Origin of the sequence: Variovorax palleresanus, from assembly GCF_051144945.1 — a bacterium.
Classification (GTDB): domain Bacteria; phylum Pseudomonadota; class Gammaproteobacteria; order Burkholderiales; family Burkholderiaceae_C; genus Variovorax; species Variovorax paradoxus_S.
In genome coordinates this window covers 1,502,289-1,557,404 of sequence record NZ_JBJNVP010000002.1, presented here as the reverse complement: position 1 = coordinate 1,557,404, position 55,116 = coordinate 1,502,289, and the positions used below count along the sequence as shown (strand labels likewise).

Annotated in this window: 55 protein-coding genes and 1 pseudogene (2 of these 56 running past the window's edge); 32 read left to right on the top strand and 24 right to left on the bottom strand. The window is 67.3% G+C overall.

The genetic code is table 11. The features are described 5' to 3' along the window. From panB to ACJ7Z0_RS11045, 4 genes are all read right to left on the bottom strand, one after another. Nucleotides 1–407, bottom strand: the 5' portion of a protein-coding gene (gene panB / locus ACJ7Z0_RS11060; RefSeq protein WP_434789894.1) for a 3-methyl-2-oxobutanoate hydroxymethyltransferase. 484 nt of this gene lie to the left of the window's left edge; only the first 407 of its 891 coding nucleotides appear in the window; the start codon lies at nt 405–407; its stop codon lies beyond the left edge, outside the window. A gap of 71 nt (nt 408–478) precedes the next feature. Further along, nucleotides 479–2,062, bottom strand: coding sequence for an L-aspartate oxidase (nadB, locus tag ACJ7Z0_RS11055; protein WP_434789893.1), 1,584 nt, complete (start codon nt 2,060–2,062; stop codon nt 479–481). Between the two features lie 14 nt (nt 2,063–2,076). Further along, nucleotides 2,077–2,913 carry a segregation and condensation protein A gene (locus tag ACJ7Z0_RS11050; RefSeq protein ID WP_093014920.1) on the bottom strand — a complete coding sequence of 279 codons (837 nt, stop codon included), beginning with the start codon at nt 2,911–2,913 and terminating at the stop codon, nt 2,077–2,079. A gap of 68 nt (nt 2,914–2,981) precedes the next feature. Continuing rightward, nucleotides 2,982–3,188, bottom strand: a complete 207-nt coding sequence (locus ACJ7Z0_RS11045) for a DUF3460 family protein (RefSeq protein ID WP_093014922.1) — start codon at nt 3,186–3,188, stop codon at nt 2,982–2,984. 39 nt (nt 3,189–3,227) lie between these two features. On the opposite strand from ACJ7Z0_RS11045, the gene ACJ7Z0_RS11040 reads away from it, so the two are divergent. Further along, nucleotides 3,228–3,734 (top strand): outer membrane protein assembly factor BamE, encoded by a 507-nt coding sequence (locus tag ACJ7Z0_RS11040; protein ID WP_431128319.1) that lies wholly within the window; start codon nt 3,228–3,230, stop codon nt 3,732–3,734. On the opposite strand, the pseudogene ACJ7Z0_RS11035 reads toward ACJ7Z0_RS11040, so the two are convergent. The 3 genes and pseudogenes from ACJ7Z0_RS11035 to metG form a co-directional block, all read right to left on the bottom strand. Then, nucleotides 3,731–5,406: pseudogene (locus tag ACJ7Z0_RS11035) on the bottom strand (SulP family inorganic anion transporter). The gene ACJ7Z0_RS11040 and the pseudogene ACJ7Z0_RS11035 sit on opposite strands and share 4 nt — an antisense overlap. A 44-nt stretch (nt 5,407–5,450) precedes the next feature. Further along, nucleotides 5,451–5,648 carry a hypothetical protein gene (locus ACJ7Z0_RS11030; RefSeq protein ID WP_369654921.1) on the bottom strand — a complete coding sequence of 66 codons (198 nt, stop codon included), beginning with the start codon at nt 5,646–5,648 and terminating at the stop codon, nt 5,451–5,453. A 15-nt stretch (nt 5,649–5,663) separates the two neighbouring features. Next, nucleotides 5,664–7,760 (bottom strand): methionine--tRNA ligase, encoded by a 2,097-nt coding sequence (gene metG, locus ACJ7Z0_RS11025; RefSeq protein WP_434789892.1) that lies wholly within the window; start codon nt 7,758–7,760, stop codon nt 5,664–5,666. 271 nt (nt 7,761–8,031) lie between these two features. On the opposite strand from metG, the gene ACJ7Z0_RS11020 reads away from it, so the two are divergent. From ACJ7Z0_RS11020 to ACJ7Z0_RS11010, 3 genes are read left to right on the top strand one after another with little or no spacing between them, the layout of a single operon-like run. Further along, nucleotides 8,032–9,063 (top strand): isocitrate/isopropylmalate dehydrogenase family protein, encoded by a 1,032-nt coding sequence (locus tag ACJ7Z0_RS11020; RefSeq protein ID WP_434789891.1) that lies wholly within the window; start codon nt 8,032–8,034, stop codon nt 9,061–9,063. A gap of 25 nt (nt 9,064–9,088) precedes the next feature. Next, nucleotides 9,089–9,808, top strand: a complete 720-nt coding sequence (locus ACJ7Z0_RS11015) for a phosphodiester glycosidase family protein (RefSeq protein ID WP_434789890.1) — start codon at nt 9,089–9,091, stop codon at nt 9,806–9,808. Nucleotides 9,809–9,852: 44 nt separating this feature from the next. Continuing rightward, a complete protein-coding gene (locus ACJ7Z0_RS11010; protein ID WP_434789889.1) occupies nt 9,853–10,539 on the top strand; it encodes a YceH family protein in 687 nt (228 codons plus the stop codon). Between the two features lie 15 nt (nt 10,540–10,554). Here ACJ7Z0_RS11010 and ACJ7Z0_RS11005 read toward each other — a convergent pair whose 3' ends face one another. Next, nucleotides 10,555–11,130, bottom strand: a complete 576-nt coding sequence (locus tag ACJ7Z0_RS11005; protein WP_434789888.1) for a redoxin domain-containing protein — start codon at nt 11,128–11,130, stop codon at nt 10,555–10,557. 77 nt (nt 11,131–11,207) lie between these two features. Here ACJ7Z0_RS11005 and ACJ7Z0_RS11000 point away from each other — a divergent pair, with 77 nt between their 5' ends. Further along, on the top strand, nt 11,208–11,858 hold the full coding sequence (locus ACJ7Z0_RS11000) for a TetR/AcrR family transcriptional regulator (protein ID WP_434789887.1): 651 nt from the start codon (nt 11,208–11,210) through the stop codon (nt 11,856–11,858). 6 nt (nt 11,859–11,864) lie between these two features. Here ACJ7Z0_RS11000 and ACJ7Z0_RS10995 read toward each other — a convergent pair whose 3' ends face one another. After that, a complete protein-coding gene (locus ACJ7Z0_RS10995; protein WP_434789886.1) occupies nt 11,865–13,058 on the bottom strand; it encodes a patatin-like phospholipase family protein in 1,194 nt (397 codons plus the stop codon). 147 nt (nt 13,059–13,205) lie between these two features. Between ACJ7Z0_RS10995 and apbC the strand changes: the two genes are divergently transcribed. The 21 genes from apbC (at nt 13,206) to ACJ7Z0_RS10890 (ending at nt 36,416) form a co-directional block, all read left to right on the top strand. Further along, a complete protein-coding gene (gene apbC / locus ACJ7Z0_RS10990) occupies nt 13,206–14,297 on the top strand; it encodes an iron-sulfur cluster carrier protein ApbC (protein ID WP_431128349.1) in 1,092 nt (363 codons plus the stop codon). A 15-nt stretch (nt 14,298–14,312) separates the two neighbouring features. After that, nucleotides 14,313–15,257: a LysR substrate-binding domain-containing protein gene (locus ACJ7Z0_RS10985; protein ID WP_431128352.1), complete on the top strand. Its 945-nt coding sequence runs from the start codon at nt 14,313–14,315 to the stop codon at nt 15,255–15,257. A 247-nt stretch (nt 15,258–15,504) separates the two neighbouring features. Further along, complete coding sequence (locus ACJ7Z0_RS10980) at nt 15,505–17,250, top strand: NAD(P)H-dependent oxidoreductase subunit E (protein WP_434792649.1); 1,746 nt, start codon at nt 15,505–15,507, stop codon at nt 17,248–17,250. Continuing rightward, nucleotides 17,247–20,120 carry a formate dehydrogenase subunit alpha gene (gene fdhF / locus ACJ7Z0_RS10975; protein WP_434789885.1) on the top strand — a complete coding sequence of 958 codons (2,874 nt, stop codon included), beginning with the start codon at nt 17,247–17,249 and terminating at the stop codon, nt 20,118–20,120. The genes ACJ7Z0_RS10980 and fdhF overlap by 4 nt, the downstream gene beginning before the upstream one ends. 77 nt (nt 20,121–20,197) lie before the next feature. Beyond that, on the top strand, nt 20,198–20,545 hold the full coding sequence (locus ACJ7Z0_RS10970; protein WP_021008748.1) for a winged helix-turn-helix domain-containing protein: 348 nt from the start codon (nt 20,198–20,200) through the stop codon (nt 20,543–20,545). 111 nt (nt 20,546–20,656) lie between these two features. Beyond that, a complete protein-coding gene (gene modB, locus ACJ7Z0_RS10965) occupies nt 20,657–21,340 on the top strand; it encodes a molybdate ABC transporter permease subunit (RefSeq protein WP_434789884.1) in 684 nt (227 codons plus the stop codon). A 27-nt stretch (nt 21,341–21,367) separates the two neighbouring features. Further along, nucleotides 21,368–22,117: a molybdate ABC transporter substrate-binding protein gene (modA, locus tag ACJ7Z0_RS10960; protein WP_434789883.1), complete on the top strand. Its 750-nt coding sequence runs from the start codon at nt 21,368–21,370 to the stop codon at nt 22,115–22,117. Further along, nucleotides 22,114–22,905, top strand: a complete 792-nt coding sequence (locus ACJ7Z0_RS10955; RefSeq protein ID WP_434789882.1) for an ABC transporter ATP-binding protein — start codon at nt 22,114–22,116, stop codon at nt 22,903–22,905. The genes modA and ACJ7Z0_RS10955 overlap by 4 nt, the downstream gene beginning before the upstream one ends. Before the next feature lie 68 nt (nt 22,906–22,973). Continuing rightward, a complete protein-coding gene (locus ACJ7Z0_RS10950) occupies nt 22,974–23,519 on the top strand; it encodes a DUF3305 domain-containing protein (RefSeq protein WP_434789881.1) in 546 nt (181 codons plus the stop codon). After that, entirely contained in the window at nt 23,512–24,168 is a 657-nt protein-coding gene (locus tag ACJ7Z0_RS10945; protein ID WP_434789880.1) for a DUF3306 domain-containing protein, read from the top strand. Before ACJ7Z0_RS10950 ends, ACJ7Z0_RS10945 begins: the two co-directional genes overlap by 8 nt. Continuing rightward, nucleotides 24,092–26,230 (top strand): 4Fe-4S dicluster domain-containing protein, encoded by a 2,139-nt coding sequence (locus tag ACJ7Z0_RS10940; RefSeq protein ID WP_434789879.1) that lies wholly within the window; start codon nt 24,092–24,094, stop codon nt 26,228–26,230. Before ACJ7Z0_RS10945 ends, ACJ7Z0_RS10940 begins: the two co-directional genes overlap by 77 nt. Next, complete coding sequence (locus tag ACJ7Z0_RS10935) at nt 26,227–26,844, top strand: TorD/DmsD family molecular chaperone (RefSeq protein ID WP_431128376.1); 618 nt, start codon at nt 26,227–26,229, stop codon at nt 26,842–26,844. The genes ACJ7Z0_RS10940 and ACJ7Z0_RS10935 overlap by 4 nt, the downstream gene beginning before the upstream one ends. Nucleotides 26,845–26,953: 109 nt before the next feature. After that, complete coding sequence (locus tag ACJ7Z0_RS10930) at nt 26,954–27,184, top strand: formate dehydrogenase (protein WP_431128379.1); 231 nt, start codon at nt 26,954–26,956, stop codon at nt 27,182–27,184. A 13-nt stretch (nt 27,185–27,197) separates the two neighbouring features. Next, nucleotides 27,198–30,185, top strand: a complete 2,988-nt coding sequence (locus tag ACJ7Z0_RS10925) for a formate dehydrogenase subunit alpha (protein ID WP_431128382.1) — start codon at nt 27,198–27,200, stop codon at nt 30,183–30,185. A gap of 9 nt (nt 30,186–30,194) precedes the next feature. Further along, entirely contained in the window at nt 30,195–30,818 is a 624-nt protein-coding gene (fdh3B, locus tag ACJ7Z0_RS10920; RefSeq protein WP_431128385.1) for a formate dehydrogenase FDH3 subunit beta, read from the top strand. Further along, nucleotides 30,815–31,069 (top strand): hypothetical protein, encoded by a 255-nt coding sequence (locus ACJ7Z0_RS10915; protein WP_431128388.1) that lies wholly within the window; start codon nt 30,815–30,817, stop codon nt 31,067–31,069. The genes fdh3B and ACJ7Z0_RS10915 overlap by 4 nt, the downstream gene beginning before the upstream one ends. 11 nt (nt 31,070–31,080) lie before the next feature. Then, nucleotides 31,081–32,292, top strand: coding sequence for a formate dehydrogenase subunit gamma (locus ACJ7Z0_RS10910; protein WP_434789878.1), 1,212 nt, complete (start codon nt 31,081–31,083; stop codon nt 32,290–32,292). Beyond that, entirely contained in the window at nt 32,289–32,705 is a 417-nt protein-coding gene (locus tag ACJ7Z0_RS10905) for a hypothetical protein (RefSeq protein WP_434789877.1), read from the top strand. Before ACJ7Z0_RS10910 ends, ACJ7Z0_RS10905 begins: the two co-directional genes overlap by 4 nt. Beyond that, entirely contained in the window at nt 32,702–33,577 is an 876-nt protein-coding gene (locus tag ACJ7Z0_RS10900) for a formate dehydrogenase accessory sulfurtransferase FdhD (protein ID WP_434789876.1), read from the top strand. Before ACJ7Z0_RS10905 ends, ACJ7Z0_RS10900 begins: the two co-directional genes overlap by 4 nt. Before the next feature lie 68 nt (nt 33,578–33,645). Continuing rightward, nucleotides 33,646–36,162 carry an ABC transporter permease gene (locus tag ACJ7Z0_RS10895; RefSeq protein WP_434789875.1) on the top strand — a complete coding sequence of 839 codons (2,517 nt, stop codon included), beginning with the start codon at nt 33,646–33,648 and terminating at the stop codon, nt 36,160–36,162. Nucleotides 36,163–36,191: 29 nt separating this feature from the next. After that, nucleotides 36,192–36,416: a SlyX family protein gene (locus ACJ7Z0_RS10890; RefSeq protein WP_434789874.1), complete on the top strand. Its 225-nt coding sequence runs from the start codon at nt 36,192–36,194 to the stop codon at nt 36,414–36,416. Nucleotides 36,417–36,703: 287 nt separating this feature from the next. Here the strand turns inward: ACJ7Z0_RS10890 and trhA are convergent, their stop codons facing one another. From trhA to cyoA, 8 genes are all read right to left on the bottom strand, one after another. Then, on the bottom strand, nt 36,704–37,390 hold the full coding sequence (trhA, locus tag ACJ7Z0_RS10885; protein ID WP_434792648.1) for a PAQR family membrane homeostasis protein TrhA: 687 nt from the start codon (nt 37,388–37,390) through the stop codon (nt 36,704–36,706). A gap of 81 nt (nt 37,391–37,471) precedes the next feature. Then, complete coding sequence (locus ACJ7Z0_RS10880) at nt 37,472–38,026, bottom strand: response regulator transcription factor (protein WP_434789873.1); 555 nt, start codon at nt 38,024–38,026, stop codon at nt 37,472–37,474. Then, complete coding sequence (locus ACJ7Z0_RS10875) at nt 38,010–39,419, bottom strand: ATP-binding protein (RefSeq protein ID WP_434789872.1); 1,410 nt, start codon at nt 39,417–39,419, stop codon at nt 38,010–38,012. The genes ACJ7Z0_RS10880 and ACJ7Z0_RS10875 overlap by 17 nt, the downstream gene beginning before the upstream one ends. After that, nucleotides 39,403–40,248 (bottom strand): SURF1 family protein, encoded by an 846-nt coding sequence (locus ACJ7Z0_RS10870; RefSeq protein ID WP_434789871.1) that lies wholly within the window; start codon nt 40,246–40,248, stop codon nt 39,403–39,405. Before ACJ7Z0_RS10870 ends, ACJ7Z0_RS10875 begins: the two co-directional genes overlap by 17 nt. Next, nucleotides 40,245–40,646, bottom strand: coding sequence for a cytochrome o ubiquinol oxidase subunit IV (cyoD, locus tag ACJ7Z0_RS10865; RefSeq protein WP_434789870.1), 402 nt, complete (start codon nt 40,644–40,646; stop codon nt 40,245–40,247). Before cyoD ends, ACJ7Z0_RS10870 begins: the two co-directional genes overlap by 4 nt. Further along, nucleotides 40,643–41,308: a cytochrome o ubiquinol oxidase subunit III gene (gene cyoC, locus ACJ7Z0_RS10860; RefSeq protein ID WP_431128416.1), complete on the bottom strand. Its 666-nt coding sequence runs from the start codon at nt 41,306–41,308 to the stop codon at nt 40,643–40,645. Before cyoC ends, cyoD begins: the two co-directional genes overlap by 4 nt. Then, the gene (cyoB, locus tag ACJ7Z0_RS10855; protein WP_434792647.1) at nt 41,301–43,313 is read right to left on the bottom strand and encodes a cytochrome o ubiquinol oxidase subunit I; all 2,013 of its coding nucleotides are present in this window, start codon (nt 43,311–43,313) and stop codon (nt 41,301–41,303) included. Before cyoB ends, cyoC begins: the two co-directional genes overlap by 8 nt. Further along, nucleotides 43,310–44,344 carry a ubiquinol oxidase subunit II gene (cyoA, locus tag ACJ7Z0_RS10850; protein ID WP_434789869.1) on the bottom strand — a complete coding sequence of 345 codons (1,035 nt, stop codon included), beginning with the start codon at nt 44,342–44,344 and terminating at the stop codon, nt 43,310–43,312. The genes cyoB and cyoA overlap by 4 nt, the downstream gene beginning before the upstream one ends. 182 nt (nt 44,345–44,526) lie before the next feature. Between cyoA and ACJ7Z0_RS10845 the strand changes: the two genes are divergently transcribed. From ACJ7Z0_RS10845 to ACJ7Z0_RS10835, 3 genes are read left to right on the top strand one after another with little or no spacing between them, the layout of a single operon-like run. After that, nucleotides 44,527–45,870 (top strand): MFS transporter, encoded by a 1,344-nt coding sequence (locus ACJ7Z0_RS10845; protein WP_434789868.1) that lies wholly within the window; start codon nt 44,527–44,529, stop codon nt 45,868–45,870. Between the two features lie 43 nt (nt 45,871–45,913). After that, nucleotides 45,914–46,594: an HAD family hydrolase gene (locus ACJ7Z0_RS10840; protein ID WP_434789867.1), complete on the top strand. Its 681-nt coding sequence runs from the start codon at nt 45,914–45,916 to the stop codon at nt 46,592–46,594. Next, nucleotides 46,591–46,926 (top strand): hypothetical protein, encoded by a 336-nt coding sequence (locus ACJ7Z0_RS10835; RefSeq protein WP_434789866.1) that lies wholly within the window; start codon nt 46,591–46,593, stop codon nt 46,924–46,926. Before ACJ7Z0_RS10840 ends, ACJ7Z0_RS10835 begins: the two co-directional genes overlap by 4 nt. Here ACJ7Z0_RS10835 and ACJ7Z0_RS10830 read toward each other — a convergent pair. The 5 genes from ACJ7Z0_RS10830 to ACJ7Z0_RS10810 form a co-directional block, all read right to left on the bottom strand. Further along, a complete protein-coding gene (locus ACJ7Z0_RS10830; RefSeq protein WP_434789865.1) occupies nt 46,869–47,879 on the bottom strand; it encodes an isopenicillin N synthase family dioxygenase in 1,011 nt (336 codons plus the stop codon). The two genes, ACJ7Z0_RS10835 and ACJ7Z0_RS10830, sit on opposite strands and share 58 nt — an antisense overlap. Before the next feature lie 10 nt (nt 47,880–47,889). Continuing rightward, a complete protein-coding gene (locus ACJ7Z0_RS10825; RefSeq protein WP_431128432.1) occupies nt 47,890–48,633 on the bottom strand; it encodes an amino acid ABC transporter ATP-binding protein in 744 nt (247 codons plus the stop codon). After that, entirely contained in the window at nt 48,630–49,352 is a 723-nt protein-coding gene (locus ACJ7Z0_RS10820; protein WP_307580637.1) for an amino acid ABC transporter permease, read from the bottom strand. Before ACJ7Z0_RS10820 ends, ACJ7Z0_RS10825 begins: the two co-directional genes overlap by 4 nt. Before the next feature lie 15 nt (nt 49,353–49,367). Next, nucleotides 49,368–50,063 carry an amino acid ABC transporter permease gene (locus tag ACJ7Z0_RS10815; protein ID WP_434789864.1) on the bottom strand — a complete coding sequence of 232 codons (696 nt, stop codon included), beginning with the start codon at nt 50,061–50,063 and terminating at the stop codon, nt 49,368–49,370. 161 nt (nt 50,064–50,224) lie between these two features. Further along, the gene (locus tag ACJ7Z0_RS10810) at nt 50,225–51,052 is read right to left on the bottom strand and encodes an ABC transporter substrate-binding protein (RefSeq protein ID WP_434789863.1); all 828 of its coding nucleotides are present in this window, start codon (nt 51,050–51,052) and stop codon (nt 50,225–50,227) included. Nucleotides 51,053–51,238: 186 nt separating this feature from the next. Between ACJ7Z0_RS10810 and fabV the strand changes: the two genes are divergently transcribed. The 3 genes from fabV to ACJ7Z0_RS10795 are packed head-to-tail and all read left to right on the top strand — an operon-like array spanning nt 51,239 to nt 54,139. Further along, nucleotides 51,239–52,435 (top strand): enoyl-ACP reductase FabV, encoded by a 1,197-nt coding sequence (fabV, locus tag ACJ7Z0_RS10805; protein WP_434789862.1) that lies wholly within the window; start codon nt 51,239–51,241, stop codon nt 52,433–52,435. A 26-nt stretch (nt 52,436–52,461) separates the two neighbouring features. Beyond that, a complete protein-coding gene (locus ACJ7Z0_RS10800; protein ID WP_434789861.1) occupies nt 52,462–52,881 on the top strand; it encodes a group II truncated hemoglobin in 420 nt (139 codons plus the stop codon). A gap of 34 nt (nt 52,882–52,915) precedes the next feature. Next, nucleotides 52,916–54,139, top strand: a complete 1,224-nt coding sequence (locus tag ACJ7Z0_RS10795) for an NAD(P)/FAD-dependent oxidoreductase (protein ID WP_434789860.1) — start codon at nt 52,916–52,918, stop codon at nt 54,137–54,139. Between the two features lie 13 nt (nt 54,140–54,152). Here ACJ7Z0_RS10795 and ACJ7Z0_RS10790 read toward each other — a convergent pair whose 3' ends face one another. Both ACJ7Z0_RS10790 and radC read right to left on the bottom strand, forming a co-directional pair. Continuing rightward, nucleotides 54,153–54,809, bottom strand: a complete 657-nt coding sequence (locus tag ACJ7Z0_RS10790) for a Smr/MutS family protein (RefSeq protein WP_434789859.1) — start codon at nt 54,807–54,809, stop codon at nt 54,153–54,155. After that, nucleotides 54,809–55,116: the 3' end of a RadC family protein gene (gene radC, locus ACJ7Z0_RS10785; RefSeq protein ID WP_434789858.1), read on the bottom strand. The gene runs 370 nt beyond the window's last position; 308 of the gene's 678 nt are visible here — the last part of the coding sequence; its start codon lies beyond the right edge, outside the window; the stop codon is at nt 54,809–54,811. The genes ACJ7Z0_RS10790 and radC overlap by 1 nt, the downstream gene beginning before the upstream one ends.

Genomic DNA, 55,116 nt, shown 5'->3' with positions numbered 1-55,116 from the left:
ATCAGCACGGTGGCGCTGGCGAGCGCCTGTTCGCGCGATTCCTGGTAGCTTCCGAAGGGCAGGTCGGCAATCAGCCAGGCCGTGCCCAGCACGCGGCGCAGGCCGCGCGAAACGCTGTCGGTGTGATAGCGCATGGTGTCCAGGCTCACGCCCACCGTGCTGTTCAGGCCCTGGCAGACCATGCCGAGCGAATCGCCGACCAGGAGGCAGTCGACGCCCGCCGCGTCGGCCATGGCCGCGAAGGTGGCGTCGTAGGCCGTGAGCATGGCGATCTTCTCGCCGCGCGCGTGCATGTCGGCCAGGCGCGGCAGGCTCACGGGCTTGCGCGAGGCGAGCGGGGAGGCCGGCGGCAGCGTGCCGTAGGGCGAGGCCGGGGGTGTTTCAGCGATGGGTGTGGTGTTCGACATGGTTGGGTTTCTCCCTGCGGGCGTCGGTGGCCGGGCATCCTTGGGTGAAGAAAACGAAGCGGGTGGGTCGATCACTCGGCCGGCGGCACCAGCACCGTGGGTGCGGTGGGCTCGGCGAGCGAAGGATAGTCGCGGCTGAAATGCAGGCCACGGCTCTCGTGGCGGGACTGCGCGGAGCGCACGATCAGCTCGGCCACCTGCACCAGGTTGCGCAGTTCGAGCAGGTCGCGCGTGACGTGGAAGTTCGCATAGAACTCCTGGATCTCTGCCTGCAGCAGCGCGATGCGATGGCTCGCGCGCTCCAGGCGCTTGTTGGTGCGCACGATGCCCACGTAGTCCCACATGAAGCGGCGCAGCTCGTCCCAGTTGTGGGAGATGACCACGGCCTCGTCGGCGTCGGTGACGCGGCTGTCGTCCCAGGCAGGCAGTTGGGCGCTGCCGCGCGCCGGTGCCGCGGCGATGGCGCCGGTCGCGGCGCGCGCGAACACCATGCACTCGACCAGCGAGTTGCTGGCCAAGCGATTCGCGCCGTGCAGGCCCGTGCAGGCGGTTTCGCCGATGGCGTAGAGGCCGGGCACGTCGGTGCGCCCGGCGAGATCGCTCAGCACGCCGCCGCAGGTGTAGTGGGCGGCCGGCACCACCGGAATGGGTTCGCGCGTGATGTCGATGCCCAGCTCCGCGCAGCGCGCGAGGATGTTGGGAAAATGCTCTTTCAGGAACGCGGCCGGCTGGTGCGAGATGTCGAGGTGCACGCAGTCCAGGCCGTGCTTCTTCATCTCGAAGTCGATGGCGCGGGCCACCACGTCGCGCGGTGCGAGTTCGGCGCGCTCGTCGTGCTTCGGCATGAAGCGCGTGCCGTCGGGCAACTTCAGCAGCCCGCCTTCGCCGCGCACCGCCTCGCTGATCAGGAAGGACTTGGCGTGCGGGTGGTACAGGCAGGTTGGGTGAAACTGGACGAATTCCATGTTCGACACCCGGCAGCCCGCGCGCCACGCAGCGGCAATGCCGTCGCCAGTGGCGGTGTCGGGGTTGGTCGTGTACAGGTACACCTTGCCAGCGCCGCCGGTGGCCAGGATGGTGTGCGGGGCGCGGAAGGCCAGCACCTCGTCGGTCTCGTCGTCCAGCGCGTAGAGGCCCAGGCAGGCCGGGTCATCGAGCCCGATCTTGGGCCCCGTGATCAGGTCGACCAGCGTGTGATGCTCGAACAGCGTGATGTTCGGCGTGCGGCGCACCCGCTCGATCAGCACCTGCTGCACGGCCGCGCCAGTCGCGTCGGTCACGTGCACGATGCGGCGCTGGCTGTGGCCGCCTTCGCGCGTCAGGTGCAGGCCCCCGCCGTTTTCCTTCGCTTCTTCGGAGAACGGCACGCCCAGTTCGCGCAGCCAGCCGATGGCCTCGGGCGCATGCTCGACCACGAAGCGCGTGGCCTCGGGGTCGCAGAGGCCCGCGCCGGCCGCCAGCGTGTCTTCCACATGCGCATCGAAGCTGTCGCCCGCGGCCAGCACGGCCGCAATGCCGCCCTGCGCCCAGGCGCTGGAGCCGTCGCTCAATGCGCGCTTGGTCAGCACGGCAACGCGGTGCGTCGGCGCCAGGTGCAGCGCGGCCGAGAGGCCTGCGAGGCCGCTGCCGACGATGAGGACGTCGAAGTCGCGCACGCCGGGCTCCGCTGTCAGGCCGGCGAGTACGCCAGGCGCACGTAGATGGGTGCGAAGGCTTCCGCCTGCGTGATGTCGATCAGCGTTTCCTTCGCGAGCTCGAGCATCGCGATGAAGGTGACGATCAGCACCGGCGCGCCGCGCGACGGGTCGAACAGTTTCTCGAACTCGACGAAGCGCTGCCCCTGCAGGTGGCGCAGCACGATGCTCATGTGCTCGCGCACGTTGAGTTCCTCGCGCGAGATCTTGTGGTGCTGCACGAGCTTGGCGCGCTTCATGATGTCGGCCCACGCATCGCGCAGCTCGACCACGTTCATGTCGGGAAAGCGGGGCTTGAGCGATTGCTCGATGTAGACCTGCCCCTTCCAGAAGTCGCGCCCGTAGGTCGGCATGGCGCTGATGGCGGCGGCCTGCAGCTTGGTCTGCTCGTACTCCAGCAGGCGGCGCACCAGCTCTGCGCGCGGGTCTTCGGCCTCTTCGCCTTCCGCCACCTTCTTGGGCGGCAGCAGCATGCGCGACTTGATCTCGATCAGCATCGCGGCCATCAGCAGATACTCGGCCGCGAGTTCGAGATTCGTCTGGCGGATCTCGTCGACGTAGCTCAGGTACTGCCGCGTGAGCCCCGCCATCGGGATGTCGAGGATGTTGAAGTTCTGCTTCCTGATCAGGTAGAGCAGCAGGTCCAGCGGACCTTCGAAGGCTTCGAGAAAGACCTGCAGCGCCTCCGGCGGGATGTACAGGTCCTTCGGCATCGCGAACAACGGCTCGCCATAGAGCCTGGCGAGCGCGACCTGGTCGACCACCTCAGGCATGCTGGCCACGAGCGTGTCGTTGTCCTCGTTGCCCTTCATCGGGTGCTTGCTATCATTTCAATAGCTGCAGGCGATGAGGACGAACGATGGATGCCGGCTGGGCACCATTACTTGACTTGGGTCTGGTAGACGTACGGCTGCTGCGGTACGTTGGCCTCGCTGTATTCCTCGAGCAGGCTGCGGTCGAGGTGCTTGTCCCACAGCAGGGCACGGCCGGCGCGCTGTTCGGCTTCCAGCGTCGGCTTCTTTTCTTTCATCTCCTCGATGAAGCTGGTGATCTCGGAGGTGTAGTGGGGGCGGCGGAAGATGGACATAGACTGGACCTTTGAAGCGCGAATTTTACCGGGGATGGCATGAAGCGACGACAACAGTGGCGGATCGGCTGTGCAACAGCGTTATTGGCGGCGGCATTGATGGGGCTTTCGGGATGCGACCCGCAGCGCATCGGCGAGCTGGAGGAGGGCGTCTCGACCGAGGCCGACGTGCGCGCCAGGTTCGGCGAGCCCGAGAACATCTGGGACGCGCCGAACGGCCGGGTGCTCGAGTACAACCGCCAGCCGCAGGGCCAGAAGAACTACATGATCACCATCGGCGCCGACGGCAAGATGAGCGCGCTGCGCCAGGTGCTGACGCCCGAGAACTTTGCCAAGGTGCAGCCGGGCATGATGATGGAAGACCTGCGCAAGCTGCTCGGCAAGCCCGCCAAGGTCACGCCCTACGCGCTCAAGCGCGAAACCGAATGGGAATGGCGCTGGGTCCAGCCGCCGAATTCGCCCATGGTGTTCACCGCCACCTTGAACGACGACCAGCGCGTGGTGCGCAGCGGCTCGTCGCCCGACCGGGGCGCCGAGGCAAACTAGCCCTCGGCCGCGTGCGGCTGGCCGCTCGTCAGCTCGTCGGCGAATCCCGAGCGCACGATCACCTCGAGCGGCTGCGGCTGCAGCGACTCCAGGCGCAGCAGCCCGTCGCGCGCCAGCACCGCGCGGTGCAGCTGGCGCAGCGCATCGACGCCGGTCGCGTCCAGGTAGATGAGGTGTGTGGCGTCGAGCACCACCGTCATGCCGCGCGGCGCGCTCTCGGCCGCGTTCACCGCCTCGTCCAGCTTGGCCGCGGCCCCGAAAAACAGCGCGCCGTAGAGCCGATAGGTGAGCACCGGTGGCTGCATCGTGACCAGCTCGACGCTGAAAAGCCCGCTCATGCGCCGGATGAAGAGGGCGCAAGCCAGCACGATGCCTACCTGCACCGCCACCGTCAGGTCGAACACGACCGTGAGAAAGAAGGTGCCGAGCATCAGCAGCCGGTAGTGGCGGCTGAAGTGCCGCAGCTGCCCCGGCGTGAACTCGCGCCATTCGCCCATGTTCAGGCCCACGAACACCAGAATGCCCGCCAGCACCGCGAGCGGCACATGGCGCGCCAGCGGCGCGGCCAGCAGCACCACCACCATCAGCGTGACCGCGTGCACGATGCCGGCAATCGGCGAACTGCCGCCCGAACGGATGTTGGTCACCGTGCGCGCAATGGTGCCGGTGGCCGGCATGCCGCCGAAGAAGGGCGTGACCAGGTTGGCAATGCCCTGCGCCATCAGCTCCTGATTCGGGTCGTGGCGCGGCTGGCCGCTGAGCTGGTCGGCCACGCGGGCGCACAGCAGCGACTCGATGGCGCCCAGCAGCGCGATGGTCAGCGTGGGCGTAACCAGCTGCTTGACCGTTTCCCACGAAAAGTCGGGCAGCGCGAAGGCCGGGGCGCCCTCGGGAATGCCGCCGAAGCGCGTGCCGATGGTTTCCACCGGCAGCTCGAAACCCCATGACACCAGCGTGAGCGTCACCAGCGCCACGATGGGTCCCGGCAAGCGCGCGCCCACCAGCACCGCGCGCGAGCGCGCCATGCGGCCCGCCAGGCGCTGCACCGCGTGGCCCACCTTCGACTCATCGCGCAGCAGCATCGGCCAGACCGCCAGGCCAAGCACGCAGGCCAGCCCCAGCGCGAAGGCATAAGGGTTGAAGGTGCCGATCTGCAGCGCCATGGCATGCAGCTGCGAGAACACGTCCGCCGGCATCTTCGCCACCGTGAGTCCGAGCAGGTCCTTGAGCTGCGACAGCAGGATCAGCACCGCAATGCCGTTGGTGAAGCCCACCACGATCGACAGCGGCACGAAGCGCACCAGCCGTCCCAGCCCGAACAGCCCCGCCGCGAACATCAGCACCCCGGCGCAGGCGGTCGATATCAGCAGGTTCGCCACGCCGTAGCGTTCGACGATGCCGTAGACGATCACGATGAACGCGCCGGCCGGCCCGCCGATCTGCACCGCCGAGCCGCCCAGGAGCGAGATCAGGAAGCCCGCGATGATCGCCGTCCAGATGCCGGCCTCGGGCTTGAGCCCCGAGGCGATGGCAAACGCCATGGCCAGCGGCAGCGCCACGATGCCGACCGTGGCGCCCGCGCCAGGTCCTTGAAAAAACGCGTCCGGTCGTAGCCCGCCAGGGCGTCGAGCAGGCGCGGGCGAAAGCGGGTGATGTTCAGCGGTGACTGCATGGGGCACTCATTGTGTACCCCGCGCCGGCCCGGGTGGCCGCCGTTCAGTCGCTGTCCGGAATCACCGCGTCGGCCGCCGCGCCCACGGCCTTGCCCGTGATGCGCGCGGTGCCGATGGCCGCATCCGCGGCCAGGCCGACCGCACTGGCACCCACGCTCACGGCGGTACCGGCCACAGTCACCACCGCGCAACCGCTCAGCATGGCTGCGAATGACAACAGGAGGAGGGTGCGTTTGAGCATGGGAGGTCCTTGGGGTCAGCGAACCCGCATGCCGGGCGTGGCGCCTGGCCAGGGTTCGAGCACGTGGATGCCGGGGTTGGCTTTTTCGTCGGCGTGGCTGGCGGCCAGCACCATGCCTTCGCTGAGGCCGAACTTCATCTTGCGCGGCGCGAGGTTGGCCACCAGCACGGTGAGCTTGCCCACCAGCTGCTCGGGCTCATAGGCCGAGGCGATGCCGCTGAACACGTTGCGGGTCTTCGCTTCGCCCGCATCGAGCGTCAGCCGCAGCAGCTTGGTCGAGCCCTCGACCTTCTCGCAGGCCACGATCTTCGCGATGCGCAGATCGATCTTCGCGAAATCGTCGATGGTGATGGTGGGCGCGATGGCCTCGCCGCCCGGCAGCGCATCGGCCGCCGTTTCCGCGGCGGCGGCAGGCGCCGGTTCAGGTGCGTCGAACAGCTTGTCGACCACCTTGGCATCCGCGCGCTGCATCAGGTGCTTGTAGTCGCCGATGGCATGGCCCACGGGCAGCGCCTGTGCGGCATCGGCCCACGCGAGCGGTGCGATCTTGAGGAAGGCCTCGACGTTCACGGCCAGCGCCGGCAGCACCGGCTTCAGGTACAGCGTGAGCAGGCGGAAAGCCTCGATGCACACGGTGCACACGTCGTGCAGCCGCGCCTCCTGGCCTTCCTTCTTGGCCAGCTCCCAGGGCTTGTTCTGATCGACGTACTCGTTCACCTTGTCGGCCAGCGCCATCACCTCGCGTAGCGCGCGGGCGTAGTCGCGGCCGTCGTAGAGCGCATGCAGCTGCGGCGCCGCGTCGCGCAGCGCGAACAGCAGCGCGTCGCCGTCGGCCGACACCTCGCCCAGCTGGCCGCCGAAGCGCTTGCCGATGAAGCCCGCCGCGCGGCTCGCGATGTTGATGTACTTGCCCACGAGGTCGCTGTTCACGCGCGCCACGAAGTCCTCGGGGTTGAAGTCGATGTCCTCGTTGCGGCCGTTGAGTTTGGCCGCGATGTAGTAGCGCAGCCACTCAGGGTCCAGGCCGATCGAGAGGTACTTGAGCGGGTCGATGCCCGTACCGCGGCTCTTGCTCATCTTCTCGCCGCTGACCGTCAGGTGGCCGTGCACGTACACGGCATCGGGCGCCTTGCGGCCGCTGAAATGCAGCATCGCGGGCCAGAACAGCGTGTGGAAGGTGATGATGTCCTTGCCGATGAAGTGCACCTGCTCCAGGTCGGGATCGGCCATGTACTCGGTGTACGAGATGCCGTCGCCGCCAAGCTCGATGCAGCGCTTGTCAAGCAGGTTTTTCAGCGAGGCCAGGTAGCCCACAGGTGCGTCCAGCCACACGTAGAAGTACTTGCCCGGCGCATCGGGAATCTCGATGCCGAAGTAGGGCGCGTCGCGGCTGATGTCCCAGTCGCCGAGGCCGCCCTTGCCTTCGTCGTCCTTGTAGAGCCACTCGCGGATCTTGTTCTGCACCTCGGGCTGCACGTGGCCGGCGGCGGCCGTCCATTCTTTCAGGTAGGCCTCGCAGCGCGGGTCCGAGAGCTTGAAGAAGAAGTGCTCCGAGCTGCGAAGCTCGGGCTTGGCGCCCGACAGGGCCGAATAGGGGTTGATCAGCTCGGTGGGCGCGTAGACGGCGCCGCACACCTCGCAGTTGTCGCCGTACTGGTCCTTCGAGTGGCAGCTGGGGCATTCGCCCTTGATGAAGCGGTCGGCCAGGAACATGCCCTTGGCCGGGTCGTAGAACTGCTCGACGCTCTTGCTGCTGATGAAGCCGTTGGCGCGCAGGTCGCGGTAGATGTCCTGGGCGAGCTGGTGGTTCTCGGGCGCGTCCGTCGAGTGCCAGTTGTCGAAGGAGATGTAGTAGCCGTCGAGGTAGGGCTTGCGGCCCGCGGCGATCTCGGCCACGAAGGCCTGCGGCGTCACGCCGGCCTTGTCGGCCGCGATGGTGATGGCGGCGCCGTGCGCGTCGTCGGCGCAGACGAAGTTGACCTCGGCGCCATTCATTCGCTGGTTCCGCACCCAGATGTCGGCCTGGATGTATTCCATCATGTGGCCGATATGGAACTTGCCGTTGGCATAGGGCAGGGCGGTGGTAACGAAGAGCTTGCGCGGGGCGGACATCGGGAAGGGCGCTTTCGGGAGTGGCGAACTTGCTGGCAACGAAGGCGGCCTGGGGCCGCATTCGGGAACCGGGCATTTTAGGTGGCGGCACCGCACCCTGCCGAAGACCCCCGATCCCGGGGGCTCGACCAGAGGTTCCGGACCCCCAGTGACCCGAACGGCGCCGGGGTGTCTCCGGCGCGACGTATGCTCCACCCCGCGCGTTTCGCCACGCTCCCTCCCCATATGGCGAAGAGATATACAAGATAGATATACAGAAAGCGAGTTTCCGATGACCACCCCCATTTCCGCAACCCTGATTCCCGGCGATGGCATCGGCCCCGAAATCGTCGACGCCACCCTGGCCGCGCTCGATGCGCTGAAGGCGCCCTTCGAGTGGGACCGCCAGATTGCCGGCCTCGGCGGCGTCCAGGCTTCGGGCGATCCGCTGCCAGAAGCCACGCTGGACAGCATCCGCCGCACCCGCCTTGCCCTCAAGGGCCCGCTGGAGACGCCTTCGGGCGGCGGCTACCGCTCGTCGAACGTGCGGCTGCGCGAAGAATTTCAGCTGTACGCCAACCTGCGCCCCGCGCGCACCATCATTCCGGGCGGCCGCTTCGACAAGATCGACCTGATGGTCGTGCGCGAAAACCTCGAGGGCCTGTACATCGGCCACGAGCACTATGTGCGCATCGACGGCGACCCGCATGCCGTGGGCATGGCCACCGGCATCAACACGCGCCAGGGGTGCCTGCGCCTGCTCGAATACGCTTTCGAGACCGCCGTTGCCACGGGGCGCAAGAAGGTCACGCTGGTCCACAAGGCCAACATCATGAAGGTGCTGACCGGCCTGTTCCTGGAGACCGGCCTCCGGCTCTATGAAGAAAAGTACAAGGGCAAGTTCGAACTCGACACGATCATCGTCGACGCCTGCGCGATGAAGCTGGTGCTCAACCCCTGGCAGTTCGACATGCTGGTGACGACCAACCTGTTCGGCGACATCCTGTCCGACCTGGTGGCGGGCCTGGTCGGTGGCCTGGGCATGGCACCGGGCGCCAACATCGGCGCCGATGCGGCGATCTTCGAGGCCGTGCACGGCTCGGCGCCCGACATTGCCGGCAAGGGCATTGCCAACCCCACCGCACTGCTCTTGGCCGCCGCGCTGATGCTCGAGCACGTCAGGCTGCCCGACCTTGCCACGCGCCTGCGCAAGGCCATCGACGACACGCTCAACATCGACAAGGTGCGCACCGGCGACCTCGGCGGCACCGCGGGCACTGCGGCGTTCACGAAAGCACTGGTCAGTCGCATCCAGAACGGCTGAAGCGGAGGCGGCTTTCCGGGACTTCATGAGAAAGCTGCTGCTCCTGCTGGCCTTGTGCGTCGCCGCCGCGGCCAGCCTGGCCGCCCGAGCGGCCGATGCCGAGCCGCGCTACACCGTCGTGAAGATCGATTTGCGCAAGGAGCGGCTCGAGCTGTTCCTGCGCGACGATGCCGGCGTCGAGTTCAAGCGCTTCGACCGCCTCGAGGCGTGGCTCGCCGGGCACAACCGGCAGTTGGTGTTCGCGATGAATGCCGGCATGTACCACGCCGACTTTTCCCCGGTGGGCCTCCTGGTGCAGGACGGACGCGAGGTTTCGCCGCTCAACCTGTCGGCGGGCGAGGGCAACTTCTTCCTCAAGCCGAACGGTGTGTTCCTGGTGTCCGGCGCGGGGGTGCCGCGCGTGGTCGAGTCTTCGGAATATCCGGCGCTGTCCAAGGGCGTTCGGCTGGCCACGCAGTCGGGCCCGTTGCTGCTGCGCCGCGGCAGGGTGCATCCCGCTTTCATTCCCGACTCGGATTCGCGGAAGATCCGCAACGGCGTGGGCGTGTCGGGCCATACCGCGATCTTCGTGATCAGCGAGCAGCCCGTGAACTTCTACGAATTCGCCCTCTACTTTCGCGACGTGCTGCGTTGCCGCGACGCGCTCTATCTCGACGGCACCGTCTCGGCATTGCATTCGCTCGCGCTGCGGCGCGGCGATTTCGTCCGCGAGCTGGGCCCGATACTCGGCGTGGCGGTGCCATGAACCGGCTTCGGGACACCGCGCTTTCATTCAGGATTCTTTGAGAAATGACCCAGGCCCTTCCCATTCTTTCGCTCGTCGAAACCCGCGTGCTCGGCGTATTGGCCGAAAAGCAGCGCACCGTGCCCGACAGCTATCCGCTGACGCTCAATTCGCTGGTGTCCGGCTGCAACCAGAAGACCAGCCGCAACCCGGTGCTCGAACTGGGCGAGGCGCAGGTGCAGGCCGCCATCGACAGCCTGAAGGGCTACAGCCTGGTGGCGGAAACCAGCGGCGGCCGGGCCTTTCGCTACGAGCACAACATCGACCGGGTGCTGCGCATTCCGTCGCAATCGGTCATCCTGCTCACCGTGCTGATGCTGCGCGGCCCGCAAACGCCCGGCGAACTGCGCATTGCCTGCGACCGCATGCACAACTTCGCCGATATCTCGTCGGTCGAGGGCTTTCTCGACGAACTCGCCGAGCGTCCGGCCGGCGCCTTGGTGGTGAAGCTCGCGCGCCTGCCGGGTGCGCGCGAAAGCCGCTGGGCGCATCTGCTGAGCGGCGCGCCGGCGGAAGAGGTTGCCGGTCCGGGTGGCGGTTCGGCCGAGGGAGCGTATGCGTCGCACGATGCATCGCTCGGCGAGGTCGCGGCGCTCAAGGCCAACGTGGCGCGGCTCGAGGCCGAGCTCGTCTCGCTGAGGGCGCTGGTGGGGCGGGTGTGTTCGGAACTCGGGATTTCAGAGGCGGGGTGATCCGGCGCGCGGGCGCTAGCTGGGCGACGCGGTGGCTGCGAGCGGCATCGCCTGCAGAGGCGGTGCCTTGCGGGCCAGCTGCAGCAATTCGTCGACTTCCCAATGGTCGTCCGCATGCGCGCCGTACTTGCACGCCACGATGCGCCCCTGCGCGTCGACGAGAAAGTCTGCCGGCAGACCCAGGATGCCGTTCTCGGCCCGGGTGTAGAGGCGCCTGGCTGCCAGGATCCACCGCAGCCCGCTCCAGAACACGCGGGGATTCAAGAGCGCTCGCACGGAGGTCTCGACGCCGAACGCCTTGAAATACTTCTTGCCGGGATCGGCAATGCAATCGAACGGAAGCTGTGCCTGGTACTTGAGCATTTCTTCGCGCGCCGAATGAAAGAAGACGAGCTGGCGAATGCCGGCCGCGGCAATTTCCGCATGGCGCCTGCCCATGGTGAGCAGATGAAAGTTGCACACCGGGCAACCCGCGAAACGCCGGAACTGAAGATGCACGTAGCGCGGCAGCGGGTCCGGAACATGGGCAGGCTTGCCGTGGATGGTGCTGTCGGCAATGGCGGGAGCGGTGTCGCCGGGTGCGAATTTCATGGACTTTCCTCTTTAAACGTACGCTGTACGTAATTGAATATACTCGCGTCTTCCGAACTGCGTCAACATCCACCCTTATGGGACGACCCGCCAAATTCACGCATTCGCAACTCCAGGCCGCGGCATTGGCTCTTGTCGACAGGGAAGGGCTGGCGGGGCTCTCGATGCGCGCGCTGGCCAGCGAGCTCGGCACCGGCGCGATGACGCTCTACAACTACGTCTCGCAGCGCGAGGACATCGACCTCTTGGTGGTGGAGGCGGTGATCGGCCAAGCGCGCTGGCCGCTTGCCGAACACGCGCAATGGCAGGACGAAGTCCGGGCCATCGCCACGGCGTTGTGGCAGGCGGTGCGGGCCCATCCCCATGCCATTGCGCTGATCCTCACGCGCCGAAGCCGTTCGCCGGCCGTCTTCGACGTGACCGAGGCGATGCTGCGCGCCCTGGCTCGCAGCGGGCGCTCGGGGCAGGCGCTGCTCGTCGCCTTCCGGGCCGTGTCGGGGCTGATCACGGGGCTCGCGCAGTCGGAGCTTGCGGGCCCGCTGGCGCTGCAGGCGTCGGAATCGGCGGAGCTCACCATCGAACGATTCCGGGCCTTGCCGGAAGACCGCTTTGCGCACCTGATCGACATCGCGAATGCAGCGACCGCAAGCACGGCCGACCAGGAGTTCCAAGCGAGCCTGGACCTGCTGCTGGCGGGCCTTTCCGCAGCGGGCGGCGGCGCGCGCTGATCTCCGTCAGGCCGCCGCTTCCCAGCCGAAGAACCGCAGCACCTCGCCCTGCTGCCGCATCGCGTCGGCCCGCCCGAGCGCCATCAGCTCGCGCGTGTAGGCCGATTCGAACAGCAGGTAGCTTGCGAGCGCGCCGCCCTTCACATCGGCCGCAGCCTTGGAGCCGCCCAGCAGGTGGCGCACCGCGCCGGGCAGGGCATCGACATGGCGTGCCGCGATCACGTCGAGCCGCTCCGACGGAGAAATCACCAGCAGGTCGAGCGGACGCAGCGAACTCGACATGCGGGCTTCCTCGGGAATGAGGCCGAGCGTGTGGTTGATGCGCCGAAGCCGCTCGATGTCCACCGCCAGCGCATCGAGAAAGATGCTCGACAGCGCATGGCCCGCGATCTGCGCCATGGTGGGATAGCCGCTGTAGGTGTTGGGCGCGTCGGCGTCGCGCGGCTCGTGCATGCGGCCGGCGCCGATCACCAGGATGCGCTTGGCGCCGAGGTGGATGGCTGCGGCAATCGGCGCCGACTGGCGCATCGAACCGTCGCCGAAATATTCGGTATGCCCCTGCATCGGCAGCGCCGTGGCCGGGAACACGAAGGGAATGGCCGATGAGGCCAGCAGGTGCGCGTGGCTGATGCGGTTGCGCACCGAGAGCCGCTGCGAACGCACCCAGGGCTCCATCGGCACGGCCGCCTCGAAGAAGGTGACGTGCTCGCCCGAGCTGTAGCTCGATGCGGTGACGGCCAGCGCCTGCACGTGGCCCTCCTGCATCAGCCGGGGCAGCCGGTCGAGCGGCACCATGCGGCCCAGCAGCTGGGCCAGCGGCGTGTTGTCGAGCAGCGAGCGCGGCTTGATGCGCATCCAACTGGCCGCGAAGCGCCCGAGCCCGAGCAGCATGCGCCAGCGCGTACCGCTGCCGATGACCGAGAGCGAATCGGCGCGGTAGACCTGCCCGGCGTGGAAGTCGCGCCAGACCTCCGCGATGCGCGCCACGGCTTGGTCGAAGTCGTCGGCGCCGCAGGCCAGCGCGGCCGCATTGATGGCGCCGGCCGAGGTGCCGGTGATCACGGGAAAGGGATTGCCCTGACCGGCGAAACCCGCCGCGCGGCGGATGTCGGCGATGGCTTCGAGCACGCCGACCTGGTAGGCGGCCCGGGCACCGCCGCCGGTGAGCAAAAGACCGGTGACCGGGGGTGTCGGAGGCATTGTTCTTGTTGCTGTGGCTGTTCAAAAAGCGCTTGCATCCCCCGTGGTTTGCGGGTGTTGCCCCCGGCAGCGGGAAGGCGAAGCGGCCGAAGCGCCCGGGGGCCGGTGGCAAGCCACTAGACTACCCGCCATTCAGGAGTTAGATCAATGGCACTCACCCCAGAAGGGCTCATGGACGCGCTCAAGGCCGTCCAGGACCCGAACACCGGCAAGAATTTCGTGGCGACGCGTTCGCTCAAGAACCTGCAGATTTCCGAAGGCGACGTTTCGTTCGACCTCGAGCTCGGCTACCCGGCCAAGAGCCAGCACCCAGCCCTGCGCAAGGCGCTGGTGGCGGCCGCAAAGACGGTGCCGGGGGTGAGCAACGTCTCGGTCAACATCACGACCAAGGTCATCAGCCATGCGGTGCAGCGCGGCGTGCAGCTGATGCCCAACGTCAAGAACATCATCGCGGTGGCGTCCGGCAAGGGCGGCGTGGGCAAGAGCACCACGGCGGCCAACCTGGCGCTGGCGCTGGCGGCCGAAGGGGCGGCCGTCGGGCTGCTCGATGCCGACATCTACGGCCCGAGCCAGCCCATGATGCTGGGCATCGAAGGCCGGCCCGAGAGCGAGGACGGCAAGACCATGGAGCCGCTGGAGAATCACGGCGTTCAGGTCATGTCGATCGGTTTCCTGGTCGACCAGGACGAGGCCATGATCTGGCGCGGCCCCATGGCCACCCAGGCGCTGGAGCAGCTGCTGCGCCAGACCAACTGGAAAGACCTCGACTACCTGATCGTCGACATGCCGCCCGGCACCGGCGACATCCAGCTGACCCTTTCGCAGCGGGTGCCGATGACCGGCGCGGTGATCGTCACCACGCCGCAGGACATCGCGCTGCTCGACGCGAAGAAGGGCATCAAGATGTTCGAGAAGGTCGGCGTGCCGATCCTGGGCATCGTGGAAAACATGGCGGTGCACATCTGCTCCAACTGCGGCCACGTGGAGCACATCTTCGGCTCCGAAGGCGGCAAGAAGATGGCCGAGCAGTACCAGATGGAATACCTCGGCGCGCTGCCGCTGGACATCAACATCCGGCTGCAGGCCGACAGCGGCAAGCCCACCGTAGTGGCCGACCCCGACGGCGAAGTGGCGGGCATCTACAAGGCCGTCGCGCGGCAGGTGGCCGTGGGCATCGCCGAAAAGGCCAAGGACTTCTCGGCCAAGTTCCCGACCATTTCCATCAGCAAGAACACCTGATCGGCGGCGCGCCCCGTGAATCTTCTCGCGTCGATGCGCTACCTGGTCGCACTGAGCGAGCACAAGCACTTCGGGCGCGCGGCGCAGGCCTGCCACATCACGCAGCCGGCGTTGTCGAATGCGCTGCGCTCGCTCGAAGGCGAGTTCGGCGTGGTCATCGTCAAGCGGGCGCGCGTGTATGTGGGCCTCACGCACGAAGGCGAGCGTGTGCTGGCCACGGCACAGCGCATGCTGCGCGACAACGAGGTGCTGCAGCAGGAGCTGCGCAGCGAAGAGGGCCATCCGCGCGGGCGACTGCGCATGGCGGCGGTGCCCACCGCCATTCCGATGCTGTCGCGCTTTGCGGCGATGCTGCACGAGCTGCACCCGGGCATCGTGCCGGCCGTGCTGTCGATGAGCTCGCAAGACCTGGAAATGGGGTTGGAAAGCCTCTCCGTCGACCTGGCGCTCGGCTATACCGAGCGCATGCACCTGCCGGGCATCAAGCTCACGGCATGGCCGCAGAGCGTGGAGCACTACTTTCTGCTGCGCCGCGCGGCCAAGCCCTCGGCCGACCGGCTGCGCATCGGCCGGCCGATGTCGTGGGCCGACGCCGGCAAGCTGCCGCTGTGCCTGCTCACGCCCGACATGCACAACCGCTCCATCATCGACCAGGCGTTGCGCGAAGCCGACACCGTGGTGGAGCCGGCCATCGAGACCAACTCGGTACTTACCCTTGCCTTGGCCGTGCTGGCAGGCAGCGTCAGCAGTGTGCTGCCGGGGTCGATGGTCGCGGCGGTGCGCAGCTACCGCGAACTGGAGGCGCTGCCGCTGGTGGGGCCCGAGGTCAAGACCCCGCTGGGCTTCATGACCCAGACCGGCGTGCGCCCCTCGCGTGCGCTCGATGCCGCCCTCGTTTTCCTGCAGACGCCGGCCTGGCGCGAGCAGGTGCGGCTGCACAGCGGCGCGCTCGGCGAATAGCTGGCGGCCGGCCCTGAGCGGGCGCACCATTTAGTTATTGAATCGATCGATGCGCCGATCGAATTTGACGCACCCAGGGCGGCCCCACACACTCGGTCAGCCTCCCAGCATCCGCTCGGGGCAGAGCCAGACAGACATCCGAAAAAAGGCCTAGGCAGTGAACAACCACCCAGCCACGACCCGCGAGACAACGACCACCACGGCGGCCCCGACGCACACCATCGTGCCGCTCGCCACCGCCGACGAGATGCGCGAGCGCATCCGCCGCAAGAGCAAGCTCAAGGGCCGCCAGCCCGAGGAAGCCGCACTCGTCGAAGTGCGCACGCTCATCGGCGCGCGTCCGGCCGAGGGCCACCGGCGCGACCTGCTCATCGAGCACCTGCACAAGCTCAACGACGCCTTCCGCTGCCTGCACGACCGCCACCTGGTGGCGCTGGCACGGGAAATGAACATCCCCATGGCCGAGGTCTACGAGGTCGCGACCTTCTATCACCACTTCGAGGTGGTGCGCGGCGACGATGCGGCACCCGGACTCACCGTGCGCGTGTGCGACGGCCTGGCCTGCGAACTGGCCGGTGCCAGGGATCTGCTGGCGCGGCTGCCCGAACTGCTCGGGGTCGAAGGCGGCGACGTGCGCGTGATTGCCGCGCCCTGCGTCGGCCGCTGCGAGCAGGCGCCCGTGGCGGTCGTCGACCAGCAGGCAGTGCCGCTCGCGACCACCGGCAAAGTGTTGCAGGCCCTGAAGTCCGATCCCGACGAAGCCACGGTCGCGTACTTCGATGCCGCCGCATTCGCCGAAAAAAGCATCTCGCCACTGCCCGGCGCCATCGAGCGCATGCCGGCTTTCACCGACTACGCCACCTACCGCGCACACGGCGGCTATGCGCTCGCGTCCGCGCTCGTCAACGGCGAGGAAGACGCCGAGGCCATCATCAAGACCATGGAAGACTCGGGCCTGCGCGGCCTGGGCGGCGCGGGATTTCCGGCGGGGCGCAAGTGGCGCATCGTGCGCGATCAGTCGGCGCCCCGGCTCATGGCGGTGAACATCGACGAAGGCGAGCCCGGCACCTTCAAGGATCGCACCTATCTCGAACGCGATCCGCACCGCTTTCTCGAAGGCCTGCTGGTGGCGGCGCAGATCGTCGGCATCGAGCAGTGCTACATCTACCTGCGCGACGAATACCACGACTGCCGTGCGTTGCTGGAAAGGGAGCTGGCCCGGCTCCAGGCCGATCCGCCCTGCGCGCTGCCGCGTATCGAGCTGCGGCGCGGCGCGGGCGCCTACATCTGCGGCGAAGAGTCGGCCATGATCGAAAGCATCGAGGGCAAGCGCGGCGAACCGCGCATGCGCCCGCCATACATCGCGCAGGTGGGCCTCTTCGGCCGCCCGACGCTGGAACACAACTTCGAAACCCTCTACTGGGTGCGCGACATCGTCGAAAAAGGCGCCGCCTGGTTCAGCGGCTTCGGCCGCAACGGCCGCAAGGGCCTGCGCAGCTTCAGCGTGAGCGGCCGCGTGAAGCATCCGGGCGTCAAGCTCGCGCCTGCGGGCATCACGGTGCAGGAGCTCATCGACGAATACTGCGGCGGCATGCTCGACGGCCACTCGCTCTATGCCTATCTGCCCGGCGGCGCTTCGGGCGGCATCCTGCCGGCCCGCATGAACGACATCCCGCTCGACTTCGACACGCTGCAGCCCCATGGCTGCTTCATCGGATCGGCCGCCGTGATGGTGCTGAGCCAACACGACAGGGCGCGCGATGCCGCGCTTAACGTGATGCGATTCTTCGAGCACGAAAGCTGCGGCCAGTGCACGCCCTGCCGCGTCGGCACCGCGAAGGCCGCGGCGCTGATGCAGGCGCCGGTGTGGGACAACACCACGCTCGAAGACCTCGCGCAGGTCATGGGCGACGCTTCCATCTGCGGGCTCGGACAGGCGGCGCCCAATCCGATTCGGTGCATCCAGCAATATTTTCCGGAGGAGGTGGCATGAACGCCCCGTCCAAGCTCGCGGAGCTGATGCCGCAGACCATCGAATTCACGCTCGACGGCCAATCCATCCAGGCCTTCGATGGCGAAACCATCTACAAGGCGGCCGAGCGCCATGGCGTGGAAATCCCCCACCTGTGCTTCAAGGACGGCTACCGCGCCGACGGAAATTGCCGCGCCTGCGTGGTCGAGGTGAAGGGCGAGCGCACGCTGGCGCCTAGCTGCTGCCGCAACGTCACGGCGGGCATGGAAGTGAAGGCCACCAGCGAGCGGGCCCTCAAGAGCCAGAAAATGGTCGTCGAGATGCTGCTGTCCGACATGCCCGACCAAGGCTACAAATGGATCGGCGACGACGCCACCCAGCAGCACGGCGAGCTCAGCGCCTGGGCGAAAAAGCTCGATATCGCGGTGCGCCCCGAACTCAAGGCGCTGCGCCGCGAGCAGCCCAAGACCGACATCTCGCATCCGGCCATGGCCGTCAACCTGGACGCCTGCATCCAGTGCAACCGCTGCGTGCGCGCCTGCCGTGAAGAGCAGGTCAACGACGTCATCGGCTATGCCCTGCGTGGCGGCGACAGCAAGATCGTGTTCGACCTGGACGACCCGATGGGCGACAGCACCTGCGTGGCCTGCGGCGAATGCGTGCAGGCCTGCCCGACCGGCGCGCTCATGCCCAAGAGCCACATCGGCTCGCAGCAGGTCGACCGCAAGGTCGATTCGGTGTGCCCGTTCTGCGGCGTGGGCTGCCTCGTCACCTACAACGTGAAGGACGAAAAGATCGTCAGCGTCGATGGCCGCGACGGACCGGCCAACCACAACCGCCTTTGCGTGAAGGGCCGCTTCGGCTTCGACTACGCGCACCACCCGCAGCGCCTGACCAAGCCGCTGATCCGCAAGGCCGGCGTGCCGAAGGACTTCGGCGATGCGCCGCGGCCCGGCGACTGGAGCGAGTATTTCCGCGAGGCCACCTGGGAAGAAGCGCTGGCGCTCACCACCGGCAAGCTCGCGGGCCTGCGCGACACCTACGGTGCCAAGTCGCTCGCGGGCTTCGGCTCGGCCAAGGGCAGCAACGAAGAGGCCTACCTGTTCCAGAAGCTCGTGCGCACCGGCTTCGGCAGCAACAACATCGACCACTGCACGCGCCTGTGCCACGCCTCCAGCGTGGCCGCGCTGCTCGAAGGCGTGGGCTCGGGCGCGGTGAGCAACCAGGTCAACGATGTGGAGCATGCGGGGCTGATCTTCGTCATCGGCTCCAATCCCACGGCGAACCACCCGGTGGCCGCCACCTGGATGAAGAACGCCGCCCAGCGCGGCGCGAAGATCGTGCTGGCCGACCCGCGCCGCACCGACATCAGCCGCCATGCCTGGCGCACGCTGCAGTTCAAGGCCGACACCGACGTGGCCATGCTCAATGCGCTGATCCATGCCGTGATCGACGAAGGCCTGGTCGACCAGGAGTTCGTGCGCACGCGTGCCAGCAACTACGAGGCGCTGCGCGAGAACGTCAAGGGCTACAGCCCCGAGGCGATGGCGCCCATCTGCGGCGTGCCGGCCGAAACGCTGCGCGAAGTGGCGCGGGCCTTTGCCACCGCAAAGGGCTCGATGATTCTCTGGGGCATGGGCATCAGCCAGCACGTGCACGGCACCGACAACGCGCGCTGCCTCATCGCCTTGGCCACCGTGACCGGGCAGATCGGCAAGCCGGGTTCGGGCCTGCATCCGCTGCGCGGCCAGAACAACGTGCAGGGCGCGAGCGACGCGGGCCTGATCCCGATGATGTTCCCCAACTACCAGCGCGTCGACAACCCGGCGGTGCATGCGTGGTTCGAGAACTTCTGGGGCACGCCGCTGGACGCGACGCCGGGCTACACCGTGGTCGAGATCATGCACAAGGCGCTGGCGCCCGACACCGATCCGCACAAGGTGCGCGGCATGTACATCATGGGCGAGAACCCGGCCATGAGCGACCCCGACCTGAACCATGCGCGCCATGCGCTCGCGAGCCTGGAGCATCTGGTGGTGCAGGACATCTTCATGACCGAGACCGCGTGGCTCGCCGACGTGGTGCTGCCCGCGAGCGCCTGGCCCGAGAAGACCGGCACGGTGAGCAACACCGACCGCATGGTGCAGCTGGGCAAGCGGGCGCTCAACCCGCCGGGCGACGCGCGGCCCGATCTCTGGATCATCCAGCAGATCGCCAAGGGCATGGGCTTGCAATGGAACTACGAGGGCGAGGAATCCGGCGTGGCCGCGGTCTACGAGGAAATGCGCCAGGCCATGCACGCGGTGATCAGCGGCATCAGCTGGGAACGGCTGCAGCGCGATTCGAGCGTGACCTACCCCTGCCTGAGCGAGGACGACCCGGGCCAGCCGACCGTGTTCATCGACGACTTCCCGACGGCCGACGGCCGTGTGAAGCTGGTGCCCGCCGACATCATCCCGGCCAACGAACGGCCCGACGCCGAGTATCCGTTCGTGCTCATCACGGGCCGCCAGCTCGAGCATTGGCACACCGGCAGCATGACGCGCCGCGCCACCGTGCTCGATGCGCTCGAGCCCATGGCCACCGCGTCGATGAACCAGGCCGATCTGCAGAAGCTGGGGCTCCAGGCCGGCGACGTGATCACCGTGCAGTCGCGCCGCGGCGAGGTGGCCATCCACGTGCGGCGCGACGACGGCACGCCGAACGGCGCGGTGTTCGTGCCCTTTGCCTACTACGAGGCGGCGGCCAACCTGATGACCAATGCCGCGCTCGATCCGATGGGCAAGATCCCGGAGTTCAAGTACTGCGCGGTGCGCATTGCGCGCGGCGGCCAGCCGATGGCGGCGGCCGGCTACGGAACCGGCTCGGGCGTGCTGGCAAAGGTGGATTGACGCGGGCGGTGGGCGAGGGCGCGGGCATGGTTTAACCTTTGCGCCCCGACGCCCCCGCACCGCTCACCCCCACCGGCATGAAAACCAGAGTCCAGTTCCGCCTGCGCATCTACCGGGACGACAGCATCGCCATCGGCCCCGGCAAGATCGCCGTGCTGGAGGCCGTGGCGGAGACCGGCTCGATCTCGGCCGCGGCGCGGCAGCTGGGCATGTCGTACCGGCGTGCCTGGATGCTGATCGACGAGATGAACCACGCCCTGAGCTCCCCGGCCGTGAACACGGCGGCCGGCGGCTCGCGCGGCGGCGGCACCGCGCTCACGCCCGTGGGCGAGGAAATCGTCAAGCATTACCGCGCCATCGAGAACGCTGCGCGCCTGGCCACGGCGGCCGACGTCCGCGCGCTGACGCGCCTGCTGGCGCCCTGATCCATCGCCCGCGCTGTATCCGAAAGGATATCGGCGCCACTCTCCCGCAGCCGCCACGGACCTCTTTTCAAGGGGGAAAGTCCGTTCGTGCAACAATTGCGTTGTATCTTCATGAATACGACGAACTCCCTCATCGCTTCGACCGACTGGTTTCCGTTGGTGCTGTCGCTCAAGGTGGCCGCGGTCGCGACGCTGCTGGCGCTCGTTGCCGGCGTGGCGCTGGGCTGGGTGTTCGCGCGCAAGCGTTTTCCGGGCGACACGGTGCTGGAGGCGGTGTTCATGCTGCCGCTGGTGCTGCCGCCCACGGTCATCGGCTACGCCATCCTGGTGGCCGCGGGGCGCCATAGCCCCCTCGGCAGCTGGCTGCGCGAGCATTTCGACTATTCCATCATCTTCAGCTGGCATGGCGCCGTCGTGGCGTCGGCCGTGGTGGCGCTGCCGCTGGTGCTGAAGTCGGCCAGCGCCGCCTTCGCGGGGGTCGACCGCTCGCTCGAAGCCGCCGCCAGCACGCTGCGCCAGTCGCCGCTCTCGGTGTTCTTGCGTGTCACGCTGCCGCTGGCCTGGCCCGGCATCCTGGCCGGCACGCTGCTCGCGTTCGCGCGCGCCATGGGCGAGTTCGGCGCCTCGCTGATGGTGGCGGGCTCCATTCCGCAGCAGACCCAGACCTTGTCGATGGCGATCTACGACGCCGTGCAGGCCGGCCATGACGAGCTGGCGTTGCTGCTGGTGGTGGTGACGTCCGTGCTGTCGGTCACGGTGCTGGTGCTGTCGAACCGCTTTTTCTCGCTTCGCTGACTGGCTCACCCTTACCCGAGAACCTCCATGCGTCCGCTCCGCCTCCTGTCTCTTGTCTTGGCCTTGGCGCTGCCGCTGGGCGCGGCGGCCCAGCAGATCACCGTGTCCGCGGCGGCCAGCCTGACGGACGCGTTCAAGGCGCTGGGGCCGAAGTTCGAGGCCACCAGGCCGGGCGCCACGGTGCGCTTCAACTTTGCGGCTTCGGGCGTGCTGCTGCAGCAGATCGCGCAGGGCGCACCGGTCGACGTGTTCGCCAGCGCCGACCAGGAGACCATGGGCCGCGCCGCCGAACAGAAGCTCATCGATGCGGCCACGCGCCGGAACTTCGCGAGCAACGCCCTGGTGCTGATCGAACCGCTGAGAGACGCGGCAGGCGTCCGGTCGCTGCAAGATCTTGCCGGCGCGGGTGTGCGGAAAATCGCGGTCGGCAAGACCGCCACCGTGCCGGTCGGCCGCTACACGCGGCAGGTGCTGGAAGGGGCGGGGCTCTGGAGCGTGCTCGAGCCCAAGTTCGTGCAGGCCGACAGCGTGCGCCAGGTGCTCGACTACGTGGCCCGCGGCGAGGTCGAAGCCGGCTTCGTCTACCGCACCGATGCGGCGGTGATGGGCGACAAGGTCAGGGTCGCCTTCGCGCCGGCAACCTCCATGCCGGTGACCTACCCGGTCGCGGTGGTCGCCGACAGCCGGCAGAAAGCGCTGGCCGGCGATTTCGTGGCTTTTCTTTCGAGCGACGCCGCGCGCGAAGTCCTGGCGCACTACGGCTTCGGCAAACCATGATCGACGTCGACCTGAAGCTCACGGTCACCGACGGCACCCGCCGCTTCGACCTGGCGGCGCGCTTCGCGACCGACGTGCCTTTTGCCGCGCTTTACGGGCCCTCGGGCGCCGGCAAGACGCTCACGCTGCAAGCGATAGCGGGGCTGCTGCATCCGTCCGCGGGCCATGTGCGGCTCGACGGCCGCACGCTCTACGACTCCGCGCGCCGCATCGACGTGCCGGCGCCCGCGCGGCGCATCGGCTACCTGTTCCAGAACTACGCGCTGTTCCCGCACCTGTCGGTGCGTGAGAACGTGGCCTTCGGCCTGACCGCGTGGCACCAGCGCAAGCTGCCGCCGCGCGAGGCCGAGATGGTGCAGTCGCTGCTCGAAGGCTTCGGTCTGGCGGCGCTGGCCGACAGCCGGCCGCAGAAGCTGTCGGGCGGCCAGCAGCAGCGGGTGGCGCTCGCCCGCGCGCTGGCCTGCCAGCCGCAGGTGCTGTTGCTCGACGAGCCCTTTGCCGCGCTCAACCCGATGCTGCGCAGCGAACTCCGCAACGAGCTCGCGCAGGTCCGCCGCCAATGGGGCATTCCGGTGCTGATGATCACGCACGACATCGACGACGTGCTGGCGCTGGCCGACGTGGCTTTTGTCTACGACAACGGCCAGGTGGTGCGCGAGATCGACCTGCACAACGCGCAGAGCCGCGATTTCGCGCTGCGCGAGGTGGGCGGCGTGCCGGCCACCGAAGCCACGCCGCTGCATCGAAAGCTGCGCGGGCTGCTGCTGCGGGACGCGCGCGGCGCGTGAGCCGGCCGGCGGAGGACGCGGATGACCCTCGCCGCAAAAGCGCCTTGCGGCAGCGCTACGATCGCGGCATGAATCCTTCCATCGATGTTGCCGTTGTGATGCGCCGCGAACGTGTCGACAGCCGTTGGCAGTCCTGGCGCTGGATTCTCGAAAGCGTCGGCCCCGACCAGCCCGGCTTCGGCACCGAGCCGCGCCTGCTCGAGGCGAGCGAGCGTGCCCAGCGCTGGCTGCACCCCGGCTTCAAGACCGAGCTGTTCCGCGACGACGTGGAGGGTTACCACCTGAACGCCACCACGCCCGCGCCCTGCTGGTTCGTGCTTTGGCGCATGGAGGAAGAACCCACCATTGCCGACGAGCCGCTGGCGCGGCCGGTGGTGGTGAGCCTCAGCTACAACGAAGCCGGGCGCTGGCTCGACGCGCAGGAAACCGTGGAGCAGGTGCCCGCGCCCGAAGACGTGATCGAGTGGATGCGCGGCTTCGTGCAGGCGCATTACGTGATGGAGCCCAAGCGCCGCAAGCGGCCCGAGAGTTTCCGCCCGCTGGTCGACCGCTTCGGCAACCCGGCCACCGTGTCGACCGAGAAAAAGCGCGGACCCGGAGCGGGCGATGTCTGAGAACTTCTTCGACCGCTGGTCGCGGCGCAAAAAGGAAGCACGCGAAGAGCTTTCGCCGCCTCCCGCCTTGCAGGACGCGGACGAGGTGCAAGGCGCGGCCGCTGCGCGCGTCGAAACCGCCGCGCCCCTGCCCGCGGCCCAGAGCACCGCGGCCGGCCTTCCCGCCGAAGGGCAGGGGGAAACACCCCCACCCACCCTCGCCGATGCGGAAGCCCTCACGTCCGAGTCCGACTTCCGGCCCTTCGTGGCCAGGAACGTCGCGCCCGAGGTAAAAAACACCGCCTTCAGAAAGCTCTTTGCCGACCCGCAGTTCAATGTGATGGACGGCCTGGACACCTACGTCGACGACTATTCCAAATCGACGCCGATCCCCGACAGCGTGCTGCGCCAGATGGCCAGTGCCAAGTTCCTCAAGCTGTTCGAGCACGAGGAAGAAGAGCAAGTGCAACGATCCGGAGAACCCGCGGAAACCCCGCACGTCGCCGCGCCGCCGGACGTGGCACAGTCCGAGCCTCCGGGAGATATCCCCAGCCAGCAGGTTGCCGATGCGCAACCCGCAAGCCACAAAACCGATGACCACCACGCTGATCTGCGACTGCAACCAGACGATGCCGCTCGAGCCGAAGACGCTCGGCGCAGCGCTGGCTGAGTCGCTTCCCCTTCATTCCACGCTGTGCCGCCGCGAGGCGCCGGCTTTCCAGCGCGCCATCCGCTCGGGCGACGAGGTGGTGGTTGCGTGCACGCAGGAGCGCAAGCTGTTCACCGAGCTCGCTGGACAGACCGAAGGCGCGACCTCGCCGATCCGCTTCGTCAACATCCGCGAAACCGGCGGCTGGAGTCGCGACGCGAAGAACGCCAGCCCCAAGATTGCCGCCTTGCTGGCGGTGGCCCACCTGCCGGAGCCCGATCCGGTCTCGACCGTGAGCTACGCGAGCCAGGGCCGGCTCCTGATCGTCGGCCCGCTCGACCAGGCCGAGCGGGCCGCCGCGCTGGTGGCCGACACGCTGCAGGTCTCGATCTTTTCCACCGGCCCGGGCGCCAGCGGCGGCGGGCAGGAACGCCGCTGGCCCGTGATGGCGGGGCGTATCGCATCGCTCGACGGCTGGCTCGGCGCTTTCTCGCTCAAGTGGATGCGGGACAACCCTATCGATCTCGACCTGTGCACGCGCTGCAATGCCTGCTTGAGCGCCTGCCCCGAGCAGGCGATCGGGCTCGACTACCAGATCGACCTGGCCAAGTGCACCTCGCACCGCGACTGCGAAAAAGTCTGCGGCGTGGCCGGCGCCATCAACTTCGGCCGGGCGCCCGAGGCGCTCGATGCCGGTTTCGACCTGGTGCTCGACCTGGGCACAACCGCTCTGATCGACTGGCATGCGCCGCCGCAAGGTTATTTCCACCTGGCGGGCGGGCTGGCGAATGGCGAAGGCCTGTCGACCCTGCTGCGCCTGCGCGAGCTGGTGGGCGAGTTCGAGAAGCCGAAGTTCTTCGACTACAAGCAGAAGCTCTGCGCCCACAGCCGCAACGAAGTGGTGGGCTGCAACGCCTGCGTCGAGGTGTGCTCGGCGCACGCCATCTCCAGCGACAAGGAGCGCCAGCGCATCGTCGTGAACCCGCAGCTCTGCGTGGGCTGCGGCGCCTGCACCACCGTATGCCCGACCGGCGCGCTGGGCTATACCTATCCGCGCACGCCCGACCAGGGCCGCAAGCTGCGCACGCTGCTCGCCACCTACCTGGGCGCCGGCGGCCGCGACGCCACGGTGCTGCTGCACAACGAAGAAGGCGGGCAGGCGCTGGTCGAACGGCTCGGCCGCGAGGCGCAGCTCGGGCGCGGCAAGCGCGACGGCCTCGGCGGCGTGCCGGCGCATGTGCTGCCGGTGGCGCTGATGCATGTCGCGAGCACCGGCATCGACCTCTGGCTCAGCGCCGTTGCGTTCGGCGCGTCGCAGGTGGCGGTGCTGTCCACCGGCGAAGAGGCGCCTCAGTACCTGGACGCACTCAAGAAGCAGATGGCCGTGGCGCAGGCGCTGCTCACCGGCCTCGGCTACACCGGCACGCACTTCCACCTGATCGAGGCCGCCACGCCCGCCGCGCTGGATGCGGCGCTGGCCGGCCTGCGCGCCACGCGGCAGCGCGTGCCCGGCAGTGCGGCGCGCTTTGCCGTCGGCGGCGAGAAGCGCGGCACGCTCGAGATGACGCTGGACCACCTGATGGCCCAGGCGCCGGCGCTTTCGGCGCCGCCTGCCGATGCCGCCGCACCCCTCGAAATTCCGCTGCCGGACGGTTCTCCCTTCGGCGCGATCACCGTCAACAAGGACAGCTGCACGCTGTGCCTGGCTTGTGTGAGCGCCTGCCCCGCAAGCGCGCTGCAAGACAACCAGAATGCGCCGCAGCTGCGCTTCATCGAAAAGAACTGCGTGCAGTGCGGCCTTTGCGCCACCACCTGCCCCGAGAACGCGATTGCGCTCGTGCCCCGGCTTTCGACTGCCCCCGAGCGCAAGCAGCCCGTGGTGCTCAACGAGGCCAAGCCCTGGGCTTGCATCCGCTGCAGCAAGCCCTTCGGCACGCAGAAGGCCATCGAAGCGATGCTCGGCAAGCTGGCGGGCCACGCCATGTTCCAGGGCGAGGCGCTCGAGCGGCTCAAGATGTGCAGCGACTGCCGGGTGATCGACCTGTACAGCGCGCAGAACGAGATGAAGATCACGCAACTATGAGTCAATTTCCTCCAATGACCTCGGCGCTCGACGAGGAAATTGCGCGGGCCGAGGTCTACGGCCTGCTCGCGCGCCTCTGGTATGCCGCGCCCGATGCCGAACTGCTCGGCGCCTTCGGCGTGGCGCCGACCGAGGCGCCCGCGGCCGGCGCCTTTCTCGAGGAGCCCTGGCGGCAGCTGGTCGGCGCGGCGCGCGGCACCGATGCCGCCGCGGTGCATGCCGAGTACGACGCGCTGTTCGGCGGCATGGGCAAGCCCGAGATCTACCTTTTCGGCTCGCACTACCTGAGCGGCTTTCTCAACGACAAGCCGCTGGCGCAACTGCGCACCGACCTCGCCCGCCTCGGGCTGGCGCGCGGCGAGGCCGTGTCCGAAAGCGAAGACCATGTTGCCTGTCTGTTCGAGGTAATGCGCTACCTTATTGCCGGTGACGACGCAGCGGTAGCCAACCTTGCGCAGCAACAGGCTTTTTTCGCCACCCATCTGCAGTCGTGGCTGCCGACGCTCTGCGACGCAGTGGCGCAACATCCGAAGTCGCATTTCTATGCCTCGCTGGCCGGGTTCACCCGCGCTTTCGCCGAAATCGAGGTTCAGGGCTTCGACATGCTCGATTGATCGCATCAATGGAAGAGTTTGATTGTCGGGATTAAGGGTCTCGACTAGTATCCAGATGTATGCAAATCAGTTCATATCTGGTTTGCCCCCAGCCACTCCTGGAGATCACATGCAGGACAGCCAAGCGGCCGGCATCAAGCCGGCCTCGCGTCGAGGTTTCTTTTTAGGTGCCGCCAGCGCCGGTGCCGCGGTTGCCGCGGTTTCGGTGCTTCCGAAGGTGGTCGACACCCCCGTGGCGGTCGAAGCTGCCGCGCCCGCGGCGAAGCCCGCGCCTGAAAAGGGCGGCGGCTATTCGCTGAGCGAACACGTCAAGCGCTATTACAAGACCGCTTCGGCCTGAAGCGGACCCCAAGATGTTGTTGACCAAGAAAACAGCCCCCGCGAACACTGTCTCGCGGCAAGGGGAACGCGAGTCTTCCGCGTTCATTCACAGCCTGCGGCGCGGCCTTTCGGGCGCGCTGCCCACCATGGACCGGCGCGCCTTTCTCCGGCGTTCCGGGCTCGGTGTGGGCGTGGGCCTGGCCGCCGGCCAGCTCACGCTGATGCGCAAGGCCGAGGCGGCAGGCGATGCGCGGCCCACCGCGATCGGCGCCGGCAAGGTCGAAATCAAGCGCACCGTGTGCTCCCACTGCTCGGTCGGCTGTGCCTCCGATGCGGTGGTCGAGAACGGTGTGTGGGTGCGCCAGGAGCCAGTGTTCGATTCGCCGATCAACCTCGGCGCGCATTGCGCCAAGGGCGCCGCGCTGCGCGAGCACGGCCACGGCGAATACCGGCTGCGCTACCCGATGAAGCTGGTCAACGGCAAGTACGAGCGCATCAGCTGGGACACCGCGCTCAACGAGATCACCGCCAAGCTGAAGGACCTGCGCCAGGCCAGCGGGCCCGATTCGGTCTACTGGATCGGCTCGTCCAAGCACAGCAACGAGCAGGCGTATCTGCTGCGCAAGTTCGTGAGCTTCTGGGGCAGCAACAACTGCGACCACCAGGCGCGCATCTGCCACTCGACCACGGTTGCCGGCGTCGCGAACACATGGGGCTATGGCGCCATGACCAATTCGTACAACGACATGCGCGGCGCCAAGGTGGCGATGTACATCGGCTCCAACGCCGCCGAGGCGCACCCGGTCAGCATGCTGCACATGCTCCATGCCAAGGAGCATGGGTGCAAGATGATCGTGGTCGACCCGCGCTTCACGCGCACCGCGGCCAAGGCCGACGAGTACGTGCGCATCCGCTCCGGCTCCGACATCGCTTTTCTGTTCGGCATCCTGCACCACATCTTCAAGAACGGCTGGGAAGACAAGCAGTACATCAACGACCGCGTCTTCGGCATGGAAAAGGTGCGCGAAGAGGTCCTGGCCAAGTGGACGCCCGACAAGGTCGAGGAGGCCTGCGGCGTGAAAGAGGCGCAGGTGCTCAAGGTGGCCACTTGGCTCAACGAGAACCGCCCCGGCACCGTGGTGTGGTGCATGGGCCAGACCCAGCACACCATCGGCAATGCCATCGTGCGCGCCTCGTGCATCCTGCAGCTTGCGCTCGGCAACGTGGGCAAGTCGGGCGGCGGCACCAACATCTTCCGCGGCCATGACAACGTGCAGGGCGCCACCGACGTGGGCCCGAATCCCGATTCGCTGCCGGGCTACTACGGCATCGTCGAAGGTTCGTGGAAGCACTTCGCTGCCACCTGGGGCGTCGATTACGAATGGATCAAGGGCCGCTTTGCGTCGCCCGCGATGATGAGCAAGCCGGGCATCACCGTGTCGCGGTGGATCGACGGCGTGCTCGAGAAGAACGAGCTGATCGACCAGGACTCGAACCTGCGCGGCGTGTTCTATTGGGGCCATGCGCCCAACTCGCAGACGCGCGGCCTCGAGATGAAGCGCGCCATGGACAAGCTCGACCTGCTCGTGGTGGTCGACCCGTATCCCTCGGCCACGGCCGCCATGGCCGCCATGCCCGGCAACCCCGACGACCTCAACAAGAACCGCGCCGTCTACCTGCTGCCCGCGTGCACGCAGTTCGAGACCAGCGGCTCCGTCACGGCGTCGAACCGGTCGATCCAGTGGCGCGAGAAAGTGATCGAGCCGCTGTGGGAAAGCCGCAGCGACCACATGATCATGCAGCAGTTCGCCGACCGCCTGGGCTTCGGCAAGGAGCTCAGCAAGAACTTCAAGATGCAGAAGGTCAAGGGCATGGATGAGCCCCTGCCCGACGACATCCTGCGCGAGATCAACAAGACCTGCTGGGCCGTGGGCTACACCGGCCAGAGCCCCGAGCGGCTGCAGGCGCACATGCGCAACATGGGGGCCTTCGACGTGCGCACGCTCAAGGTGAAGGCCGGCGTGAAGGACAAGGTCAACGGCTATGACCTCACGGGCGATTACTTCGGCCTGCCGTGGCCCTGCTACGGCACGCCTGAACTCAAGCACCCGGGCTCGCCCAACCTCTACGACACGTCCAAGCACGTGATGGAAGGCGGCGGCAACTTCCGCGCGAACTTCGGCGTGGAGCGCGACGGCAAGAACCTGCTGGCCGAGGATGGCTCGCATTCGCTCGGCGCCGACATCACCACCGGCTACCCCGAGCTCGACCACGTGCTGCTCAAGAAGCTGGGCTGGTGGGACGAGCTCACCGAGGCCGAGAAGCCGAAGGCCGAAGGCAAGAACTGGAAGACCGACAGCTCGGGCGGCATGATCCGCGTGTTCATGAAGAACCACGGCTGCCATCCCTTCGGCAATGCCAAGGCGCGCGCGCTGGTCTGGAACTTCCCGGACGCGATTCCGCAGCACCGCGAACCGCTCTACGGCAACCGGCCCGACCTCATGGCCAAGTACCCGACGCACGACGACAAGATGGCGTTCTGGCGGCTGCCCACTCTCTACAAGAGCGTGCAGCAGAAGAACATCGCCGACAAGGTGGCCGAGAAATTCCCGTACGTGATGACCTCGGGCCGGCTGGTCGAGTACGAGGGCGGCGGCGAGGAAACCCGCTCGAACCCCTGGCTCGCCGAGCTGCAGCAGGAGATGTTCATCGAGATCAACCCCAAGGTCGCGGCCGAGAAGGGCATTCGCAACGGCGAGCGTGCCTGGGTGCACACGCCCACGGGCGCAAAGCTCAACGTGCAGGCCCTGGTGACCGAGCGCGTGGGGCCCGACACGGTGTTCATGCCGTTCCACTTCTCGGGCCATTGGCAGGGCGCCGACATGCTCGGCTACTACCCCGCCGGCGCAGCCCCCGTGGTGCGCGGCGAGGCGATCAACACCGCAACAACTTACGGATACGACAGCGTGACCATGATGCAAGAGACCAAGACCACGGTCTGCAATGTGGAAAAGGCATAAGGAGGCACCATGGCACGAATGAAATTTGTCTGCGACGCGGAACGCTGCATCGAATGCAACGGCTGCGTCACCGCCTGCAAGAACGAGAACGAAGTGCCCTGGGGCGTGAACCGCCGCCGCGTGGTCACGCTGAACGACGGGGTGCCGGGCGAAAAGTCGATCTCGGTGGCCTGCATGCATTGCTCCGACGCGCCCTGCATGGCGGTGTGCCCGGTGCAATGCTTCTACCGCACCGAAGAAGGCGTGGTGCTGCACGACAAGGACGTGTGTATCGGCTGCGGCTACTGCTCGTACGCATGCCCGTTCGGCGCGCCGCAATTTCCGTCGCAAGGCACCTTCGGCGTGCGCGGCAAGATGGACAAGTGCACCTTCTGTGCCGGCGGCCCCGAGGCCAATGGCTCCGAAGCCGAGTTCGAGAAGTACGGCCGCAACCGGCTGGCCGAAGGCAAGCTCCCTGCCTGCGCCGAAATGTGCTCGACCAAGGCGCTCCTGGCCGGCGACGGCGACGTGGTGGCCGACATCTTCCGCACCCGCGTGGTCCAGCGCGGCAAGGGTGCCGAGGTCTGGGGCTGGGGCACCGCCTACGGCTCCCAGCAAGCGGGCAAGCCGCCCGTGAACGGAGTGCAGAAATGAAGCGGCCGGGCCTCCTCGCCCTGGGCGTTGCGCTGGCCGCAACTTGCCTCGTGGCCTGCGGCGAGAAGCCGCAGACCAACACGCAGGGCGTGAAGCGCGACGCCGTGCCCTGGAGCGGAACGAGCAACAAGGAGAACGCCGGCACGGTGTTCACCGCACCCGGCTGGAAGGTCGGCGACAAGACCGCCTGGGAGCAGCAGCTCAAGACCCGCGCGCAGAACGGGCAGAACGAATACAACAAAGAGAACTGAACGGAGAGCCCATGAAGCAAGCGCTGACCGCTCTGGTTCTTTGCTGTGCCGCGCTGGGTCCGGCCTTCGGGCAGGCGCAGCCGCCAGCCGCACCCGCATCCACACCCGCTGCCACCCCCGCGCCGGCACCGGCCGCGGGCGGCATCCGCGGCCAGAACATCTTCGAGGTCAAGCCCGAAGCCAGCGCCGACCCCAACTACGCGAACCAGACCAACGGCGAGCGCATGAAGGTGCAGCCCGGCAACAACGCGCCCATGTGGCGCCAGGTGGGGCAGGGCGTGACCGGCCACAGCAGCCTGCCGAAGAGCGAAGCGCCCGAAGCCGGCAACCTGATCCAGCCTTTCGTTCAGTACCCGGGTTCGCGTTTCACCAACGCCGGCGAAGCCTGGCGGCAGGTGCGCAACGACTGGATCATTCCCTACGGTGCGGCGCTGCTGTTCGTCACGCTGCTGGCGCTGGCCATCTTCTATTTCACGCGCGGCCCCATCCGCCTGCACGGCCAGGAAACCGGCCGCAAGATCGAACGCTTCACGCCCTTCGAACGGGCCACGCACTGGTCGAACGCCATCGCGTTCGTCACGCTCGCGATCTCCGGCCTCGTGATGGCCTTCGGCAAGTTCTTCCTCCTGCCCTGGATGGGTGCCACGCTGTTCGGCTGGATCGCCTACGCGCTCAAGAACGTCCACAACTTCGTCGGACCGCTGTTCGTGGTGACGATTGTGTTCATGGTCTTCACCTTCATTCGCGACAACATTCCGCGCGCCATGGACCTGAAATGGCTTGCGCGCTTCGGCGGCCTCTTCGGCGGCAGGGAAGTGCCGTCGCACCGCTTCAATGCGGGCGAGAAGGTGGTGTTCTGGGGCGGCGTGCTGTTCCTCGGCTCCTTCGTCATCGGCTCGGGGCTCTTCCTGGACAAGCTGCTGCCCGGCTTCGTCTACACGCGCGGCGAGATGCAGGTGGCGCACATGGTCCACGGCATTGCAACCCTGCTGATGATCGCGATGATCATGGGCCACATCTTCATCGGCACGCTCGGCATGACCGGCGCCTACAAAGCCATGCGCACCGGCTACGTCGACGAGACCTGGGCCAAGGAACACCACGAGCTCTGGTACGACGACATCGTCGCGGGCAAGATTCCGGCGCAGCGCTCGGTGCCGGACGGCTCGGCGGTGCCGCCCGCTGCGCGGCCCGCGATACCCGCCGAAGGAACTCCCTCATGAAAAAGCCGACGCTGTCTTTGAATTTCTGCGCGCTGGTGCTCGCGCTGGCCGCGCCCGTGGCGTGGGCCAAGCTCCCGCCACCCGCCGCCACTCCCGAAGCCAAGGCCAAGGCCGCCGAAGCCGCCGCCAAGACCGCGTGGACAGCCAAGGTCGATGGCTACAAGCTCTGCCAGGCGCAGGACCGCGTGGCGGCCAAGTACCGCGCAAGCGCAGCCTCGGCCGCCAAGCCGGTGCCGACGGCGGTTGCCACGCCGCCCTGCGCCGACCCCGGCCCCTTTGCCTATGCGCCACCGCCGGACGCCAAGCCCATCGAGGCTGCGGGCGCGCATTCGCCGGCCACCACGGCTGCTTCGCCGCCCAGCACCACGCAGCCTGACGCCGCCGTCAATCCTGCGCCGAAGAAGGCGCAGTGACAACGCCGTTGCCGCCGTTGCCGCTTCCACGTCTCACACAGGCCCGCGCCGCACTGACGCGCGAGGTCGAGGTTGTCGATGAGCACGGCGCGCGCGGCACGGTCTCCATTCCCGCCGAGCGCGATCTCACGGTGTACGTGGATCGGCGCGAGTTGGTCACGCTGATGACGCTGGGCGCCCAGCCCGAACTGCTGGTGCTCGGCTACTTGCTGAACCAGCGTCTCATCGAATCGGCCGGCGACGTGGAGTCGGTCACGGTCGATTGGGAGGTGGGCGCCGCCGCGGTCAAGACGCACGCCGGCATCGACCGCATCGAGGAGCGCACCGCCAAGAAGGTGGTGACCACCGGCTGCGGCCAGGGCAGCGTGTTCGGCGACCTGATGGCCGACATCGACAATCTCCGGCTGCCGCCCACGCGCATGACGCAGGCGCAGCTTTATGCGCTGGTCAACGCCATCCGGCTCCAGGAGAGCACCTACAAGTCGGCCGGGTCGGTGCACGGCTGCGCGCTGTTCACGCTCGAGCCCGGCGGTACCGAGGCCACGATGCACTGCTTCGTCGAGGACGTGGGCCGCCACAACGCCATCGACACCATCGCAGGCTGGTGCGCCATGCAGCCGCCGGATGCGCTGGCCGGCGACCGGGTCTTCTACACCACCGGCCGCCTCACGAGCGAAATGGTGATCAAGTCGGCCCAGATGGGCGTGCCCATCGTGGTCTCGCGCAGCGGCATCACGCAGATGGGCCATGAGGTGGCCACGCGCGTGGGCCTGTGCGCCATTGGCCGCGCGACCAACCGGCACTTCGTCTGCTACGCGGGCGCCGATCGGCTGGTGCTGCAGCCGGAACTCGCACGCCGAAGTCCGGCCTAAGGCTGTCCACCCCTTGCGGTAAGCCCCTGAAAGGCGCCGGCGCACGCGCGTCGGCTATCGTCTCGCCCATGAATGCCTCCCTTCGCCTTGGCTGGCGCACCCTTTGGCGCGATCTGCGCGCCGGCGAACTGCGCCTCTTGATCGTTGCCGTGCTGCTGGCCGTGGCCGCGCTCACCGCGGTCGGCTTCTTTGCCGACCGGCTGCAGGGCGGCTTGCAGCGCGATGCGCGGCAACTGCTCGGCGGCGACGCCGTGGTCGTAAGCGACAACCCCACGCCCCCGACCTTCATTGCGCAGGCCCGCGCATTCGGCCTGCAGGGGACCGGCACCTACGGCTTCCCGACCATGGCGCGGGCCGACGATGCCCAGGGCGGCGCCAGCAAGCTGGTGGCGCTCAAGGCGGTGGCCCCAGGTTATCCGTTGCGCGGCAGCCTGCAGACCGCCAGCACCGCCGAGGCGCCCGGCACCATCACGCGCGACATACCAACGCCGGGCGAGGTGTGGGTCGATGCCTCGCTGCTCGACTCTCTGGGGCTCAAGGTGGGCGACCCGCTTCTTCTTGGCGACACCAGTCTGCGCGTCGGCCGCGTGATCACGCTCGAGCCGGATCGCGGAGCGGGCTTCATGAGCTTTTCGCCGCGCGTGATGCTCAACCAGGCGGACGTGCCGCGCACCGGCCTCGTCCAGCCCGCGAGCCGCGTTGGCTACCGGTATGCGGTGGCAGGCGACGATGCGGCCGTCAAGCGCTTTTCCGACTGGGCCGAGGCCGCGATCAAGAAGGGCGACCTGCGCGGCGTGCGGCTCGACTCCTTCGAGGGCGGGCGTCCCGAGATGCGCCAGACGCTGGACCGCGCCGAGAAATTCCTGAGCCTGGTCGCGCTGCTCGCGGCGCTGCTCTCGGCGGTGGCCGTGGCGCTGGCCGCGCGCGGCTTCGCGGCCAGCCATCTGGACGACTGCGCCATGCTGCGCGTGCTGGGCCAGAGCCAGCGCACCATCGCGCTGGCTTACTCCTTCGAGTTCGCGGTCGTCGGCCTTGCGGCCAGCAGCCTCGGCGTGGCGCTCGGCTTTGGCGTGCACTACGTCTTCGTGGTGCTGCTCGCGGGGCTGGTCGAAACCGCGCTGCCCGCGGCCACCTTGTGGCCCGTGGCGTTCGGTCTCGGCATGGGGCTCACGCTGCTGTTCGCCTTCGGCCTGCCGCCGGTGCTGCAATTGGCCAGGGTGCCTCCGCTGCGCGTGATCCGGCGCGACGTGGGCGGGCTCAAGCCCGCGTCGCTCGCGGTGCTGGGCATCGGCGTGGCCGGTTTCGCGGCCTTGCTGATCGCCGCCAGCAGCGACCTGAAGCTGGGCCTGATCGCCGTTGGCGGCTTCGCGGGCGCGGTGGCCGTGTTTGCGCTCCTGAGCTGGCTCGCGGTGAAGGTGCTGCGCCGCAGCGTCAATGAAACCACCGCCCCGCGCTGGCTGGTGCTGGCCACGCGCCAGATCTCGGCGCGCCCGGCCTACGCGGTGGTGCAGGTCAGCGCACTTGCCGTGGGCCTGCTGGCGCTGGTGCTGCTGGTGCTGCTGCGCACCGACCTGGTCGCGAGCTGGCGCAAGGCCACGCCGCCCGATGCGCCCAACCGCTTCGTGATCAACGTCATGCCCGACCAGAGCACCGCGTTCCAGAAGTCGCTGCGCGATGCCGGCGTGAGCAAGTTCGACTGGTACCCGATGATCCGCGGCCGGCTGGTGGCCGTGAACGGCAAGCCGGTGTCGCCCGACGACTACGTGGAAGACCGCGCCAAGCGGCTGGTGGACCGCGAGTTCAACCTCAGCAACAGCGTGCAGGCGCCGCCGCACAACGCCGTGGTGGCGGGCGAGTGGAAGCCCGATGCGCCGGGCGAAGTGAGCGTGGAAGAAGGCCTGGCCGAGACCCTCGGCCTGAAGTTGGGCGACACGATGCGCTTCGACATCGGCGGCATGCAGAACGACGCGCGCATCACATCGCTGCGCAAGGTCGACTGGGGCTCGCTGCATGCCAACTTCTTCGTGATGTACACGGTGGCCGCGTTGCCCGACGTGCCCGTGACCTACATGGGCGCCTTCCGCGCACCCGAAACCCGGGGCTTCGACAACGCGCTGGTGCGCAGCTACCCCAACGTGACCAACGTCGACATGAGCGCCACCATCAACCAGGTGCAGCGCGTGCTCGACCAGGTGGTTCGCGCGGTCGAGTTCCTGTTCGGCTTCACGCTCGCCGCGGGGCTGGTGGTGTTGTTTGCCGCGGTCACGGCCACGCGTGAGGAGCGCGCGCGCGAGTTCGCGGTGATGCGCGCGGTGGGTGCGCGGGCCAGCCTGCTGCGCCAGGTGCAGCGCGCCGAACTCGTGGGCGTGGGCTTGCTCGCGGGCTTCCTGGCGAGCATCGTGGCCTCGGCCATCGGCTGGGGCCTGGCACGCTACGTGTTCGACTTCACCTGGACCGCGTCCCCCATCGTGCCGGTGGCCGGTGCGCTCGCGGGCGCGGTGCTGGCGCTGTCCGCAGGCTGGTGGGGGCTGCGCGACGTGCTGCGCAGGCCGGTGGTCGATACGCTGCGGCGGGCGGCGGAGTGAGTAGGGGAATCTTCCTGTCCAATAGCGGCATGGAATATCCACCGAACAAACTCGCAGAACGGCTGACCGAGCTCGAGATCAAGTCGAGCTATGCCGAGGACCTGCTCGAGCAGCTGAACATGACGATCTACCGTCAACAGCAGCAGATCGACAGCTTGGTCCTTCAGGTCACCCAGTTGAAACAGCAAAGCCAGAACGCGGGGCAGGAGGGGGCGGCGCGCAATCTCCGGGACGAGCTGCCGCCGCACTACTGAAGGCAGTGTTCTTCAGGGCGGCGCTCCCGCCGACGGAGTACCTTTCTCCGCGAATGTCCCCCGGCCTGCGGCTCCTCCTTTATTTCGCTGCGCAAGGCACCCCGCCAGCGGGGGCGTTGGACAGAGCAGTGGTTGATCGGGTGGAACAAGCACGGCGCTTGGTGTGCACAGGGCGCCGGGTGCTCCCCGCAGCGAAATAAAGGAGGAGCCGAAGGCGGGGGACATTCGCGGAGGGGAGTACCCGGTGGCCTGTGCACACGCCCTGAACGGAACCGGCCAAAAAAAGATCACCCGTGCGAGTGCCAGAGCACCGCAAAGAAATGGCACGCACTGCCCGCCAGGACGAACAGGTGCCAGACAAAGTGCGCAAACCGCACCTTGTTGTCGAACAGGAAGACCACGGCACCCGCCGTGTAGAAGAGTCCACCGGCCACGAGCCACCCCAGCCCCGCGGGCGACATGCGTTCGTACAGCGGCACCGCCGCCATCAACGCCATCCAGCCCATCCCCACGTAGAGGCCGGTCGACCACAGCGGATGCCGCAGCCGGTTGAACAGCTTGGCACCCACGCCCAGCGCGGCCGCGGCGCAGACCGCTGCGAACAGGGTCCAGCCCCAGGGCCCGCGCAGCACGCCGAACAGGAAGGGCATGTAGCTGCCCGCAATGAAAAGGTAGATGGCCGCGTGGTCGAGCCGGTTGAACCACGCCTTGGCCCTGCCCATGGGCAGCGCGTGGTACAGCGTGGAGATCAGGTACAGCACGATGGCCGTGCCCGCAAAGAGCGATGCGCCGACGACGCTCGCGGCTTGCCCCTTCTGGGCAGCGCTGTAGACCAGGATGGGCAGAGAGGCAATCGCAAGTAGCAGGCCGAGGCCGTGGCTCAATGCATTGAAGATTTCTTCCAGCGTGGTCTGGTCGCGGGCCAGCGGAGGCCGCTTGTCCGCTTGGACTGGAATGGCTTGCTGCAACTGCATCGGTTGTCGATTCGTCATTGGTAACAGAATCTCCTGGATTGGAATTGGTTCCGCGGAATTTCGTGAAGCCGGCAAGTCATGTTACTTGACCTGCTGTTTGCCCAATTTGCGTGCCAATGTGCGCCGATGCATGCCGAGACGCCGCGCGGTCTCGGAAATGTTGAAGCCGGTTTCGGCCAATGTCTCGTGGATGCGCTCCCATTCGAGCGTTTTGATCGAAGTCGATCGGTTGGTCAGTTCCACCTCGGTGGTGCCGGTGGCGCGGCCGAAGGCGGCCTCGATGTCGTCGGTGTTCGAGGGCTTGGCCAGGTAGTGGCAGGCGCCGAGCTTGATCGCCTCGACGGCCGTGGCGATGCTGGCAAAGCCCGTGAGCACCACGATCAGCATCTTGGGGTTGTGCCGGTGCAGCATCTGCACGCACGCCAGCCCCGAGGCCTCGCCGTTGAGCTTCAGGTCGACCACGGCATAGCCGTAGCCGGGTGCATGCGTCTGCAGCAGGGTCTCGACTTCTTCGGCATTGCTCGCGTGCGTGACCGCGTAGCCGCGGCGCTCGAACGACTTGCCGAGCGTGCGTGCGAAGGCCGCGTCGTCTTCGACGATCAGCAACTGGCGCTCGGCTTCAGCGGTTTCCGTCATGGGCTTTCGTTTTTTCGATGGCGTCGATGGCTGGCGTCTCTTCGCCGGCTTCTTCTTCTTCCTCTTCTTCCAGCACGATCGCCGCAAGGGGCAGCGTGATGGCCACGATGGCACCGCCTTCGGGCCGGTTGTGCACCGCGACGCGGCCGCCCAGGGTGCGCGCCACGTTGACCACCAGGAACAGCCCGAGCCCGCCGCCCGGCCGTCCCTTGCTCGACTGGTAGGGCTTGCCGAACTCCTTCAGGATGGACGGCAGGAACCCCGGGCCGGCATCGGTCACGGTGAGAGTCAGCGCGTCGGCGTCGTGCGCCACCTCGAAGCGCAGCCAGTGCGGCGAGGCTTCCAGCGCATTGTCGAGCACGTTGCAGATCATCTGCTTCAGGGCCGAGTCGGAAACCATGGGCAGGTCTTGGCCAAAGCGGTTGTCGTAGTCGAAGTCTTCGACCGGCCGCGTGGTGCGCCATTCCTCGACCAGCTCGTCGAGGAAGGTGCTCACCGTGGTCTCTTCCGACGACTCGCCGCGCGCCTCGCCGGCCGACAGCAGGATGCCGCTCACGATGCTCTTGCAGCGTTGGATCTGCAGCTCCATCTCGGCCACTTCGGTCAGCAGCTCGGGGTCGGAGCTGAAATGCGGCAGCCGACGCCAGTCGCCGAGGATCACCGCCAGCGTGGCCAGCGGCGTGCCGAGCTCGTGCGCGGCGCCCGATGCGAGCAGTCCCATGCGCACGATGTGCTCTTCTTCCGACGCGCGCTGGCGCAGGTCGGCCAGCCGCGCATCGCGTGCGCGCAGGTTGCGGCTGATGCGCGTGATGAACACCACCAGCAGCGCCGCGTTGAGCGCAAAGCAGATCAGCATGCCCTGCACGTACGGGCTCCAGAGCCCGCGGTCGTGGTCGAGCGGCAGCGCGAGCGGGCGCGAGAAAAGCGCCAGCCCCGCGAAGCAGAGGCTGGTGACGACGACGATGGTCCACGTCGACCAGGCCTTGAGCAGCACCGCGCCCAGGATGACCTGCAGCAGATACAAAAAGACGAACGGATTGGTGGCGCCGCCGCTCAGGTAGAGCTGTGCGGTGAGCGTGGCCACGTCGACCAAGAGCGCGAGAAAGAGTTCGCCGTTGGTCACGCGGCGAAGGCTGCGCGAGCGCAGCAGGCTCACGCCATTGAAGAGCGCAAGGCAGGTCAGCACCTGCAGCATGTGGTCCAGCGGCAGCCGGATGCCGAAGCCGTAGTGCACCAGCAGGATGGTGGCCACCTGCCCGACCACTGCGAACCAGCGCAGCTGGATCAGCTGCTGCATGTTCTTGTGGCCGGTGGCGTTGTCCAGGCTTGCCACGCCCGCGCGGGGCGCGTGCAGTTCTCCCGCGACGGCGAGAGGCTCAGTCGCGGCGGGCATCTGGACGGGCGCTGGCTTGGGCATTGGCGGCATTTTCGCCGCTGCGGCGCCTGCGCCCCTCGCGCCAGGCGTACCCGGCGGCGGCCAGGACCATCAGCGCCAGGCCGTACCAGGTGATGGCGTAGACAAGATGGCTGTTGGGAAAGGCGATGACCGTGAGGCCGCCGGCGGGCCAGGCGGGGGCCGCGCTGGACGAAGAGGGCGCGGCATCCGCATCGACGAAATACGGCGCCACGTTGTTGCCGAGGCCGCGTGCCGCGGCAATGGCCTGCACGTCGCGCGAGAACCAGCGCCCTTCGCCTGGCTGGTTCTTGCGCAGGAAGCCACCGTTGGGCTCGGTGATGCGCAGCAGCCCGGTCACCATGGTTTCGCCCTGGGGCTCGGTGGCGGCACGCGCCGGGCGCCCCTGCGCTTCGGGCGGCACGAAGCCGCGGTTGACCAGCACGATGCTGCCATCGGCAGCGCGCAAGGGCGTCAGCACCCAGAAGCCGGCGCCGAGCCGGGTGCTGGCCTGCACCAGGGTTTCCTTGTCGTGGAGAAAGGTGCCGGTGAGGCGCACGCGCCGGTATTCGTCGGCGGCCGCGTTGACCTGCGGCCAGCGCTCGGGGCCGGGCCCATCGGCGGGCGCAGCGTGCACGCGCTGTTCGACGCGGGCGATGAGATCGAGCTTCCAGGCCCGGCGCTCGACCTGCCAGGTGCCGAGCGCGAAGAAGCCGGCAAAGGCCAGTGCCGCGCAGACCGCCAGCGCCGCCCGGGCCGCCGCGGAGCGCTGGCGGCCGGCCGGTGTGTCGAGGCTTTGGGTGCTGTGGTCTGGCGGCGGTGGCGTCAAGGCATGTTCTTCATGTCGTGCACCGACATCGGCATCATGTTGGCGTTCATGTGGTACATGACCCAGAGCGATCCGGCCAGCGTGATCACCACGAGCACGATCGTGAAGATCAGCGCCAGCATGTTCCAGCCGCTCTCGGACTTGGCGTCCATGTGCAGGAAGTAGATCATGTGGACCACGATCTGCACCGCGGCAAAGCCCAGGATGACGAGCGAGGTGGTGTGCGTGCTGGTGAGCACCTTGCCCATCACGAGCCAGAACGGAATCGCGGTCAGGATCACGGCCAGCACGAAGCCGGTCATGTAGCCCTTGAAGGTGCTGTGGCTGACGGGGCCGTCGTCGTGATGGTCGTCGTGCGCATCATGGCTGTGCGCGGCGTTGGTGGTGGGGGCGGTCATTGCATCGATCCCATCAGGTAGACGAAAGTGAAGACGCCGATCCACACCACGTCCAGGAAGTGCCAGAACATCGACAGGCACATCAGGCGGCGGCGGTTTGCGGCGGTGAAACCGTGCTTGGGCAGCTGGATCATCAGCACGACGAGCCACACGATGCCGAAGGTCACGTGCAGGCCGTGGGTGCCGACCAGTGCGAAGAACGACGACAGGAACGCGCTGCGCTGCGGGCCCGCGCCTTCATGGAGGAGGTGCGCGAACTCGTACAGCTCCAGGCCGATGAAGCCCGCGCCCAAGAGGCCGGTGATGGCCAGCCACACCAGCGTGCCGCCCATGCGCTTGCGTTGCATCTCGAGCACCGCAAAACCATAGGTGATGGACGAGAAGAGCAGCAGCGAGGTATTGATGGCCACCAGCGGCAGGTCGAACAGGTCGGCACCCGAGGGGCCGGCCGCGTAGCTGCGGCCCAGCACGCCATACACCGCGAACAGGCAGGCGAAGACCAGGCAGTCGCTCATCAGGTAGAGCCAGAAGCCCAGCAGCGTGCCGTTCTCGGGATGGTGGTCGTTGCCGACGTGGAACAGCTCGAACACGGGCGGCTTGCCCGTCTGGTCGCTGTGGGCGTGGACGCCCGCGGGAGTTTGCAGAGCGGTGGTATCAGACATGGGCGGCTCCCAGCAGGCGGGTGCGTTCGGCCTCGGTGCGCACGACGTCTTCCGTGGGGATGTAGTAGTCGCGCTTGTAGTTGAAGGTATGGATGATCACGGCGGCCAGCATGGCGACGAAGCCGATGCCCGCTACGAGCCACATCTGCCAGATCAGCGCGAAGCCGCAGGTCGCTGCCAGGGCCGCGATGACGAAGCCGGCGGCCGTGTTCTTGGGCATGTGGATGGGCGTGAAGCCTTCGAGCGGGCGCGCGTAGCCGCGGCGCTTCATGTCGGTCCAGGCGTCGTTGTCGTGGATGCGCGGCGTGAACGCGAAGTTGTAGGCCGGCGGCGGCGACGAGGTCGACCACTCGAGCGTGCGGCCGTTCCACGGGTCGCCCGTGGTGTCGCGCAGCGAATCGCGGCGGATGTAGCTCACCACCAGCTGGATCAGGAACGACGCGATGCCCAGCGCGATCAGCACGGCGCCGAAGGCGGCGACCTGGAACCAGATCTGCAGCGACATGTCCTGGAAGTGGCTCATGCGGCGGGTGACGCCCATCAGGCCCAGGATGTAAAGCGGCATGAAGGCGAACCAGAAGCCGACGATCCAGAACCAGAACGAGCACTTGCCCCAGAACGGATCGAGCTTGTAGCCGAAGGCCTTGGGGAACCAGTAGGTGATGCCCGCCAGCATGCCGAACAGCACGCCGCCGATGATCACGTTGTGGAAGTGGGCGATCAGGAACAGGCTGTTGTGCAGCACGAAGTCGGCCGGAGGCACCGCGAGCAGCACACCCGTCATGCCGCCGATCACGAAGGTGATCATGAAGCCGATGGTCCACATCATGGGCAGCTCGAAGCGGATGCGGCCGCGGTACATGGTGAAGAGCCAGTTGAAGATCTTTGCGCCCGTCGGGATCGAGATGATCATCGTCGTGATGCCGAAGAACGAGTTCACGCTGGCGCCGGAGCCCATGGTGAAGAAGTGGTGCAGCCACACGAGGTACGACAGGATGGTGATCACGACCGTGGCGTACACCATCGACGCGTAGCCGAAGAGGCGCTTGCCCGAGAAGGTGGAGACCACTTCCGAGAAGATGCCGAAGGCCGGCAGGATCAGGATGTAGACCTCGGGGTGGCCCCAGATCCAGATCAGGTTCACGTACATCATGGCGTTGCCGCCGAGGTCGTTCGTGAAGAAGTTGGTGCCGACGTAGCGGTCGAGCGACAGCAGGGCCAGCACGGCGGTCAGCACCGGGAAAGCCGCCACGATCAGCACGTTGGTGCAGAGGGCCGTCCAGGTGAACACCGGCATCTTCATCATCGTCATGCCGGGCGCGCGCATCTTCACGATGGTGGCCAGCAGGTTGACGCCGGAGAGCAGGGTCCCTACCCCCGCTATCTGCAATGACCAGATGTAGTAGTCGACCCCCACGTCGGGGCTGAAGAGAATGCCCGACAGCGGCGGATAGGCCAGCCAGCCGGTCTTGGCGAACTCGCCGACGAAGAGCGAGGCCATCACCAGGCCCGCGCCGAAGGTGGTCATCCAGAAGCTGAAGTTGTTCAGAAACGGAAAGGCCACGTCGCGCGCGCCGATCTGCAGCGGCACCACGAAGTTCATGAGGCCCGTGACCAGCGGCATGGCCACGAAGAAGATCATGATCACGCCGTGGGCGGTGAAGATCTGGTCGTAGTGGTGCGGCGGCAGGAAGCCGGCGTTGTCGCCGAAGGCGATGGCCTGCTGGGCCCGCATCATGATCGCGTCGGCAAAGCCGCGCAGCAGCATCACCAGCCCGAGGATGATGTACATGATGCCGATCTTCTTGTGGTCGATGCTGGTGATCCAGTCGCGCCACAGGGTGCCCCACAGCTTGAAGTAGGTCAGGGCGCCGAGGACGGCAAGGCCGCCCAGCACCACGGCCGCAAAGGTCGCAAGCAGGATGGGCTCGTGGTAGGGAATCGCCTCCCACGTGAGGCGGCCGAAGATGAGCTTCGTCAGGTCAAGGTTCTCGAACATCGTCATTCTTCGGTGGTGCACATCGCCGTGACGTACTTGCGCGTCGGCGAACTGGAATTGATGCTGTCGGGCTGCCAGGCGGTTGCCTTGGTGGCCACGTTGAAGGCGCCGGGCTTGCCCAGGCCGCCCTCGGCGTCGATGGCCATCATCTGCTTCATGCACATCTTGTTGCGGTCGACGCAACGGTTGAGGATGGCGTCGTACAGGTCGGGCGCCACGCTGGCGTAGTGGCGCACGGGGTCGCGCTCGCTTGGCGCTTCGAGCTTCACGTAGGTTTCGCGGCTGAGTTCGCCGTCCTTGCCGGCCTTGGCCTTCTTGACCCACTCTTCAAAGCCGTCGTTGGTCAGGCCGTGGAACTTGAAGCGCATGCCCGAGAAGCCCGCGCCGCTGTAGTTGGCCGAGAAGCCCTCGAACTCACCCGGCTTGTTGATGACCGCGTGCAGCTTGGTTTCCATGCCCGGCATGGCGTAGATCTGGCCGGCCAGTGCGGGAATGAAGAAAGAATTCATCACCGAGGTGGCCGTGATCTTGAAAGTGATCGGCCGGTCGACCGGCGCGGCCATTTCGTTCACCGTGGCAAAACCCTGCTCGGGGTAGATGAAGAGCCATTTCCAGTCGAGTGCCACCACTTCGACCACCAGCGGCTTGGCTTCGGCGGGAATCGGGCGCTCGGCGTCCAGGCGACTCAGCGGCCGGTACGGGTCGAGCGTGTGGGTGCTGATCCAGGTGATGGCACCCAGCGCAATGATGATCAGGAGCGGCGCGGCCCAGATCGCGAGTTCGAGCTGGGTGGAGTGGTCCCAGTCGGGGCTGTAGTCGGCCTCCTTGTTCGACTGGCGGTAGCGCCAGGCGAAGAAGATGGTCAGCGCGATCACCGGAATGATGATGATCAGCATCAGCACGGTGGAGACGACGATCAGGCGTCCCTGCTGGTTGGCGATGTCGCCGGAAGGGTTCATGAGCACCGTGTTGCAGCCCGCCAGCAAGGCGAGGGGGAGCAACAGGAGCCATCGGCGAAGGGAGTGGAGGGTGGGCATGCCGAAGAGAAAGAAAGAGGTGCGTGGGCTGCGCAAAGACTCCACAATCTACGACCAAAGGCGCCCGCCGCCTATTGGACGTTTTGTCCTATGGCGGGAATCCCCATTCGGTGAGACGCTTGGAACCTCTGTTCAATGGTCTACCTTTGTCACTGCCGGTGACACCCGAATTACAAAACGCAATGACGACGACGTCCAGCATCAGTCCGCAAGGCGCACAGCCTGTGCCGAACACGTCCGGAAACGGCGCCAGCCAGAGCGACGCCGATCACTCGCACATCGCCCCGGGCGAGATCGCGGTGGGCGTGATCATCGGCCGCGCCTCCGAGTATTTCGACTTCTTCGTCTACGGCATTGCCTCGGTGCTGGTGTTTCCGTACATATTTTTTCCGTTCGAACAGCGCCTGGAGGGCATCCTCTACGCTTTCGTGGTCTTTTCGTTCGCGTTCATCGCACGGCCGTTCGGAACTGTCATCTCGATGGCGATCCAGCGACGATTCGGGCGCGAGACCAAACTGACGATCGCACTGTTCCTGCTGGGCACCTCCACTGCGGGCATCGCCTTCCTGCCGGGCTACGAGAGCATCGGGTTCACGGCGATCGTGCTGCTGTCGGTGTTCCGCTTCTGCCAGGGCCTGGCACTCGGCGGCTCATGGGACGGCCTGCCCTCGTTGCTGGCGCTGAACGCGCCGCCGAACCGCCGCGGCTGGTATGCCATGCTGGGCCAGCTGGGTGCGCCCATCGGCTTCTTCATTGCCAGTGCGCTGTTCGCCTACCTCTACGCGAGCCTCTCGATCAAGGACTTTCTCGATTGGGGCTGGCGCTACACCTTCTACGTGGCCTTCGCGATCAACGTGGTGGCGCTGTTCGCGCGCCTCAGGCTGGTGGCCACCGAAGAGTATTCCCGCCTGCTCGAAGAGCGCGAGCTGCAACCCACCAGCGTGGTCGAGCTGACCCGCTCCCAGGGCGCCAACCTGCTGATCGGCGCCTTCGCCGCGCTGGCCAGCTATGCGCTGTTCCACCTGATCACGGTGTTCCCGCTGTCGTGGATCACGCTGTATTCCGACCAGTCGATCACCGAGTTCCTGGTGGTGCAGATGATCGGCGCGGTGTTCTGCGCCGGCGGTACCGTGGCCTCGGGCGTGATCGCCGACCGCGTGGGGCGCCGTTTCACGCTGGGCGGCCTGGCCGCGCTGATTGCGGTGTTCAGTGGTTTTGCCCCCACGCTGCTCGACGGCGGCCGCATCGGCCAGGACATCTTCATTCTGCTGGGCTTCGTGCTGCTGGGGCTTTCCTATGGCCAGGCGGCCGGCGCCGTAACCTCGAACTTCGAGCCCAAGTACCGCTACACCGGTGCCGCACTGACGGCCGACCTGGCGTGGCTCATCGGTGCCGCCTTTGCCCCGCTGGTGGCACTGGGCCTGTCGGCGAATTTCGGGCTGGCCTATGTGAGCGTGTATCTGCTGTCGGGCGCGGTCGGCACGCTGGCGGCGCTGGGGCTGAACCGGGCGCTGGTGCGCGACTGACCGGGTCAACACCGGCCGCGCGTGCTGGCTTAGCATTCGCTCCATGTTCGCCGCCGCCATCTTCGACATGGACGGGCTGCTGATCGATTCGGAGCGGCCCATCATGGCTGCCTGGATCGAAGCGGCCCGCACGCTCGACATCGAGCTTTCGCACAGCCAGTATCTGCAGGTGGTGGGCCTTGCCACCGCGGAGTCCGAGCTGATTCTCGGCACGCTGCTCGGCGGGCCTGAAGCCTATCGCCATGCCATCGGGCACGTTCGCAAACTGCTGCAACTGCAGCGGGCGGACGGCCTTCCGATGTTTCCGATCAAGCCCGGCGCGGCCGAGTTCCTGGGCGCGCTGCGCCAGCGCGGAACGCGTTGCGCCGTCGCATCGTCTTCGACCAGTGGGCAGATCCAGGCCTGCCTCGGCAGCCTCGACGTGCTCCATCACTTCGACGCTTTTGCAGGTGGCGACGAGGTGGCACGCGCGAAGCCCGATCCGGCGCTCTACCTGCTCGCGGCGAAGCGCCTGGGCGTCGACCCGGCGGAATGCGTGGCCTTCGAGGACAGCGAGAACGGCGCCAAGGCCGCGCTGGCAGCGGGCCTCCGAGTCGTGATCGTGCCGGATCTCAAGCACCCGCCCGCGTCGATCGTCGAGCGGGCGTTCCATGTGCTCGACTCCCTTCACGAGGCCCTCGCCCATGTGCCGCGGTGGTTTCCCGGCCAGGTGATACGCACATGATCAAGATCGGGACCCTCTGCCACGTGCTCGACAGCTGCCTCGCGTCGCCGATGACCGAGCGCGCCGTCGGACGCATCGTGGAGGTGGTCTCGGCGCTCTACGAGGCGCCCAGCGAGCGCTACCTGCCCGGCACTTACTACGACGTGCTGTTCGAGGGCTGGACCTTCTATTGCCGCAGCGACAAGCTCGTGCCCATTTCCGATCCCGATGCGGATGTCGGCAACTGGGAAGATGAATTCATCGACGCCCCCGCCGGCCCTCCATCGAGAGCGCTTCAGAGCACCTCGTCGCGCAACTGCGGAAACACCTTCGACACCTTGGCGAGCAGGTAGTCGCCGTAGCGGCCGCTGAAGGCGTGCACGTTGGCGCGGTCCCAGCGCTCGGCGCTGTCGTCGCGCGCCTCCGCGCCCGCGAGGCCTTCGATGCGCTGCACCCGCGCCTCGAAATTCGGGTCGAAGAATAGCGGAAACGACAGCCGGTCGCGGCCCGAGGTGTTGCGCCTCACGCGGTGCGGCGTCGACTTGTAGAGCCCGCCGGTCATGCGGTCGAGCATGTCGCCGATGTTGCAGACGAAGGAGCCGGGAATCGGCGGCGCGTCGATCCAGCCGCCCGGCGTGTGCACGGCGAGGCCGCCCACGTCGTCCTGGTGCAGGACGGTGAGCAGGCCGTAGTCGGTGTGCTCGCCCACGCCCCACTGCACGTCGAGGCCCTCGGGCACGGGCTGCGACGGATAGTTGAACAGGCGGAACAAGATGAGAGGATCGGCCGTGTAGCGCTCGGCGAAGTACGCCGCCGGCAGGCCGAGGCTCAGCGCAATGCCCTCCATCAGCCGGTGGCCCAGCTGCGTGACGGCCGCCATGTAGTCGAGGATGGTTTCGCGCAAGCCCGGCACGTCGGGGAAAAGGTTGGGCCCGTGCACCGGCGTCTTCGTCTGCACCAGCGGGTGCGAGGCGGGTAGCTCGGTGCCGAGGTAGAGGCCTTCTTTCCAGTCGGGCCGGCCCGAAGTGAGTTCACCGCCGAGCGGGAAGAAGCCGCGCCAGGCCCGTCCGCCCAGGGCCATGCGCCATTGCATCTTCGTCTCGGTGGGCAGTTCGAAGAATCGATGGCTCAGGTCTTCGAGCCGCCGCACCAGCGCTACATCGACGCCGTGGCCGGTGACGTAGAAGAAGCCGTGCGCACGGCATGCGGCGCCGACCTGCGCCGCCACGCCGTCGCGCTCGGGCGCGCCGGCCACGAGCGGGGCGACATCGATCACGGGAAGCGTCTGCGTGTCGGTCATGGGCATGGAGAGCATGTCATGCGTCGCGCGCAAAGGGCGAGCGGATGTCCGAAAGAAACTGCTGCGCGCGGGGATGCTGCGGCCGGTTGAAAAAGTCGTCGGGCGTGGCGCGTTCGAGCACCTTGCCCTCGTCCATGAACAGCACGCGGTCGGCCACCTCGCGCGCAAAGCCCATCTCGTGCGTCACGCAGACCATCGTCATGCCGTCGCGCGTGAGGTCGCGCATCACCAGCAGCACCTCGCCCACCATCTCGGGGTCGAGTGCGCTGGTGGGTTCGTCGAACAGCATCAGCGGCGGCTGCATGGCGAGCGCGCGCGCAATCGCCACGCGCTGCTGCTGGCCGCCCGAGAGCTCGCTGGGCCAGGCGTTGGCCTTGTTCGCAAGACCGACGCGCTGCAGCAGCGCCATCGCGCGCTCTTCGGCCTCCTTGCGTGTGAGGCCGCGCAGCTGCATCGGCGCCATCGTGCAGTTCTGCAGCACCGTGAGATGCGGGAACAGGTTGAACTGCTGGAACACGAAGCCAATGCGCGAGCGGAATGCATTCACGTCGGTGCCTGGCGCATGGATGTCCTTGCCTTCGAAAAGAATGCGGCCCGACTGGATCGGCTCCAGCCGGTTGAAGGTGCGGATGAGCGTGGACTTGCCCGAGCCCGACGGTCCGCACACCACGACCACTTCGCCCTTGTGGATGGTCTCGTTGATGTCGACCAGGGCTTGGTAGCTGCCGTACCACTTGTTGACGTTCTGCAGTTCGATCATGCGGATACCTTGGGGGCCGAAGTGGGGTTGGCGATGGACATGCCGCGCCGCGCGAGACGGCGTTCGAGCCAGTAGGCGAAGCGCGATAGCCCGAAGCAGAGGATGAAATAGGTGAGGCCCAGGATCAGGTAGATCTGCGCCGGCTTGGTGAACACCTGCGTGTTGATCTGCGTCGCGATGAACGACACCTCGGCCAACCCGATGATGTAGCCGAGCGAGGTTTCCTTGATGGTCGAGACGAACTGGTTCACCAGCGAGGGCAGCATGCTGCGCAGTGCCTGCGGCAGCACCACGAGGCGCATCGCGCGGCCGTAGTCCAGGCCCAGCGCGCGGGCGGTTTCCATCTGGCCGCGCGGCAGGCCCTGGATGCCGGCGCGCACGATCTCGGCAAGGTACGCCGCATCGAACACCACGAGCGCGATCAGCATGGTGGTGAACTGGTCGGTCTTCACGCCCGTCACGCTGGGCAGGAAGAAGTAGGCCCAGAAAATCACCATCAGCAAGGGGAGGCCGCGCACCACGAACACGAAGCCCGTGACCGGCCAGCGCAACCAGCGCCACGGGCTCACACGCGCAAGGCCCAGCACGATACCCAGCGGCAGCGCGAGCACCAGGCCGCACGAGGCGAGCAGCAGCGTGAGCACCAGCCCGCCCAGCGGCCCGTTCGGGTACTGCCCGATGAGAAAGTAGACCCAGTAGTCGTTGATGATCTCTAGCATCTCATCAACACTTCTCTAGATGGTCCGCACCGGGAACCGATGGTGGTACCAAGTGGCCAGCCCCGTGATCGCGAGCGACACCGTCAGGTACGCCGCGCTCGCGAACGCGAACGACTCGAAGCTGCGAAAGGTCGCGCTCTCGACCTGCCCGGCCTGGTACATCAGCTCGGCCACGCCGATCACGGTGGCGATCGAGGTGTTCTTCCAGAGGCTCAGCGTCTGCGAAATGAGCGGCGGCACCGTCACGCGCAGCGCCTGCGGCAGCACCACGCGGCGCATGGTGCCCAGAAACCCGAAGCCCAGCGCGCGGCCGGCCTCGAACTGCACGGTGGGAATCGCGCGGATGCCGCTGCGGATGTCTTCCGCCATGAACGCGGCCGTATAGAGCGACAGCGCGATGATGGCGCTGTAGGCCTCGATATGCCCCGCATAGAGCCATTGCTTGATGCCCTCGGGCAGCAACTCGGGCGCGCCGAAATACCAGAACAGCATGTGCGCGAGCAGCGGGATGTTGCGGATCGTCTCCACGTACGCGAAACCGAGCCAGCGCAGCGGTGCGAGCGGAGACAGCCGAAGCAGCGCCACCACCAGCGCGATGGGCAGTGCCAGCACCAGCGAGGCCGCCAGCAGCTGCAGCGAGAGCAGCAGGCCCGCGACCAGCATGTCGTGGTACTTGCCGGTCAGCAGCAACGAATAGTCGAACAGGGGCATGGGGGGCGACAGTATCACCGCGTCGCAGGGAATTTGGCTCCCTCCCCCGCGGGGGGAGGGTTGGGGTGGGGGCACGACGGCGATCGATGCGCCGCGGCCTGTTCAAAGGCCGCTTGCCCCCATCCCTGCCTTCCCCCAGAGGGGGAAGGAGAAATACCAAATCAGTCGATCTTGTCGCTCTCGAGCTTGAAGTCGCGCGTCTGGAATCCGGAAGCCGTGTTCGGGCCGTACCACTTGACGAAGATCTTCTGCGCTTCGCCCGACTTCTCGAGCTCGCGCAGGGTCTCGTCCACCACGGCCTTCAACCCGCTCTCGCCCTTCTTGATGCCGATGGCCAGCGCCTCGGTGCTCAGGTTCTGCTTGAGCACCACGTACTGGGCCTTCTGCGGGCCCAGCTTGGCGTAGCTGCGCAGCAGCGCGGCCTCGTCGTCCACGTAGCCCACGCCCTTGCCCTGCTGCAGCGCCTGGAAGGCCTGCTGGCTGGTGTCGAAGGTCACGACCTCGGCCGTGGGCACGGCCTTGCGGATATTGGGTTCCTGCGTGCCGCCGCGGATGGTCAGCACCTTCTTGCCGGCAAGCTGGGGCACGTCGCTGATGCCGCTGTCCTTCTTCACGATGGCCTTCTGGCCCGTGACGAAGGTGGTGAGCGAAAAGTCGATCTGCGCCTCCCGCTCCTTGTTGTGGGTGAGGCCGGCGGCCACCAGATCGACGTGGCCCTGCTGCAGCTCGGGAATGCGCGCGGCCACCGCGATCTGCTTGAGGACCGGCTTCACGCCGATCTTCTTGGCGATGGCGTTCACCAGATCGACCTCGTAGCCGACGATCTGGCGCGTCTTCGGATCGATGAAAGTGGCGGGCTCGTCGGTGCCGAGCACGCCGACCACGAGTTCGCCCTTCTTCTTGATGTCGGCAAGCTGGTCTGCATGGGCGGCGATGCCCGTCAGCAGGGTGGAGGCGGCGAGGGCCGCGGCGAGCAGGGTGTGGCGCATGGTTGTTCTCACTCCGGATGAAAAGACAAAGGGCTGGACCCTATCAACAAAACCCGAGATTATTAAATCCTCAATCGACATATGCATATGGCCTTGCGGGATCGGCCCTGGCACGGCCTGGGTTAAATTCGCGGCGCAAAAACCTGCGCCCCGGCCCCCGCGGCATCCATCTTCAGCGAGCTCTTCATGATCATCAAACCGCGCGTGCGTGGCTTCATCTGCGTCACGACCCATCCCGCGGGCTGCGAGGCCAACGTCAGGCAGCAGATCGACTACGTCAAGGCCGAGGGAAGGATCGCGGGCGGGCCGAAGAGAGTGCTGGTCATCGGCGCATCGACCGGCTACGGCCTGGCCGCACGCATCACCGCGGCCTTCGGCTGCGGCGCCGACACGCTGGGCGTCTTCTTCGAGCGGCCCGGCAGCGAAAACAAGCCCGGCTCGCCAGGCTGGTACAACTCGGCCGCCTTCCACCGCGCAGCCGCGCAAGGGGGCCTCTACGCCAAGAGCATCAACGGCGACGGTTTTTCCGACGACGTGAAGCAGAAGGCCATCGATGCGATCCGCGAGGACCTGGGCCAGGTCGACCTCGTCGTCTACAGCCTGGCCGCGCCGCGGCGCACCCATCCGAAGACCGGCGAGGTCTTCAATTCGACGCTCAAGCCCATCGGCAAGGCCGTGAGCCTGCGCGGCCTCGACACCGACAACGAAGTCGTCAAGGACACCGTGCTCGAGCCGGCCACGCAGGAAGAGATCGACGACACCGTGGCCGTGATGGGAGGCGAAGACTGGCAGATGTGGATCGACGCACTGCAGGCCGCCGGCGTGCTGGCCGACGGTGCCAAGACCACCGCCTTCACCTACCTGGGCGAGCGGATCACGCACGACATCTACTGGAACGGCTCGATCGGCGCCGCCAAGAAGGACCTCGACCAGAAGGTGCTCGGCATCCGCGCCGGGCTGGCCGCCAAGGGCGGCGATGCGCGCGTCTCGGTGCTGAAGGCGGTTGTCACGCAGGCGAGCTCGGCGATTCCGGTGATGCCACTGTACCTGTCGCTGCTGTTCAAGGTCATGAAGGCCGAGGGCACGCACGAGGGCTGCATCGAGCAGGTCCATGGGCTTTTTGCCGACAGCCTCTACGGCAGCGCGCCGCACCTCGACGAGGAGGGCCGGCTGCGCGCGGACTACAAGGAACTGTCTCCGCAAGTGCAGGCGCGTGTGATGGCGCGCTGGCCCCAGGTCACGAGCCAGAACGTCCACGAACTCACCGATCTCGCCGGCTACAAGGCGGAGTTCCTGCGCCTTTTCGGGTTCGGCATCGACGGCGTGGACTACGAGGCTGACGTGAATCCCGACGTGGGAATTCCGAACCTCGTGCAGGCCTGACAGGCGCACAGAGGGATACTCCCGCCATGCAGATTCACGAAAAGCCACCCGTCGACACACCCTTCGAATGGATCGGCGGCGAACCCAGGGTGCAGGCGCTGGTCGATCGCTTCTACGACCTGATGGAACTCGAGCCGGCCTATGCGCAACTGCGCGCGGTGCACGGCACCAGCCTCGACAACGCGCGCCAGCGCCTCTTCTGGTTCCTGTGCGGCTGGCTCGGCGGACCGCAGCACTACACCGACCGCTTCGGCCATCCGATGCTGCGCGCGCGCCATCTGCCGCAAAGCATTGGCGGCCACAGCATCGGCATCAAGGAGCGCGACCAGTGGCTGGCCTGCATGGACCAGGCCATGGGCGAGACCGGCGTGCCCGAGGGATTGCGCGCGCGCTTGCGTGACTCTTTCTTCCAGACGGCCGACTGGATGCGCAATCGCGGCGAATAACAAGATAGACAACGACTCCGAAAGATCCTCTTCCATGAATTCCATCGTCATCATCGGCGGCGGCCACGCTGCGGCCCAGCTTTGCGCGGGGCTGGCTGAAGCCGGGCAGGGCGCTCGCGTGCACCTGGTCTGCGAGGAGGCTTGCGAGCCGTACCACCGGCCGCCGCTGTCGAAGGCCTTTCTCAAGAGCGCCGAGGAAACCACGCAGCCGCACAAGGCCGCTGACTGGTACCGCGAAGCGGGCATCACGCTGCACCTGGGCGACGCAGCGGTCGCCATCGACCGCGAGGCGCACACCGTCACCTTGCGTTCGGGCGCGATCCTGCCGTGGGAGCGGCTGGTGCTGGCCACCGGCACGCGTGCGCGCCAGATGCCCGACCTGAAGCCGGGGCTGGAGAACGTCGCCAGCCTGCGCGCGGCCGACGAAGCGCATCGCCTGCGTTCGCGGCTGGCTGCTGCGCAGCAGGTCACGGTGCTGGGCGGCGGCTTCATCGGGCTCGAAGTGGCGGCCACCGCCAAGGCGCTCGGCAAGAGCGTGCAGGTGATCGAGAGCGCGCCGCGGCTGCTGGGCCGCGCCGTGTCTCCCGAGCTGTCGGCGCACGTGCTCGCGACGCATCGCGCAGCGGGTATCGACATCGTGCTCGGCGCACGCACCGGCGCGTTCGAGGTCGAGGGCGAGCGGCTGCTGTCGATCCAGGTCAACGGCGTGAAGCAGCCTGTGGACCTGCTGCTGCTGGGCATCGGCGCGGTGCCCGAGACGGCGCTGGCGCAGGCCGCGGGCATCGAGTGCGCCGACGGCATCGTGGTCGATGGCCACATGCAGACCAGCGCGGCCGACGTGCTCGCCGTGGGCGACTGCACGCGCTTTCCCGATCGCCGCGCAGGCCGCGCGCTCCGGCTCGAATCGGTGCAGAACGCGAACGACCAGGCGCGCACGGCCGTGGCCACGCTGACCGGCGCGCCGCGCCCGCACGACGTCGTGGCGTGGTTCTGGTCCGACCAGGGCAGCATGCGCCTGCAGATGGCGGGCCTGATGCCGGCGGAGGGCACGCCGGGCCTGTCCAGCGTGCGCCGCGCCGGCCCCAAGCCCGATGCGTTCTCGCTGTTCCATTATGTCGACGGGCAGCTCGCATGCGTCGAATCGGTCAATGCGCCGGTCGATCACATGATGAGCCGCAAGCTGCTCGAAGCGGGCCGCAGCCCCGATGCGGCGGCGGTGGCGGATGCGTCGATCCCGCTGAAGAACCACTTGTCCTAGCGGCCTGCCGCGGTCAACGCCGAGCCGGGGCCAGCAGCACCACCAGCGCGCCGGCTCCGCCTTCGGCGGGCTTGGCCTGCACGAAGGCGATCACCTCGTTCTTCTGGATCAGCCAGCGCTGCGTCTTGGTCTTGAGCACCGGCTGCCTGCCCGGCGAGCCCAGGCCCTTGCCGTGCACCACGCGCACGCAGCGCAGCCCTTGCTTGTACGCGTTGCGGATGAAGCCGCCAAGCGCCTCGCGCGCTTCGTCGCTGCGCAGGCCGTGCAGGTCGACCTGTGCCTGGATGCTCCAGTCGCCCTTGCGCAGCCGCGCGGTCACGTCGGTGCCGATGCCCGGTCGGCGAAAGCTCATGGCGTCGTCCACGTCGAGCAGGGTGGTCACGTCGAATTCGTCGGACAGCGACTCGCGCAGCACGCGCTGTTCGTCGAGCTGGTGCTGCACGGGGATGGGTGCCGGCGGCTCGGGCGCGAGCGGCACCGCGGCCTTGCGGCGAAGCGGCTCTGTGGCACCGATGGCGCGCGTGAACAGGTCTTTCTCGGCGGCGCGCTTGCGTTCCGCAGCGGCCCTGGCGGCTGCGGCGGCCGCTTCGCGCTCGCGGGTTTCGGCCAGCGCGCGCTGCACCTGCTTCAGGTCCGCCAGGTTCTTGATGGGCGGCGTGCGGGAAGCCATCAGAGCAGCCCTTTCTCGGCCATTGACAAGCTCTGGCCGGCGCTGACGATCACGTGGTCGAGCACGCGCACGTCGATCAGCGCGAGCGCAGCGCCCAGCGTTTGCGTCAGCGACTCGTCGGCCCGGGAGGGTTCGATGCTGCCGCTCGGATGGTTGTGCGACAGCACCACGGCCGCGGCCCGGTGGTGCAGCGCGCGCGTGACCACTTCGCGCGGGTAGACGCTGGTCTGGGTGAGCGTTCCGCGAAACAGCTCCTCGAGCACGATCAGCCGGTGCTGCGCGTCGAGAAACAGCACCGCAAACACCT

Coding starts and splice junctions, on each gene's coding strand:
- metG (WP_434789892.1), bottom strand. CDS start 7,760: ATGTCCGCCCCGCGCAAGCTCTTCGTTACCACCGCCCTGCCCTATGCC.
- ACJ7Z0_RS11030 (WP_369654921.1), bottom strand. CDS start 5,648: ATGCTCAAACGCACCCTCCTCCTGTTGTCATTCGCAGCCATGCTGAGC.
- ACJ7Z0_RS10910 (WP_434789878.1), top strand. CDS start 31,081: ATGAAGCAAGCGCTGACCGCTCTGGTTCTTTGCTGTGCCGCGCTGGGT.
- fabV (WP_434789862.1), top strand. CDS start 51,239: ATGATCATCAAACCGCGCGTGCGTGGCTTCATCTGCGTCACGACCCAT.
- ACJ7Z0_RS10790 (WP_434789859.1), bottom strand. CDS start 54,809: ATGGCTTCCCGCACGCCGCCCATCAAGAACCTGGCGGACCTGAAGCAG.
- ACJ7Z0_RS11015 (WP_434789890.1), top strand. CDS start 9,089: ATGAGAAAGCTGCTGCTCCTGCTGGCCTTGTGCGTCGCCGCCGCGGCC.
- ACJ7Z0_RS10895 (WP_434789875.1), top strand. CDS start 33,646: ATGAATGCCTCCCTTCGCCTTGGCTGGCGCACCCTTTGGCGCGATCTG.
- ACJ7Z0_RS10925 (WP_431128382.1), top strand. CDS start 27,198: ATGTTGTTGACCAAGAAAACAGCCCCCGCGAACACTGTCTCGCGGCAA.
- ACJ7Z0_RS10880 (WP_434789873.1), bottom strand. CDS start 38,026: ATGACGGAAACCGCTGAAGCCGAGCGCCAGTTGCTGATCGTCGAAGAC.
- ACJ7Z0_RS10875 (WP_434789872.1), bottom strand. CDS start 39,419: ATGCCCGCCGCGACTGAGCCTCTCGCCGTCGCGGGAGAACTGCACGCG.
- apbC (WP_431128349.1), top strand. CDS start 13,206: ATGGCACTCACCCCAGAAGGGCTCATGGACGCGCTCAAGGCCGTCCAG.
- ACJ7Z0_RS10795 (WP_434789860.1), top strand. CDS start 52,916: ATGAATTCCATCGTCATCATCGGCGGCGGCCACGCTGCGGCCCAGCTT.
- ACJ7Z0_RS10800 (WP_434789861.1), top strand. CDS start 52,462: ATGCAGATTCACGAAAAGCCACCCGTCGACACACCCTTCGAATGGATC.
- ACJ7Z0_RS11050 (WP_093014920.1), bottom strand. CDS start 2,913: ATGAAGGGCAACGAGGACAACGACACGCTCGTGGCCAGCATGCCTGAG.
- modB (WP_434789884.1), top strand. CDS start 20,657: ATGAATACGACGAACTCCCTCATCGCTTCGACCGACTGGTTTCCGTTG.
- ACJ7Z0_RS11010 (WP_434789889.1), top strand. CDS start 9,853: ATGACCCAGGCCCTTCCCATTCTTTCGCTCGTCGAAACCCGCGTGCTC.
- ACJ7Z0_RS10935 (WP_431128376.1), top strand. CDS start 26,227: ATGAGTCAATTTCCTCCAATGACCTCGGCGCTCGACGAGGAAATTGCG.
- cyoC (WP_431128416.1), bottom strand. CDS start 41,308: ATGTCTGATACCACCGCTCTGCAAACTCCCGCGGGCGTCCACGCCCAC.
- ACJ7Z0_RS10980 (WP_434792649.1), top strand. CDS start 15,505: ATGCGCGAGCGCATCCGCCGCAAGAGCAAGCTCAAGGGCCGCCAGCCC.
- ACJ7Z0_RS11040 (WP_431128319.1), top strand. CDS start 3,228: ATGAAGCGACGACAACAGTGGCGGATCGGCTGTGCAACAGCGTTATTG.
- fdh3B (WP_431128385.1), top strand. CDS start 30,195: ATGGCACGAATGAAATTTGTCTGCGACGCGGAACGCTGCATCGAATGC.
- ACJ7Z0_RS11020 (WP_434789891.1), top strand. CDS start 8,032: ATGACCACCCCCATTTCCGCAACCCTGATTCCCGGCGATGGCATCGGC.
- ACJ7Z0_RS10940 (WP_434789879.1), top strand. CDS start 24,092: ATGACCACCACGCTGATCTGCGACTGCAACCAGACGATGCCGCTCGAG.
- ACJ7Z0_RS10955 (WP_434789882.1), top strand. CDS start 22,114: ATGATCGACGTCGACCTGAAGCTCACGGTCACCGACGGCACCCGCCGC.
- ACJ7Z0_RS10815 (WP_434789864.1), bottom strand. CDS start 50,063: ATGCCCCTGTTCGACTATTCGTTGCTGCTGACCGGCAAGTACCACGAC.
- ACJ7Z0_RS10995 (WP_434789886.1), bottom strand. CDS start 13,058: ATGCCTCCGACACCCCCGGTCACCGGTCTTTTGCTCACCGGCGGCGGT.
- ACJ7Z0_RS11045 (WP_093014922.1), bottom strand. CDS start 3,188: ATGTCCATCTTCCGCCGCCCCCACTACACCTCCGAGATCACCAGCTTC.
- ACJ7Z0_RS10845 (WP_434789868.1), top strand. CDS start 44,527: ATGACGACGACGTCCAGCATCAGTCCGCAAGGCGCACAGCCTGTGCCG.
- cyoD (WP_434789870.1), bottom strand. CDS start 40,646: ATGACCGCCCCCACCACCAACGCCGCGCACAGCCATGATGCGCACGAC.
- modA (WP_434789883.1), top strand. CDS start 21,368: ATGCGTCCGCTCCGCCTCCTGTCTCTTGTCTTGGCCTTGGCGCTGCCG.
- ACJ7Z0_RS10830 (WP_434789865.1), bottom strand. CDS start 47,879: ATGCCCATGACCGACACGCAGACGCTTCCCGTGATCGATGTCGCCCCG.
- trhA (WP_434792648.1), bottom strand. CDS start 37,390: ATGCAGTTGCAGCAAGCCATTCCAGTCCAAGCGGACAAGCGGCCTCCG.
- ACJ7Z0_RS10890 (WP_434789874.1), top strand. CDS start 36,192: ATGGAATATCCACCGAACAAACTCGCAGAACGGCTGACCGAGCTCGAG.
- ACJ7Z0_RS11000 (WP_434789887.1), top strand. CDS start 11,208: ATGGGACGACCCGCCAAATTCACGCATTCGCAACTCCAGGCCGCGGCA.
- cyoB (WP_434792647.1), bottom strand. CDS start 43,313: ATGACGATGTTCGAGAACCTTGACCTGACGAAGCTCATCTTCGGCCGC.
- ACJ7Z0_RS10945 (WP_434789880.1), top strand. CDS start 23,512: ATGTCTGAGAACTTCTTCGACCGCTGGTCGCGGCGCAAAAAGGAAGCA.
- cyoA (WP_434789869.1), bottom strand. CDS start 44,344: ATGCCCACCCTCCACTCCCTTCGCCGATGGCTCCTGTTGCTCCCCCTC.
- ACJ7Z0_RS10930 (WP_431128379.1), top strand. CDS start 26,954: ATGCAGGACAGCCAAGCGGCCGGCATCAAGCCGGCCTCGCGTCGAGGT.
- ACJ7Z0_RS10950 (WP_434789881.1), top strand. CDS start 22,974: ATGAATCCTTCCATCGATGTTGCCGTTGTGATGCGCCGCGAACGTGTC.
- ACJ7Z0_RS10905 (WP_434789877.1), top strand. CDS start 32,289: ATGAAAAAGCCGACGCTGTCTTTGAATTTCTGCGCGCTGGTGCTCGCG.
- fdhF (WP_434789885.1), top strand. CDS start 17,247: ATGAACGCCCCGTCCAAGCTCGCGGAGCTGATGCCGCAGACCATCGAA.
- ACJ7Z0_RS10840 (WP_434789867.1), top strand. CDS start 45,914: ATGTTCGCCGCCGCCATCTTCGACATGGACGGGCTGCTGATCGATTCG.
- ACJ7Z0_RS10970 (WP_021008748.1), top strand. CDS start 20,198: ATGAAAACCAGAGTCCAGTTCCGCCTGCGCATCTACCGGGACGACAGC.
- ACJ7Z0_RS11005 (WP_434789888.1), bottom strand. CDS start 11,130: ATGAAATTCGCACCCGGCGACACCGCTCCCGCCATTGCCGACAGCACC.
- ACJ7Z0_RS10835 (WP_434789866.1), top strand. CDS start 46,591: ATGATCAAGATCGGGACCCTCTGCCACGTGCTCGACAGCTGCCTCGCG.
- ACJ7Z0_RS10915 (WP_431128388.1), top strand. CDS start 30,815: ATGAAGCGGCCGGGCCTCCTCGCCCTGGGCGTTGCGCTGGCCGCAACT.
- ACJ7Z0_RS10825 (WP_431128432.1), bottom strand. CDS start 48,633: ATGATCGAACTGCAGAACGTCAACAAGTGGTACGGCAGCTACCAAGCC.
- ACJ7Z0_RS10810 (WP_434789863.1), bottom strand. CDS start 51,052: ATGCGCCACACCCTGCTCGCCGCGGCCCTCGCCGCCTCCACCCTGCTG.
- ACJ7Z0_RS10820 (WP_307580637.1), bottom strand. CDS start 49,352: ATGCTAGAGATCATCAACGACTACTGGGTCTACTTTCTCATCGGGCAG.